A 42,472-nucleotide genomic window follows, 5' to 3' on the forward strand; every position below is an offset into this window, starting at 1 on the left:
AGTACGACGCCCTTGGCAACTATCGCCAGATCTACCTGCAACAGTGGACCGAACGCGGCCTGGAGGGGATGGCAGCGCAACAAAACGTGCAATATCAGGCGTTTATTAACAAGCTGCAACTCGCGGCCGAGCAGCAGTACGAAGGGGTGCTGCAGGTAAGGCAGGTGGTGGAGCAGCGCAAGCAGGAGTGGTTGGCCATGCAGCAGCGGCGCAAGGCCGTCGCACTGCTACTGGAGAAAAAAGCGCTGCGCGAGCGCCAGAAGGCCGAGCGGCAGGAGCAGAAGATGCTCGACGAGTTTGCGACCCGCAGCTTCTTGAGAAATTCTGGCCTGTAATTTGCTCATTTCCTGTTAACGCTCTTCTCACGGGATGCGTTGGACCCGACAAGACCGGACTTCGCCGTGGAGTCAAGGTACTGGCAACTGGAGTAATCGCCGATGATCTCTCAACCCACACTCAATCTCGTGCCTGCCAAGGCTGCCGCCGCCGGTGAGGGGGCAAGCACCTCGTCCAGGGGGAGCGATTTTGCCGTCCTGATGATGGAGGAGGGCGCCGATCGGGTGCCGACAGAGCGAGGTACCGTGGCCGCCGAAGAGAAGTCTGCTCCCACGGAGGAGGGCAAAGAGAAGGGGCAAGAGGGCGGCGAAGAGTTGCCGCAGGATCTGCTGGCCCGTCTGATGGCCTCCCAGCAAGCCAGCACTCAGTTGACCAGTGCACCGGCTGTGACCGGGCGCCTTCCCGAAGAGGCCAAAGAGGAGGCCACCGATGAGGTCGGCGCCGCCCTCTCGGCCAACGGGAAGGAGGGAGAGCGCGCCTCGCAGCAAGCGGGGACGGTTGCCTTGCAGCTGGCTAGCGGCGCAAAGGGCGTCGAGAACACCCATGATGAGAGTCAACTCGCCTCCGAGGTCAGGCGTGCACTCGCCGAGTCTCGCGCCGCCGCTTCCCAGGAAGCGCCTGTGTCACCAAACAGTGACCCTCTGGGGGCGGGGAATGGCAAGCCCGTGAGCGGGCCGGAGGCGGCCAGGGGCTCTGGCGATGGCCAGGGCAAGATCCCGCTCTCCACCCTGATCGAGGCAGGCATGCTTCCCGTCGACGAGCGTGACGAGGCGGTCGCAGATGAGAGCCCCTTGGTGCAAAACCGGCCCATGACCGCAGGCACGGCTCAGGAAGCGGGCACCAAAGAGAGCGCCTCTCGCCAGCCGGTGCATGCCGAGGCCAAGTCGGCGACGCCGCTTTCCGAGATGGTCGCCGCCGTCAAATCAGAGGCTGCTGCGGGCGACAAGAGCGCCACTTCACGCACCGAGCCCTCCGCTGTTACCCAACCTCCGGCGTCCCATCCGGTGAGTCGTCAGCCTCATGCTGACGCCGTGGCAACGAACCTGGTATCTACCCCGACCTCATCACTGACCCCGGGGATGGTTGCCACCGCGGCCACTGCTCCCCCTGCCCATCCTGCCGAGAGTGCGGCGAAGGAGGGGGAGTCGGGGACAAGTGCACCGACAGTGGGGGCCACCCTCCAGGCCCGGGGCGCACCGGATAAAATGAGCCGGGCTGCTGCCGTCATCACCGCAGAGAGTCAGGCAGAGGGCGTCGTTGCCGAGCCTCGTCAGGCCAGTCTTGTCAGAGAGGCAGTCATGGCGGCCCGGGCTGAGCGTCGCGAAGAGAGCGGGGATGGCAAGCGTCAGCCTCTGAGCGGCGAGAGCGGTGCCGTGAGTGCCAGTGTACAGGCCACGCCGCCGGGCCAGGTACAGGAGAGCCGCCCGGCATCGATGCCGGAGGCGGCCCGCAGAGAGGGTGCGGCGACCTTCCCCGGGTCACAGCGTCTGAATCCCGAGACCGCGCCGGGTGAGTTGCAGCACAAGGTCAACGTGATGCTGGCCGACAAGTTGCAACAGGCGGAGCTACAGCTCGATCCCGTCGGGCTTGGCAAGATGAAGATTCACCTGCAGATGGGGCAGGATCAGCAGGTGAGCGTCCACTTCGTGGTACAGCATGGCCAGACCCGGGAGATGCTCGAGCAGAGCATGCCCAGGCTCAGGGAGATGTTGGCCGGCCAGGGCATCCAGTTGGGACAGACCCAGGTGCAGTATTCCCAGCAGGGGCAGCAACAGGGTCAGCAGATGGGTCAGTCGATGAATCAGGGGGGACGGGGTCACTCCTCTGACGGTTATACCGGTGGTGGCGACGAAGAGACACAGGTCACATCGGGCGGCACTCGGTTGATCAGGGAATCGGCAACCGAGAGTGGAATTGATTTCTATGCTTGAAGCGCCCCGCAGCAACTATATGATAATGAAACAGTTAGGTGACATGGTGGCGTGGCGATGGCAGATGACAGCGAATTAACCCTCAAGGATAAGGGAAGCGGCAAGAAAAAAATCATCATCATTGGTGCAATTGCGCTGGTGTTGCTGGCCGGTGGCGGTGGTGCCGCCTGGTTTTTGCTGGGTGGTTCGGGTGAGCCGTCAGCGCCTGCCGAGACGACCGAGAGTGCAGAAGCACCCGCCAAGGCGGATACCAAGGGACAGCCGCCCCTCTATGTGGGCATGCCTCGTCCCTTTGTCTTCAACGTGAGTGGACAGAGCCGGGATCGTCTGGTGCAGATCAAGGTCCAGTTGATGGTACGAGGTGCCGCCAACGATGGATTGGCAAGACAGCATATTCCGCTCATCGAGGGGACATTGCTGCGTGTCTTCAGTGCCGCCACCGCCGAGCAGCTCTCTACCTTCGAAGGCAAGGAGAAGCTGCGTACCGATGCGCTGGAGGAGAGTCAGCGGGTACTCAAGGAGCTGACCAAGGAGAACGTGGTGGAACAGGTACTCTTTACCGGCTTTGTGATGCAGTAGGTGAACCGTGAGTGATCTCTTAAGCCAGGACGAAATCGATGCCCTGCTCCACGGGGTGGATGAGGTCGAAGAGGAGGAGGTCGGCCCTTCGGGTGGACCCGGTGTTGCCTCGTTTGACTTCTCCTCCCAGGATCGCATCGTCCGGGGTCGTATGCCGACTCTGGAGTTGGTTAACGAGCGTTTTGCCCGCCACATGCGGATCAGCCTCTTCAACATGATGCGCCGCACTGCCGAGGTATCGATCAACGGGGTGCAGATGCTGAAGTTTGGCGAGTATGTGCACACCCTGTTTGTTCCGACCAGTCTCAACATGGTGCGTTTTCGCCCCCTGAAAGGGACCGCCCTCATCACCATGGAGGCGCGTCTGGTCTTCATCCTGGTGGAAAATTTCTTCGGTGGCGATGGTCGCTACCATGCCAAGATCGAGGGGCGTGAATTTACCCCTACCGAGCGGCGCATCATTCAGATGTTGCTCAAGCTGGTGTTCGAGGATTACAAGGACGCCTGGGCCCCTGTGATGGATGTGGGGTTTGAATACCTCGACTCCGAAGTCAACCCGGCCATGGCCAACATAGTGAGCCCGACCGAGGTGATCGTGATCAGCTCGTTTCACATCGAACTCGATGGTGGGGGCGGGGATTTCCATGTGGCCATGCCCTACTCCATGCTCGAGCCCATCCGCGAGCTGCTCGATGCCGGTGTCCAGAGTGACAAGGGCGATACCGATGTGCGCTGGAGCAAGGCGCTGCGCGATGAGATCATGGATGTCAAAGTGGGCCTGCGTGCCAAGTTGCTCGAGACCGACATCAGTTTGCGCGAGTTGATGGAGCTGCAACCCGGTGACATCATTCCGGTGGAGATGCCGGAGAACCTGCTCGTCTTTGTAGAAGATCTGCCCACATTCCACGCCAAGATGGGGCGTACTCGCGAGAGGGTTGCCCTCAAGATCACCGACAAACTCAAGCGTCCCGATTCAGTGAAGAATGAGATGCATCTGGTCACCCGGGGTGGGGTCAGGATCGACGGGGATGTGGAGCTCGAGGAGCTCGAGCGTGGCATTCAGGAACAGCAGTAAACCCGATTCAAGAACAAGGATTCGACAAACATGAGTGGAAACGACGAAGAGCAGGACCTGATGGCGGACGCCTGGGCGGCGGCACTGGAGGAGCAGGTGGCCTCCGAGACGGCCGAGGTCAAACCGGCCCCCCTGGAGGAGCTGCAGGAAGAGCCCCCCATCTCGGCCGAAGAGCGTCGCAAGCTCGACACCATACTCGATATTCCCGTGACCATCTCGATGGAAGTGGGGCGCAGCCAGATCAGCATCCGCAATCTGTTGCAGCTTAACCAGGGCTCGGTGGTGGAGCTGGATCGGGTGGCCGGCGAGCCTCTCGACGTACTGGTCAACGGCACCCTGATCGCCCACGGCGAGGTGGTGGTGGTGAATGACAAGTTCGGTATCCGCCTGACCGATGTCATCAGCCAGATCGAGCGGATCAAGAAACTCAAATGATGCGATATCTCTGGCTGTTATTGCCTCTTCCCCTGTGGGCCGAGCCCACCGGTGCCAGCACGCCCAACATGACCTCATGGCTACTTTCGAGTCTGCTGGTGATCGGTCTCATCGTGGTGCTCGGAGCGCTGCTCAAGAAATCCCGTCTCTCCCAGAGCCTCAATGGTGGCCAGATGAAGGTGGTTGCCACCCTGCCCCTTGGGGTCAAAGAGAAGCTGATGGTGGTCAGGGTGGGTGAGCAGCAATATCTGCTCGGTGTCACCCCGGCTCAGGTCAGTTTTCTCTCCCGCCTCGAGACGCCCCTCGATGAAACCCAGCCCTTTGCGCAGCAACTGGGCAAGCTGATGAAAAAGGATGATCATGCGTAGCCTGCTCTGGCTTGGCTTGCTGTTGGCGGCGCCGCTCTGTTTTGGCCAGGACGGGATGTCGGCGGTGACGGTCACCACCAACACCGACGGGAGTCAGGAGTACAGCCTGACCCTGCAGGTGTTGGCGCTGATGACGGCGCTCTCCTTCCTGCCGGCCATCGTCATCATGATGACCTCCTTTACCCGTATCGTGGTGGTACTCGGTATTTTGCGTCAGGCCATCGGTTTGCAGCAGAGTCCCTCCAATCAGGTACTGATCGGTATCGCGCTCTTCATGTCGTTCTTCATCATGTCGCCTGTGCTCGATCGCATCAATGATGAGGCGCTGCAACCCTATCTGGCCGAGACCATCACCTCAAAGGAAGCCCTGGCCAAGGCGCAGGTTCCCCTGCAGCAGTTCATGTTGTCCCAGACGCGCATCAAGGATCTCAACACCTTTATGGAGATCGCCAATGTGAAGGTGGATAAGCCGCAGGATGTGCCCATGCGCGTGCTGATCCCGGCCTTCGTGACCAGTGAGCTCAAGACGGCCTTCCAGATAGGATTTATGCTCTTCTTGCCGTTTCTGGTCATCGATCTGGTGGTGGCCAGTATACTGATGGCCATGGGCATGATGATGCTCTCGCCCATGATAGTGTCGCTTCCCTTCAAGCTGATGCTGTTTGTGATGGTCGATGGCTGGAACCTCATCATGGGCAGTCTGGCCACCAGTTTTGGCCTGGGCAGCGGCTAAGGAGTCGCCATGTCACCGGAAACCTTCGTCGATGTGTTTCGTGAGGCACTCTGGATTGTAAGCGTCATGGTGTGTGCCGTCATACTCCCCAGCCTGCTGGTGGGTCTGGTGGTCTCCATCTTCCAGGCGGCCACCTCTATCAACGAGCAGACCTTGAGTTTTCTGCCCCGTCTTATCGTCACCCTGCTGGCACTGGCCCTTGGAGCCCATTGGGGGATGCAGAGCCTGATGGATTTCTTCATTCTGATGGTGCAGCAGATCCCCGAGGTGGTGGGTTGACCGTCTCCACCGGCCTCATCATGGAGTGGTTGGCCTCCTTCATCTGGCCCCTCTGCCGGATTGGCGGCATGTTGATGGTGATGGTGGTCTTTGGCAGCCGTTTGGTGCCGATGCAGGTACGGCTGTTGCTCAGCCTCGCCATTACCATGGTGGTGGTGCCCGTTCTTCCTCCCATGCCGGCCGATCCCCTCTTCTCGGGGGCGGGCTTTCTCATCACGGTGCAGCAGATCCTGATCGGGGTTGCGATGGGGCAGTTGACCCTGTTTCTGACCGAGAGTTTCATCATGGGCGGCCAGGTGCTGGCGATGCAGACCAGCCTTGGCTTTGCCTCCCTGGTCGACCCCATGAACGGCCAGTCGGCCCCCGTGGTGGGGCAGTTTTATCTGATGCTGGCGACCTTGGTCTTTCTGGCCGTTGATGGCCATCTGCTGCTGTTACGGCTGGTGATCCTCAGCTTCGATACCTTGCCGGTCTCCCAGTCGGGCATACCGGCGGTAATGTACCGGGATCTGGCTGCCTTCCTCGGAGTCATGTTTCAGGCTGCCTTGGTGATGTCACTGTCGGCCATCATTGCCCTGCTGCTTATCAACTTCTCGTTTGGGGTGATGACCCGGGCTGCTCCCCAATTGAATATCTTCAGCATGGGATTTGCGGTCAGCATGATCGCCGGTCTCTTCATCATCTGGCTCACCATCGGCAACTTTACCGAACACTTCGATCATCTGTGGCTACGGGTACAGGAGTTGCTTTGCCTGACCATAGGCACCCGGTGTGAGGGAGGCATAGATGGCTGAGACCGATCAGGAACGATCGGAGTTACCCACCGGTAAACGACTTCAGGAAGCACGGGACAAGGGTCAGATCCCCCGTTCTCGCGAGTTGGGGACGGCCAGCGTCCTGCTGGCGGCCTGCTTTGCCCTGATGATGATTAAAGGGAGTCTTGCCTCCTCGCTGGTCTCCATCTTTCGACAGGGTTTCTCGCTGGAGCGCGAGCAGATCTTCGATCCCCATGCCATGGGGACTCTGCTGACCGAGTTGATCAAGGCCTTGATTGAACCGCTTGGCATTCTCTTCTTTCTGGTCATGGTGGCCTCGTTTGTCGGCAATATCCTGATGGGGGGATTTAACTTCTCCACCGAGGCGATGCTGCCCAAGTTTAACAAGCTCAATCCCCTCAATGGCCTCAAGCGCATGTTTGGGGTCCAGTCGTTGGTCGAGTTGCTCAAGTCCATCGCCAAAGTGCTCTTTATCGCCCTCTTTGCCTGGTGGTTGCTGGCCAGTCAGTTCGATCACCTGATGCATCTCTCCGTCGAGGGGTTTCCTGGCGGGGTGATCGATGCCCTCGAACTCTTCCTGTGGATGATAGTGGTGCTTTGTTGCTCACTCTTGCCCATCGTCGCCATCGATGTGCCCTTCCAGCAGTGGAACCATATGCGCCAGCTCAAGATGACCAAGCAGGAGGTCAAGGACGAGTATCGGGATACCGAGGGCAAACCCGAGGTCAAGGGGAGGATCCGTCGCCTGCAGATGGAGATGGCGATGCGGCGTATGATGGGAGACGTCCCCAAGGCCGATGTTGTCATCACCAACCCGAGTCACTACTCGGTGGCCCTGCAGTATGATCCCAAGCGACCCGGTGCAGCGCCCAAGGTGCTGGCCAAAGGGGTCGACGAGGTGGCGATGAAGATCCGCGAGATTGCCCGTGAGTACGAGATACCGATCCTGCCCTCACCGGCACTGACCCGTGCCATCTACCACAGCACCGAACTGGGTCACGAAATCCCGGAGGGACTCTTCGCGGCGGTGGCGCAGGTGCTGGCTTATGTCTATCAACTCAAGCAGTTCCGTCGTGGGCGGGGACATCGTCCGAGACCCCTGGCTCAGGAGCTGCCTATCCCCGACGAGTATCGCAAGTGACGGTGTTCTGACGACACAGAGATAACCCATTGATAATCCTTGTGATAGATAAATGGAACGGTTTTTGCTTTGTGGGGCTAGGTGTAGTCAGACGCGATACGAACGATGGAAATGACCCAGATGCTGACCCGGCTAAAAGGGTATAGAAGCCTCTTCTCCAAGGGATTGGGCACCCCCTTGTTGGTGTTGGCCGCCCTCGGCATGGTGGTGCTGCCCATGCCGGCCTTCCTGCTGGATATTCTCTTTTCGTTCAACATCGCCCTGGCCATGGTGGTGCTTCTGGTCGCCGTCTACACCCGGCGCCCGCTGGAGTTTGCCGCTTTTCCGACCGTATTGCTGATCGCTACCTTGTTGCGTCTAGCACTGAACGTGGCGTCAACCCGGGTGGTGCTGCTCGAGGGTCACAATGGTCCCGCGGCGGCGGGCCATGTCATCGAGGCGTTTGGCTCTGTGGTCATCGGCGGCAACTATGCGGTTGGTCTCATCGTCTTCTTGATCCTGATGATCATCAACTTCGTGGTGGTCACCAAGGGTGCCGGCCGTATTTCCGAGGTGAGCGCCCGTTTCACCCTCGATGCCATGCCCGGCAAACAGATGGCTATCGACGCCGACCTCAACGCCGGCCTCATCAACCAGGAAGAGGCGAAGAAGCGCCGTCAGGAGGTGACCTCTGAGGCGGATTTCTACGGCTCGATGGACGGTGCTTCCAAATTTGTAAAAGGGGATGCCATCGCCGGCATCATGGTGCTCTTTATCAACATCATCGGTGGCTTCATCATCGGCATGGTGCAGCATGGGCTGAGCTTTGGTGAAGCGACCCGCATCTATACCCTGCTCACCATAGGTGATGGTCTGGTGGCCCAGATCCCCTCCCTGATGCTCTCTATTGCCGCCGCCATCATAGTCACGCGTCAAAATACCGATCAGGACATGGGGCAGGCGGTGTTGGGTCAGCTCTTCAATAATCCGCGCTCTCTCATCATTACTGCCGCCATCTTGCTGATCATGGGGGTGGTACCGGGTATGCCCCATATGGCATTCCTCTCCCTTGGGGTGCTCTGTGCCGGTATCGCCTGGTGGCTGCTGCAGCGCGAGAAGCGGCTGGCGGCCCAGCCCAAGGAGGACAGTGCGCTGCAAGGAGAGCTGGAGACGCCGCACGAGCATCGTGACTTGAGCTGGGACGATGTGATGCCGGTGGATGTGATAGGCCTTGAGGTGGGCTATCAGTTGATCCCCCTGGTCGATCGTAGCCAGGGAGGGGAGCTGTTGACCCGGATCAAGGGAGTGCGCAAGAAGCTCTCTCAGGAGCTGGGCTTTCTGGTGCCTGCGGTACATATTCGCGACAACCTGGATCTGGCACCCAATCAGTACCGTATCACCCTGATGGGGGTGAGCACGGGTGAGGCGCAGATCTACCACGACAAGGAGATGGCCATCAACCCGGGCCAGGTCTTTGGCTCCATCAATGGGGTCCCGACACGGGATCCCGCGTTTGGCCTCGAGGCGCTCTGGATAGGCAAGGATCAGGTCTCCCATGCCCAGACTCTGGGTTATACGGTAGTGGATGCGGCGACCGTGGTGGCCACTCACCTCAGCCAGCTGCTCTCCAATCAGGCGGCACTGCTGCTGGGGCACGACGAGGTACAGCAACTGCTCGACATGGTGGCCAAGCATCAGGCCAAGTTGGTCGACGGTCTGGTTCCCGAGGTGATCTCCATGGGCAATCTGGTCAAGGTGCTGCAAAACCTGCTGGGTGAAGGGGTGCCGATCCGCGACATGCGCACCATACTGCAAACGTTGGTGGAGTATGCCCCCCGCAGCCAGGATCCTGAGGTGTTGACCGCCGCATGCCGTATCGCCCTGCGTCGCCTCATCGTGCAAGAGATCGCCGGGACCGAGGCCGAGTTGCCGGTGATTACTCTGGCGCCAGAGCTGGAACGTATATTGCATCAGTCGCTTCAGGCTGGTGGCAGTGAAGGGGCCGGTATTGAGCCGGGCCTGGCCGAGCGGATGCAGAGGTCACTGGCCGAGGCAACCCAGCAGCAGGAGTTGGAGGGTCAGCCTGCTGTATTGCTGACATCGGGAATTTTGCGCAACACCCTTGCCAAGTTTGTGAAGAATGCGATTCCGGGGTTGCGCGTCCTGTCCTACCAGGAAGTGCCTGACGACAAACAGATCCGTATCGTCAGCGCGGTGGGACAGAACTAGTGAGCGGAGATGACAGGTGAAGATTAAGCGGTTTTTTGCCAAGGACATGCGCACTGCGTTGGCAGAGGTCAAGGAGACGTTAGGCCCTGACGCTGTGATCATGTCCAATAAAAAGGTCACCGGAGGAGTCGAGATTGTCGCCGCTGTGGATTATCAGTCTCAAACGGTGTCAAGCAAGGAGCCTGCGCGTGCCTCTTTAGGGGATGAACGCGTCAATATTTCGACGGCTGGTCGTCAAATGACGACCGCTACAGCGTCAAAAGAGGAGCACTACGCCGATAGTTTGGCGGCGTTGCTCGCCCGCCAGCAGCAGGCGAAGGGGGGTGGACAACGGGTTGCCCCCTCTGTCGCCCCCGTTGCCGAGGGGGCCCCCCGTACCCTGGCCGAGCAGGCCCAATGGGAGGCACAGCCTCAGGCCAAGCCCAGAGCACGCAGTAATGGCGCGGCTCGGACTGCCAATACGGCTCGCGAGGGCGCCCCACGCGATCGGGAGCTTGAGGGGATGCGCCAGGAGATGGCCAGCATTCGTAAGCTGCTCGAGCATCAAATCTCCGGCCTGATGTGGCAAGAGGTGGAGCGGCGTGAACCCATGCGTGCCCTGCTTATCAAAGAGCTCAAGAAGATAGGCTTCGACGATGCCTATGCCGATCAGTTGGCGGGCATGGTGCCCGAGGACATGTCCGTGCACGAGGGCATGGCGCAGATCGCCGAGATCCTCACCTCCCAGCTCAGGGTGGGCGAGGATGAAATCTTGCGTCAGGGAGGAGCGGTGGCACTGCTTGGCCCCACCGGGGTGGGCAAGACCACGACCATCGCCAAGCTGGCCGCCCGTTTTGCCATGAAATATGGTGCCGATCAGGTGGCGCTCATCACCACGGACAATTATCGGATCGGGGCGCATGAGCAGTTGCAAACCTATGGCCGCATCATGGGGTGCCCGGTGCGTCAGGTGCGCGATGCCGAGGAGTTGGCCTCTGTGCTCTATCAGTTCCGTCACCGCCGCCTGGTGCTGATCGACACGGCCGGCATGGGCCAACGGGACGTCCGTCTGACCGAGCAACTCGACACCCTGGTCAAAAATTCCAAGGTCCGTATCCGCAGCTATCTGGTGATGTCGGCAACGTCTCAGCGCCGTGTCATGCAAGAGGCGGTCGACCATTTCAAGCGCATTCCGCTGAGCGGATGCATCCTGACCAAGCTCGACGAGAGCTTGAATCTCGGGGAAGTCATCAACGTTTGCATCCAGAACACCCTGCCCATCTCCTATGTGACCGATGGACAGCGAGTTCCGGAGGATATTCAGGTTGCCAACTCGGCACAACTGATCGGTTCGGCGTTAGGCTCGCTGGAGCGGCAGGTGGAGGAGCCCTATTTCTGGGGGGCCGGGTTTGGTGAGGCTGAAGATTCGGAGTTTTATGAGTAACGTATATATGGATCAGGCAAGTGGGCTGCGCAAAATGCGTCAAAATAACCGGGTTAAGGTGATTGCGGTTTCCGGTGGCAAGGGGGGCGTTGGCAAGACCAACGTCACCCTTAATGTGGCCGGGGCCATGGCGGCCCAGGGCAAGCGGGTCATGGTACTCGATGCTGACCTGGGGCTGGCAAACGTGGATGTGATGCTGGGTCTGCGGGTCCATCGCAACCTCTCCCACGTGCTTTCGGGAGAGTGCACACTCGATGACATCATCATCGAGGGACCCAACGGCATGATGATAGTGCCGGCTACCTCGGGTACTCAATCCATGGTGGAGCTGTCACCGGCGCAACATGCCGGTCTTATCAGGGCCTTTAGCGAGATGAAGACCCAGATCGATGTTTTGATGGTGGACACGGCGGCCGGTATCTCCGACATGGTTCTGAGCTTCGCGCGTGCCGCTCAGGACATCATGGTCGTGGTGTGTGACGAGCCGACCTCCATCACGGATGCCTATGCCCTGATGAAGATCCTCTCCAAGGAGCATGGCGTCTATCGCTTCAAGGTAGTGGCCAACATGGTTCGCAGCCTGCGCGAAGGGCAGGAGCTGTTCGCCAAATTGACCCGAGTGACCGATCGTTTCCTTGAGACTTCGCTGGAATTGGTCGCCTGTATACCCTATGACACGAATCTGAGGCAGGCAGTGCGAAAACAGAAGCTGATCGTGGATGCGTTCCCCAAGTCTCCTGCCTCACTGGCCTTCAGAGCGCTGGCCAACAAGGCAGCGAGCTGGCCTGTGCCCAGCCAGCCGGGGGGACACCTAGAGTTTTTCCTCGAGAGTCTGCTGCAAAATCCGGCCACCATGAAGGAAGGTTCGCGTGAATAAAGCCCAGGCATACTTACGCCATCAGGATTCCTATGCATTGGTCGAGCGCCACTCCCCTCTGGTCAAGCGCATCGCCCAGCATCTGCTGGCACGCCTGCCCAGCAGCGTGCTGCTCGATGACCTGATCCAGGCGGGTATGATTGGGCTCATTGAGGCCTCTCGCAACTTTGATGGCAGCAAAGGGGCCAGTTTTGAGACCTATGCGGGAATCCGAATTCGGGGAGCCATGCTCGACGAGATCCGTCGTGGTGACTGGGTACCCCGTTCGGTTCACCGTAACAGCCGCATGATAGCCGAGGCTATCGATCAGGTTGAGAAGCAGCACGGCAGGGATGCCCGTGACACCGAGGTTGCGGCACAACTCGGTGTGGGCATGGAGGAGTATCACTCCATGTTGCAAGATGTGTCGTGCGGCAAGATCATTGGCATCGAAGATCTCGGGGTCAGCGAGGATGTGCTGGGCGGGGAGGGGGCGAGCGTCACCCACGGCTATGAAGATGTGGCGGCCGAGCGCTTTCAGTCTGCCTTGGCCGATAACATCGCCAAGCTACCGGAGCGCGAGGCGCTGGTGCTCTCCCTCTATTACGACGAAGAGCTGAATTTGCGGGAGATCGGCGAGATTCTCAACGTCAGCGAGTCGCGCGTCAGTCAAATTCATAGCCAGGCAATGCACAGATTGCGTGCCAGGTTGCGTGATTGGCAAGCATAACTCTTTGTACTGTCTACACTAAAAAAACGGTGTAGGGCATAATAGTCACCACAAGTATCTGCATTCTGCATCATGAACGCCGGCCGTCTGCAGACGGCCGTTTAGGAGGGAATTTTGGACAAGAACATGAAAATCCTCATTGTTGATGACTTCTCGACAATGCGTCGGATTATCAAGAACTTGCTAAGAGATCTTGGCTTCAACAACACCCATGAAGCCGATGACGGCAACACAGCCCTGCCCATGCTCAAAAACGGTGATTTCCAGTTTGTCGTAACCGACTGGAACATGCCTGGCATGCAAGGGATCGACCTGCTCAAGGCCATTCGTGCCGATGACAAGCTCAAGCATCTTCCTGTCCTGATGGTGACGGCTGAAGCCAAGCGTGAACAGATCATTGAGGCAGCACAGGCCGGGGTGAACGGCTATATCGTCAAGCCTTTCACTGCAGCCACTCTCAAAGAGAAGCTCGACAAGATCTTCGAGCGCATTGGCTGAGAGGAGCCCCAAGGATGATGGTCAAGACGAGCGCAATCATTACGCTTGAGCAGGCACGGACGCTCGTCTCCCTTCTCGAGCAGGAGGAGTTTGGCAGAGCAGACGAATTGTTGGCCGAGGTATGCGTACCTAACGCCAGCTCCCTGTTTGAGAAGGTGGGTCAACTGACTCGCCAACTCCACACCTCCCTTAATGAGTTTCGATTGGATCCTCGCATTCCGACCCTTGCGACCCATGAGATCCCCGACGCCCGTGAGCACCTCAGCTATGTCATTGACATGACCGACAAGGCGGCCAATAGAACCATGGATGCCGTCGAGGCGAGTTTGCCCATCGCAGATCGTCTCAATGACGGGATCCAGTCCGTTCTACCCAATTGGCAGGCTCTGATGGGGCGCAGCCTCGATGTGGGCCAGTTCAAGGTTTTGTGTCATCAACTCGATGATTTTCTTAAGTCTTCTGAGGCGGACGCCGATACGTTAAGGCAACTGTTGACTGAAATTCTGATGGCTCAGGATTTTCAGGACCTCACCGGCCAGATGATTCGCAAAGTCATCAAGCTGGTTCAGGAGGTCGAGACTAAATTAGTAGAGATGTTGACGATGTTTGGTGATGTCGGAGCTGAACCCCCGAAACCCGTGCCTCGCAACGCGATCGAAGCAGAAGGTCCCATCATCAATGCCGAACATCGCGATGATGTGGTCAATGGCCAGGATGACGTGGATGACCTTCTCTCCAGTCTTGGATTCTAATGGAGTGACGAATGGGCTTTGAAGTTGATGAGGACATACTGCAGGACTTTCTGGTCGAGGCATCCGAAATCTTGGAGCAACTGTCAGAGCAGCTCGTAGATCTCGAGAAACGGCCCGATGACAGCAACCTGCTAAATGCCATCTTCCGCGGATTTCACACGGTTAAGGGTGGTGCCGGTTTTCTCTCTCTCACCGAGCTGGTTGATGCCTGTCACGGTGCGGAGAATGTTTTCGACATTCTTCGCAACGGGAAGCGACGGGTTACCCCCGAGCTGATGGATGTGATCCTGCAGGCGTTGGATGCCATCAACGAGATGTTCGCGCAGGTGCAAAATCGTGAGCAGCCGAGCCCGGCTCCTGACGATGTACTGCATGACCTGCATGAACTCTGCAAACCTGAGGGGGAAGAGCAGCTTCGCTCTACCGCTTCCGGAGGAAGTTCCTCCCCGGCACCAGCCCCGGAGCCAGAGGTCGCAGCAACGCCTGTCGCCGAGGTCGTAGAACCCATGCCGATGGATCCCGGTACTCAGGGGGGGATCGACGAGATCTCATCGGATGAGTTTGAGCGTCTGCTCGACGAATTGCACGGTGAGGGCAAGAGCCCGACCACAGTTACTGCATCTTCCCCTGCGGCGGTTCAATCCGAGAGCGGTGACATCACAGATGACGAGTTCGAGGCCCTGCTCGATCAGCTTCATGGCAAGGGGGCCCACAGCGGGGCTCCTGCGCCGAATCCATTAAAAGATGTCCAGCGGGAGGTCGATCAGCTCATCGGTGATGACGAGTTCGAACGCCTGTTGGATCAATTACATGGTTCGGGCCAGGGGCCCACGGCCAAAGATGCTCCCGAGCCTCCCAAACCGGTTGCACCTCCTGCGCCCAAACCGGCCACTGCACAGCCCGAAGTGAAGCCGGCTCCTCAGCCTGCCGCAACCAAGAGCGAGAGCAAGCCGGCTCCGGCAAAGGCTCCGGCTCCGGCCGAGGGCGCGAAAGAGAGTGCTGCCGCTCAGGCTGATACCACGGTTCGTGTCGACACCAAGACCCTGGATGTGATCATGAACATGGTTGGTGAGCTGGTGCTGGTGAGAAACCGCCTGGTGAGCCTGGGGATTGCCAGCAACGATGAAGACATGGCGAAGGCAGTTGCCAATCTGGACGTGGTCACTGCCGACCTGCAAGGGGCGGTGATGAAGACCCGCATGCAGCCCATCAAGAAGGTCTTCGGTCGTTTCCCCCGGGTCGTACGTGATCTGGCTCGTTCGCTGAAAAAAGAGATCGATCTGGTGCTGATCGGAGAGGATACCGATCTTGACAAGAACCTGGTCGAAGCCCTTGCCGATCCGTTGGTACACCTGGTGCGTAACTCCTGTGATCACGGTGTCGAGATGCCGGATGTTCGCGCTGCCGCCGGAAAACCCCGTCAGGGCACCATAACCCTGAGCGCCTCTCAGGAGGGGGATCATATTCTGCTCTGTATCGAGGACGATGGGGCGGGTATGGATCCCGAAAAGCTCAAGTCCATTGCCATCGAGCGTGGGGTGCTGGATGCGGATGCAGCAGCCAGGATGACGGATAACGAAGCGTATAACCTTATTTTTGCCGCCGGCTTCTCGACCAAGAAAGAGATCTCGGAGATTTCGGGTCGTGGTGTCGGGATGGATGTGGTCAAGACCAGCATCATCAGCCTGAACGGTTCCATCTTTATCGATTCAGAGAAGGGCAAAGGCACGCGCCTGGAGATCAAGGTGCCGTTGACGCTCGCTATTCTGCCGACTCTGATGGTTGAGGTGGGTGAGCAGACCTTCGCTCTTCCCCTTAGCTGTGTGAATGAAATTTTCCACCTGGACCTCAAGAAGGCCAACATGGTGGATGGTCAGCTCACTATCATAGTGCGTGAGAAGGCCATTCCCCTGTTTTATCTCCAGCAGTGGCTGGTTCGTGGTAATCGTCATTACAAGACTCGCCAGGACGCAGGGCATGTGGTGATCGTCCAGATCGGCACCCAGCAGATAGGGTTTGTGGTCGATAACCTGATCGGTCAGGAAGAGGTGGTGATCAAGCCTTTGGACAAGTTGCTGCAAGGAACCCCGGGGATGTCGGGGGCCACCATCACCAGCGATGGGGGTATTGCCTTGATCCTCGATGTACCTAGCCTGCTTAAGGCCTACGCTCGTCGGCACTGATGCCGGCGGCCCAAGGGAGTTATAAGAACAAGAATGGCTGTTAAAGTACTGGTAGTCGATGACTCGAGTTTCTTCAGGCGCCGCGTCAGCGAGATCATCAACCAAGACCCTGCGATGACAGTGGTCGATACGGCGCAGAATGGCCGTGAAGCCGTCGATAAGGCGATGGCCTTACGCCCTGATGTCATCACCATGGACATCGAGATGCCGGTGCTCGATGGGATCAGCGCCGTGCGCGAGATCATGGCGAAATGTCCAACCCCGATCCTGATGTTCTCTTCACTCACCCATGAGGGAGCCAAGGCGACCCTGGATGCTCTCGATGCCGGTGCCCTCGATTTCTTGCCCAAGAAGTTTGAGGACATTGCCCGTGACAAAGAAGAGGCTGTTAACCTGCTGCAGCAGCGAGTTAAGGAGATCTCACGCAAGCGATTCATGATGGGGGCGGCGCGCTCCCGGCCCTCTCCTGAGCCAGCCTCACCGGGTCTGCGCCCTACGCTGTCAACGCCCGTGCGTGCAGTGCCCGATCGCGTGGCCCCTGCAGCTCCGGTTAGCTTCAAGCGCTCCGGTAAAAGTTATCAATTGGTTGCGATTGGCACCTCTACCGGAGGCCCTGTGGCTCTGCAGGCGGTCTTGACCAAGTTGCCGGCCGATTTTCCCCATCCGATTTTGCTTATTCAGCATATGCCGGCCACCTTTACGGCCGCGTTTGCTGCCCGTCTCGACGGGCTATGCAAGATAGGAGTCAAAGAGGCCGCAGACGGCGATGTACTGAAGCCGGGTCAGGCCTATTTGGCGCCTGGCGGCAAGCAGATGCTCATCGATGGCCGTGGTAATGCCGCACGTCTGCGCATTATCGACGGGAATGACAAGGTCAACTACAAGCCATGTGTCGATATTACGTTTGCCTCTGCGGCCAAGTCTCACGGTGACAAGGTATTGGCTATCGTGTTGACCGGCATGGGGGCTGATGGCCGTGATGGGGCGCGTCTGCTGAAAGAGCAGGGCTCGACCATTTGGGCACAGGATGAGGCCAGCTGTGTGGTCTATGGCATGCCACAAGCGGTCGCAAAGGCGGGTATCGCCAGCGAGTCCCTGCCCCTTGACAAGGTTGCGCAGCGAATTCTGGTTGAGTTGGGACGCCAATGATCGGCTGGTTTGGCTTGCTACTGGCGCTGGGCTCGATCGCGTTGGCCCAGCAGTGGCATGGCGGCTCGCTCTGGAATCTGGTCGATGGGCCTGCCTTTGTGATCGTCGTCGGTGGTACCTTGGGGGCTGTGATTTTGCAGACCCCTTCTCTGTACCTCAGGCGGGCACTGCAACAATTCGGTTGGTTGTTTATGCCGCCGGTACTCGAGCTTGAGGCTCAGGCCAGTCGGCTTGAATCGTGGGCTCAGCGTGGCCGTCAATATGGCTTGTTGGCACTGGAAGAGCAGTCCGATCAAGAGCGGGAGCCCTTTACCAAGGCCGGGTTGGGAATGCTGGTTGACGGGGTCGAGCTGGAGCGAATGAGGGATCTTCTCGAGGCCGAAATCATGGTCGAGCAGGAGCGCAACGAACACAGTGCCCGGGTGTTTGAATCCATGGGGGGCTACAGTCCGACCATTGGCATCATAGGGGCAGTGTTGGGCCTTATTCAGGCCATGGTTAAGCTGGAGCAGCCTGCCGAGCTGGGCGCCGGGATCGCCGTGGCCTTCGTGGCAACCATCTATGGCGTGGGCCTGGCCAATCTTCTTTATCTGCCTGTGGCCAATCGGCTGCGGGCTTTTCATTATCATCAACAGCTCTTTCAGGAGATGACCCTGGAGGGGCTGCTCGGCATCGCTCATGGAGAGAGTGCCCCTCAGCTGAGAAGGCGTTTGCAAATCTATCTGAAGGGAGAGTAGTGATGCCTCGCCGCCGCCGTTCGCCCCTTCACCTGCGTGGTCATGAGCATCTGGACCGATGGCTGGTCTCCTATGCCGATTATATGACGCTGATCTTTGCGCTCTTTGTCGTTCTCTATTCGGTGGCCATGGTCAACAAAGAGAAGTACAAGGAGGTACTCGAAGGTGTCACACAGGCGTTCACCATGACAGTTCCACAAGGGAAGGGGATATTGGAGGCGCCGGGTGATGCCGTTGTGCCCGGGGTGTCCGGCGAGATGAGCCCAACCCTGTTACCCCAGACCGAATCGGCTGCCCCGGAGTCCATGATTAAATCGAAGCAAGATGGCGCAGCTCTTGCAGACATTGATGCTCAGTTAGGACAGGCAATGGGAGCTTTGGTGGATGCAGGCCTCGTCAAGCTCAATCGGGATGATGAGTGGCTGACCATTGAGCTCAATTCGGGCCTCTTGTTTGCCAGCGGCAGTGCCAGCCCGAGTCTTAATGCCGGGCCCGTGATCAATGCAGTCTCAAGAATTATCAAACCGGTCGATAACTATGTAAGAGTGCGGGGTTATACGGATAACCAGCAGATAAACAATGAAATTTTCCGCTCAAATTGGCAACTTTCGGCCGCCAGGGCGGGCGTGATTCTCGAGGCCATGGTCAGTGATGGCATCGACCCCCATCGCTTGGCCATGGAGGCGTATGGGGAGTTCTCCCCCTGGAGCGACAATGAGAGTGAATCGGGCAGAGCACAGAATCGCAAGGTGGTGATCGCGCTCTCCCGGTATGCCTGGAAGCCGACGTCCCCGACGGCCAGACAGCCCGTCCAGGTTGAGGCACCCCCCAAGGTAGAGCCAGCTCCGGTGGATAGCAATAACGTGAAGATCATTGAATTACCCGGCGGCGGTATACGCATAACGACAAGGCAGGAATGACGACGTGATAGTGTGGACGGTGGCGAATCAGAAGGGTGGGGTAGGCAAGACGACGACGGTCGTATCGCTGGCCGGTATTCTTGCCCAGCGAGGTAAGCGTGTACTGCTTATCGATACCGATCCTCATGCCTCTCTCACCTCATATCTGGACTACGATTCGGATGGTCTGGAGGCAACCCTTTATGAGTTGTTTCAGGCGGCACGCCCGACCGCCGAGCTTGTCGATAAATTGACGCTCAAGACCAAGTTCGACAACATCAATCTCTTGCCGGCCTCTATCACGCTGGCGACCCTGGACCGTGTCATGGGTAACCGGGAGGGGATGGGGCTTGTTCTCAAACGGGCCTTGCTTCAGGTGCAAGATCGTTACGATTACGCCATCATCGATTGCCCGCCCGTGTTGGGGGTGATGATGGTCAATGCGGTCGCAGCCTGTGATCGCATTCTGGTTCCGGTGCAAACTGAATTCCTGGCCCTCAAGGGGCTGGAGCGCATGATGAAGACCTTTGAGATCATGCAGCGCTCCAAGAAAGGGGGATTCAAATATACGGTCGTGCCGACCATGTTTGACAAGCGAACCCGTGCCTCCTTGATGACCCTCAAGTCTATCAAGGATCAGTATGGCGATGCGGTCTGGCCCTCTGTCATCCCTATTGATACCAAGTTTCGTGATGCCAGTCTGCTGCATGTCCCCCCGTCTATCTATGCACCCGGTAGCCGTGGAACCTATGCCTATCAGACCTTGCTTCAATATCTCGATACCCTGGAGAAGCGTGTCCGGATGGAGGTTGCCCAGTGAGCCAGTCTACTCAAATCAGGGCCATGGATGATTACTTCCACTCCCTCTTGCTGGAGGAAGAGGAGGCCACCGCGCAAGGACACGAGCCACTCCCCGAGCCGAGGCGTTTGGTGGCCGTAGAGACGCGCGTTGCCCCCAGGCCCTATCTGGAGGAGCCGGAGCGACGCGAGCGTCTGGCAGAGCTTCTGTCCCAGGTCGGACAGGTGCAGGAGGAGATGGAGGCGATCACCCATCTGGAGGTAGAGTCACTGGCCATCGAGGCCGAGGAGGTGACTCCCGCCCCCGTCGAGGCGCCACCTGTCACTCATCTGGTGGAAGAGACGCTGGTTGCCGAGGAGAGTGCGCTGGCGCAACCCGAGCCGGACCTTGCCCAGTGGCAAAATATAGAGCCGGGTAGTGAATTTCAGGCCCTCTTCTTCGATGTGTCCGGTGTGACCTTCGCGGTACCCCTGAGTGAGCTGGGGGGAATCCATCGTATTTCCGAGGTCACCTCCATCTTTGGTCAGGCGCCCTGGTTTAGTGGCCTGATGACGATGCGAGAGGAGAAGCTCAAGGTGGTGGATACGGCCCTTTGGGTGATGCCGGATGACCCTCATACGGAGATGGCTCCCTACCACTATCTGATCACGCTCGGTAACTCCAGCTGGGGTCTCTCTTGCCATCACCTCAAAGGGACTGAGCGACTGAAATACGATCAGGTCAAGTGGCGCCATCAGGAGGGCAAGCGCCCCTGGCTGGCAGGCATGGTCAAGGATAAGAAGTGTGCCCTGCTTCATGTTGATGAGCTCCTGCGTTTACTCGATCGGGGCGTCAATATCGAGGGGCGTTAAGAGCAGTCTGGCTTTTTTATTGCTAGTTTTACCTAAGACGTATTCATACAAGGAACACGACGATGAGCGAAAAGCGCAATGTTGCACAGAACCTGGCCGAAGATGAGGTGCTTCAGTGGGTGACCTTCCAGCTGGAAAATGAGACCTATGGCATCAATGTGATGCAGGTTCAGGAGGTGCTCCGCTATACCGAGATTGCGCCGGTTCCTGGGGCTCCCGATTATGTACTGGGGATCATCAACCTGCGTGGTAATGTCGTGACCGTTATCGACACACGTTCCCGTTTTGGTCTGCCGCCGGCGGAAGTGAGTGAGAACTCCCGAATCGTCATCATTGAGGCCGAGAAACAGGTCATAGGCATCATGGTCGACAGCGTGGCTGAGGTGGTCTATCTGCGCTCCTCCGAGATCGACGTGGCTCCGGCGGTGGGCACCGAAGAGAGCGCCAAGTTTATTCAGGGCGTCAGCAACCGGGATGGTCAGTTACTCATTCTGGTCGATCTCAACAAGCTGCTGACCGATGAAGAGTGGGAAGACATTGGTTCGCTTTGAGGATAAACCTTGCAATCGTTGATCATTTGGCTGGCGTTGGGCGCCTCCCTGTTGTCGTGGGGGGCGTGTTTGGCATTATGGGTGATGTTTCGTCGTCACAGTGAACAGGCCCAGGCAGAGCGTGACAGCCTGCTGGGCAAGATTGACAGTCTGCGCAAGCAGCTGACAGAGCTTCATTCAGGAACCATTGGCATGGGGCGTCGCCTGCAGGGTGTGGAGGGCGAGATCCACAAGCTTCAGGAGCATCAGCAAGAGCTGACCTTGCAGGATCCGGACCGGCGTCTCTATAGCCGTGCGGCCAAAATGGTTGAGCTGGGGGCAGATATCAACGAGCTGATGAGCGAGTGCGAGCTCCCCAAGGCTGAGGCCGAGTTATTGATTTCATTGCGAAAAGGACGTTAGTGTCCAGAGTGAGGGGAGGCCGGTGCCTCCCCTCTTTTATTGTTCATTCCAGATCACACTTTTTGCTATTGCCCAACGGCAGTTTGAAAATCTTGGCAGGCTTCTTGTGGTACACTGCGCAGGCCTATACCCATTGACCCAGAGATCATGCTGCAAGCTCATCAACTGACCTGTGTTCGTGAAGACCGGACACTCTTCGAGTCTCTCTCCTTTTCGGTCGAGCCGGGTGAGGTGGTACAGGTCGAGGGGCCAAACGGTGTTGGCAAGACCAGTTTGCTGCGCCTCCTGACCGGTCTCTCCCTGCCGTTTGGGGGGTATGTGAGCTGGTGTGGCGAGGATATTTGCGAATGCCGTGATGAGTATCACGCCAGCCTGCTCTATCTGGGCCATCATCCTGGGACCAAGGCGAACCTGACCGCCTTTGAGAACCTCTCTTTCTATCAGCGCATCCATCATCCCGGCGAAGAGATCGATCTGTGGGAAGTGTTGGCGCGAGTCGGATTGGCCGGTTTTGAAGAGTCTCCCTGTGGCCAACTCTCGGCCGGTCAGCAGCGGCGGGTGGCTCTGGCCAGACTCTGGCTTAGCAGCAAGCCCTCACTGTGGATCCTGGATGAGCCCTTCACCGCCATCGACAAGCAGGGGGTGAAGGTGCTCGAGCGACTCTTCCTGGACCATGCGGACCGGGGGGGGATGGTGGTGCTCACTACCCATCAGGAGATGAGTCTGGCCCGTGAGCGGCTGCGCACCATCGCCCTGAGCCGCCAATTGCAAGGAGTCGCATGATGTTTTCCCCCTTGCTGCATGTGATCCGTCGTGAGCTGCTGATGGCCATGCGCCAGCGCTCGGAGATCCTCAATCCGCTCTGGTTTTTTCTCATCGTCATCACCCTTTTTCCCTTGGGGATTGGCCCTGAGCCGGCGCTGCTGGCCCGCATTGCCCCCGGGATCATCTGGGTGGCGGCCCTGCTCTCGGCCATGCTCTCCCTGGAGCGGCTGTTTCGTGATGACTTCGCCGACGGGGCCCTCGAGCAGATGATGTTGATGCCTGCTCCTCTCGGCGTGCTGGCACTCGGGAAAGTCGTGGCCCACTGGCTCTTGACCGGCTTGCCCCTCTTGCTGCTCTCTCCCCTGATTGCCCTGTTGCTGTCGCTGGATCTGCGCACCTGGCAGGCGGTCGCCTTGACCCTCTTGCTGGGGACACCTGTGCTGAGTCTGCTTGGTGCCGTCGGGGTAGCGCTGACGGTGGGTCTGCGACGTGGTGGTGTATTGCTGAGCCTGCTCATCTTGCCGCTCTATATTCCCGTGCTCATCTTTGCCACCTCGGCCATCGATGCGGCTGGAATGGGTCTGCCCTATGGAGGGCAGTTGGCGATACTGGGGGCCATGTTGTTGGGGGCCCTGACCCTGACACCGTTGGCTATTTCGGCGGCGCTGCGGGTGAGCATGAATTAATGCGGGTTTGCGGTGGATCAAGGAGTCTGCCGCTTAATCCGATAGAGGTATTTTTTATACTGTTTTAGCCGGTAAGGTTAGCCCCTGAACCGGACATTTAATTACTCTAAGGTACTGTGAGCTATGTGGAAATGGTTGCATCCTTATGCCAAGCCCGAGCGTGCCTACGCCCTGGCTGGTCTGCTCTTGCCCTGGTTTGCGGTGATCAGTGTGATCGCCTTTGTCGTCGGTCTGGTGTGGGGATTGGCCTTCGCGCCGGCCGACTATCAGCAGGGTGACTCTTTTCGCATCATCTATATCCATGTCCCCTCCGCCATCCTCTCCATGGGCGCCTACTCGACCATGGCCATTGCGGCCGGGATCGGACTGGTGTGGCAGCTGCGCATGGCCGATATGACGGTGGCGGCCATCGCCCCGGTTGGTGCCGTCTTCACCTTTATCGCCCTGGTGACCGGCGCGGCCTGGGGTAAGCCCATGTGGGGCACCTGGTGGGTATGGGATGCCCGTCTCACCTCCGAGCTCATCCTGCTGTTTCTCTATCTGGGGGTGATCGCTCTCTACAATGCCTTCAGCGACAAGGTGTTGGCGGGAAGAGCGGCCAGTATTCTGGCATTGGTGGGGGTCGTTAATCTGCCGATCATCCACTATTCGGTAGAGTGGTGGAACACCCTGCATCAGGGGGCCTCTATCACCAAGTTTGCCAAGCCCTCCATCTCTGCCGAGATGCTCTGGCCCTTGCTTGTCATGATTCTGGCCTTCGCGACGTTTCTCGGCGCCGTCACCTTGATGCGTTTTCGCAACGAGTTGCTGATGCGCGAATGGAATCGCCCCTGGGTGAAGGCCATCGCCCAGCAGGAGAAGTAACCATGCACTTTGCCTCTTTTGCCGATTTCCTCGCCATGGGAGGGTATGCCTTCTACGTTTGGCTCTCCTTTGGTATCACGCTGGCATCCCTTGCCGGCATCGTCATCACCACTCGCCTCAAGCGCAAGCAGCTCCTCGATGAGTTGCACCGTAAAGAGGCGCGGGAGGCCCGTCGTCAGGCAGCCCAGTCCATGGAGAACACCTTATGAATCCGAGACGCAAGAAGCGCCTCTCCATTCTGCTTGTCATCGTGTTGGGACTGGGGGGGGTCATCGGTCTGGTGCTCTATGCCCTGAGCCAGAATATCGACCTCTTCTACACGCCGACCGAGTTGGTGCAGGGAAAGGGGCCTGAGAAGATCAAACCCGACGCCGGGCAGCGTCTGCGGATTGGTGGCCTGGTGGTGCCCGGTTCGGTCAAGCGGGCCAGTGACAGCCTCAAGGTCAATTTCCAGCTGGTGGACGCCGGCGGGGGGTTAGTCACCGTTCACTTCGATGGCATCTTGCCGGATCTGTTCCGGGAGGGACAGGGGATCGTCGCTCAGGGTACCCTGCGCGACGCCACCACGGTCGATGCCTTTGAGGTGCTGGCCAAGCACGACGAAAACTACATGCCGCCCGAGGTAGCCGATGCCCTCAAGGGGATGCAGCACTACAAGCCCGAGTACACCGAAGCCCAGCTGAAAGGTACCCATCAATGATCCCTGAGTTGGGCCAGTTTGCCCTCATTCTCTCCTTCGCCGTCGCCCTGCTGCTCGGCACATACCCCTTGTTCGGCGCCCACTTCGGGCGCCTGGGCATGATGAAGGCGGCGCGGCCGCTCGCTTATGCCCAGTTTCTTGCCTTGCTGGTCTCCTTTGCCTGCCTGACCTGGTCCTTCATCGAGAATGACTTTACGGTGCAGTATGTGGCCACCAACTCCAACAGCCTGTTGCCGCTTGCCTACCGCATCTCGGCGGTGTGGGGGGCCCATGAGGGCTCTCTGCTGCTCTGGGTGCTGACTCTGGGCGGCTGGACCGCGGCCGTGGCCCGCTTCAGTCGTGGCCTTCCCCTCGATGCGGTGGCCCGGGTGCTCGGTGTGCTGGGTCTGATCGCGGTAGGCTTTACGGCGTTTGTATTGTTCACCTCCAACCCCTTCACCCGTACTCTGCCCTTCTATCCGGTGGACGGGCGTGACCTCAATCCGCTGTTGCAAGACCCGGGGCTCATCTTCCACCCGCCCATGCTCTACATGGGCTATGTGGGCTTTGCGGTGGCCTTTGCATTTGCCATTGCGGCCCTGCTGACCGGCCGCCTCGACGCCACCTGGGCACGCTGGTCGCGTCCCTGGACCATGGCCGCCTGGATCTTCCTGACCTTGGGGATAGCCCTGGGCTCCTGGTGGGCCTATTACGAGCTCGGTTGGGGTGGCTGGTGGTTTTGGGACCCGGTAGAGAATGCCTCCTTCATGCCCTGGTTGGCGGGTACGGCACTGCTGCACTCCCTCGCGGTGAGTGAGAAGCGTGCCACCTTCAAGGCCTGGACCGTACTGCTGGCCCTCTCGGCATTTTCCCTCAGCCTGCTTGGCACCTTCCTGGTGCGCTCGGGTGTGCTGGTGTCGGTGCATGCCTTTGCCTCTGACCCGACTCGCGGTCTCTTTATCCTCGGTTTCCTGCTGGCGGTGATCGGCTCCTCCCTGCTGCTCTATGCCTTCAAGGGGGGCCAGGTGCGCAGCCACGGTAAATATGAGTTGTTTAGCCGTGAGACCCTGCTGCTGGGCAACAACATCCTGCTGATGGCGGGCCTGCTCACCGTGCTGATCGGCACCTTGTTGCCTCTGGTGCACAAGGAGCTGGGGCTTGGCAGCATCTCCATCGGCACCCCCTTCTTCAACCAGATCTACAGCTGGCTCATCATCCCCTTTGCCCTGCTGCTCGGGGTGGGTCCCCTGTTCCGCTGGCGTCGCCAGGAGCTGGCCGATATCCGCGGCAAGGTCATGGTGGCCCTGATCCTCAGTCTGATCGCCGCCATTGGCCTGCCCCTGCTGTTTGCCGAGAGCTTCAAGCCCTGGGCTGCGCTGGGGATTGGACTCGGTGTCTGGATCATGGTCACCAGTGCCCAGGAGACCTGGGCCCGGGCCACCCATCGCCACTCCTTTGGTGAGGGGGTTCGTCGCCTCGGTAACAGCCACTGGGCCATGATCCTCGGCCATGTGGGGTTGGCGGTCACCATCATTGGCATCGCCTGTACCCAAAATTACAGCATCGAGAAGGACTTGCGCATGCAGGCGGGGGATCGCGCCACCTTTGCCGACTATGAGTTCGTCTTCACCGGTATCCGCCAGAAGGATGGCCCCAATTACCACGGCTTCAAGGGGGTGATCGAGGTTCATCAGAATGGCCGTCAGGTCGCCCTGCTCAAACCCGAGAAGCGCAACTACATCGTCACCCGCATGCCGATGACAGAGGCCGCTATCGACGCCGGCTTCACCCGGGATCTCTACGCCGCCCTCGGCGAGCCGCTCGATGACAATGCCTGGGCCGTGCGCCTCTACTACAAGCCATTCGTGCGCTGGATCTGGGTCGGTGGACTCATCATGGCCATTGGTGGTCTGCTCGCCATGCTCGATGGCCGCTATCGTTTCAATCGTCGTGAGGAGGAGGCCAAGGTATGAGTCGCAAGACCTGGCTGTTTCTAATCCCCTTTGTGGTCTTCTTGCTGGGGGCTGTCTTCCTGTTTCGTGGCCTCTACTCCGATCCCCGCAAGCTGGAATCCGTGTTGGTGGGGCAAGAGGTGCCCGTCTTTACCCTGCAGGACATCTTCGATCTCAATAAGCAGCACGATCGCTCCCTGTTGACCGGTCGCCCCATGCTGCTCAATGTATGGGCCACCTGGTGTCCGACCTGCTACTCGGAGCATGAGTACCTCAAGCAACTGGCCGGCCAAGGGATCGCCATCATCGGCATGAACTACAAAGATGATCGGGATAAGGCGATTGGCTGGCTCAAGGAGCTGGGCAACCCCTATCAGGTAACCCTCTACGATCCGGATGGCATGCTGGGGCTGGATCTGGGGGTTTACGGTGCCCCCGAGACTTTCTTCATCGACAGTAAGGGGATCATCCGCTATCGCCACGTGGGGGATATCAATTCCCAGGTGTGGGAGAGCTCCCTGAAGGCCATCTATGAGGGGATGAAGTGATGAGAGCCGCCCTCTTTGCCATTGCATTTGTTCTGTTGGGGATGAGCGGCGTGGCCCGCGCCGATATCGATGTCTATAACTTCGACAGCGATGCCCAGGAGCAGGCGTTTCGTGAGTTGACCAAGGAGCTGCGTTGCCCCAAGTGTCAAAACCAGGATATCGCCGACTCCAATGCCGGCCTTGCCAAGGATCTGCGCGACAAAACCTACCAGATGGTGCGCGCCGGTAAGAGCAAGGAAGAGGTGGTCGACTACATGGTCGCCCGCTACGGCAACTTCATCCTCTATGACCCCCCCCTGATGGCCTCGACCCTGATCCTTTGGGTCGGCCCCTTCGCCGTCATCCTGATAGGCGCTCTGGTGGTGGTACGGCGCAGCCGCCGTGGTCCGCCGGGGAACAACACGGATTTGAGCGAGGCGGAGCAGAACCGTCTCAAGCGTCTGCTCGATGAGGACAAACAAGCATGATCGGATTTTGGATTGCCGCCCTGGCGCTGGTGGCCTTGGCCGCCACCGCCCTGATCCTGCCCCTGTGGCAGGGGGGAGGAGAGCAGGGGTTGACGCGTACCGAGCTCAACAAACGCCTCTATCGACGTCGTCTGACGGAGCTTGGGGAGGAGCGCGAGCAGGGGCTGCTCGGCGAGGAGCCCGAGACCGAACTGGAGCTCAAGCGCAGCCTGCTCGACGATATTCCCGATGTGGAGCAGGGGGCCCGTAATGGCCGCAGCCTGCTTTGGCTGCCGGGAGTGCTGGTACTGCTGGTGGTGAGCATCGGCCTCTACCTGCAGTTGGGCGCCTGGCGCGAGGTCAAGGTGTGGCAAGAGAGTGCGGCTCGTCTTGGGGAGCTGAGTAACCGCATCCTGGTTGAACGTGATGCCAATGTGACCGAGCAGGATCTGCAGGCCTTCATCCTGGCACTGCGCACCAAGCTGCAGAGCGACGGGGAAGATTATCGTGGCTGGTTGCTGCTCGGGCGCCTGCTGCTCGACGGGCAGGATCCCGAGTCGGCGTTGCAGGCGCTGGACAAGGCCCACCGCCTGTCACCGGATCCCGCACTGGTGGTGGTCCCCTATGCCCAGGCTCTGATGATGAACGGAGACGAGGCTCGGGCCGAGACCTTGCTCAAGGAGGCGATAGCGCGCGACCCCAAAAACCTCGAGGCCCTCTCCGTCTACGCCTTCATGGCTTTGCAAGAAGAGGACTACCCCACCGCCTTGCAGCGTTGGCAGTCCATGCTTCCCCTGATGGAGCCCGGTTCACCCCGCTATCAGATGATCGAGCGCTCCATCGACTTTGCCCGCCAGAAGATGACTCTGCGTGGCCAGAGTGAGGTGATGCATGGCACCTCGCAGCAGGAGGTGGCCACTGGCCTGCGTTTCCCGGTGACCGTCACCCTGGCAGAGGGGGTCACAGTGCCCCCGCAGGGATTCCTGTTCGTGTTTGCCGTGGTACCCAATGGCCCACCCATGCCGATTGCCGTGCAGCGTATCGCCAACCCCGGCTTCCCGCTTAAGGTGACCCTGAGCGATAGGGATGCCATGATGCAGGGGGGCAAGCTGGCCGACTATCCCGCTCTCCAGTTCAAGGCTCGTCTGTCGCCCAGCGGCAACGTCATGGAGAAGTCGGGAGCCTTCGAGGGGCTTTCCGAACCGGTCAATACTCAGGCACCACTACCGGCATCGATTGACATTCGCATCGCCAACCCTCTTTAATACCTCTTTTGCGCAGCCTCCCACGGGGCTGCGCTCACTCCATATACAATAAATAGAGACCAGCTACAGTCATGGTGTCAGCAATGCAACTGAGAGTGGCGGCATTATTGCCTTTTCTTCTGATGGCCGGTTGTGCCGGTGGCCCTCCCAAGGAGGCCCCCGCCAGCCTGCCCGATCCCATGGGGCCTCCCCCCAATGCCAAGGCGGTGAGCACCGCCAGCGATCCCAAGGACCCGTTTGAGGGGGCCAACCGGGCCATGTGGGCGGTTAACTATGATGTGCTCGAGCCCTATGTGGCGCGTCCGGTGATCCATGCCTACGCCAACTATGTGCCCGCATCGGTCAAGACAGGCATCGAAAACCTGGTCGAGAACTTCAACGAGCCAAGCAGCATGGTCAACCATCTGATCAGCGGTGACATGAAGGGGGCCGGAACCAATCTGGGCCGCTTCACCCTCAATACCACCATCGGCCTGCTCGGTATCTTCGATGTGGCCAAGCACGTGGGGATGGAGCGCAACAAGCTCGAGCTCTCCACCGTGCTCGGGCGGATGCACATCGGGGAGGGGGCTTATGTGATGGTGCCGGTCTACGGGCCTACCACGACCCGGGAGATAGTCGGTGATACCATCGACGTGCTCTACTTCCCCTATACCCTGCTCACCTTCCCCCTCAAGGTCGTGCATTGGGCCCTGGATGGGGTGGGCACCCGCTCCAAGCTCATCGATCAAGAGCAGATTATCGACAATGCCCTCGATCCCTACAGCCTCACCAAGGGCTTCTACCTGCAGTACAATCAGTCCAAGGTGGATGGCAAGAGCTTTAACCCCGATGCCAAACCTCAGGGAAGCAAGGATGAGGTCAACCTCGACGACTATATGGACGAGATCGACGAGTGACGCCAAGGGGCGCAGTGGCACCCCTTCACTTGGTCTCTTGCCATAAAAAAACGCCCCGCAGTAGCGGGGCGTTTCTATTGGGGCAATCAGGCAGCCAGGTTCTTGGCAGCGAAATCCCAGTTGACCAGAGACCAGAAGGCCTCCATGTATTTCGGACGCAGGTTGCGAAAATCGATGTAGTAGGCATGCTCCCACAGGTCGACGGTCAGCAGCGGGGTCACACCGGCCTCGGTCAGCGGGCAACCGGCGTTGGAAGTGTTGACGATGGCCAGGGTGCCGTCAGCTTTCTTCACCAGCCAGGTCCAGCTGGAGCCGAAGTTGGCGATGGCAGACTTGGTGAAGGCATCCTTGAACTCGGCGAAGGAGCCGAAGGCCTGGTTGATGGCATCGGCCAGGGCTCCGGTCGGCTCGCCACCACCGTTCGGAGAGAGGCAGTGCCAGTAGAAGGTGTGGTTCCAGATTTGGGCGGCGTTGTTGAAGATGCCGCCGGCAGAGGTCTTGATGATCTCTTCCAGAGACTTGCCTTCAAACTCGGTACCCGGAACCAGGTTGTTCAGGTTGACCACATAGGTGTTGTGGTGCTTGCCGTGGTGGTATTCCAGGGTTTCCTGAGAGATGTGCGGCTCCAGAGCATTGATTGCGTAGGGCAGAGCGGGAAGTTCGAATGCCATTGTCTACTCTCCATTGGCGATCGCCGAGGCGATGGTTGCACGACATTGCGGTTTCTTTTCACGATGGAAAAGAAATCTTATTAAAAAGATAGGGATATTGCCTTATCGAGATGGCTGGATTGTAACAGCATAGGGGTTGCGGCCACAACCGGCGGCAAGTGCCATGATCCTGGTCAATTTATGCTCCTGCTGATGGGGAAAGGCGCAAAACCCCTCGTATTGTACGTTTATGGTTACCGAGCCTTGGGGTAGAATGGCCCGCAACAAAGTGCAATGTGAGGCATTCATGGAAACCATCGACAAGATCAAGCAGCAGCTGGCCGAGAACCCCATCATCATCTACATGAAGGGCTCTCCCAAGCTGCCGAGCTGCGGCTTCTCCGCCCAGGCCTCTCAGGCCCTGATGGCGTGCGGTGAGCCGTTCGCCTATGTAGACATACTGCAAAATCCCGATATCCGCGCCGAGCTGCCCAAGTTCGCCAACTGGCCGACCTTCCCGCAGCTGTGGATTGAAGGGGAGCTGATCGGTGGTTGCGACATCATGCTGGAGATGTACCAGGCCGGTGAGCTGCAGACCCTGATCAAGGAAACGTCTGCCAAGCACAAGCAAGATGAAGCCTGAGCGAAGCGTCAAGCAAAAAAAAGGAGCCGAAAGGCTCCTTTTTTTATGGGCGTTTTTGATGGGCGTTGATCGTCAGGCGATCCGCTCGAGACGGGCCAGATAGAAGCCGTCGAAGCCGCTGTCGGCCGGGCTGATGTGGTCGTCCTCGATGAGGCGGAAGCGGTCGTTCTTGGCCAAGAAGGCGTCGATCTGGCCGCGGTTTTCCATCGGCAGGATGGAGCAGGTGGCGTAAACCAGGATACCGCCCACCTTCACCATGCGGCTGTAGCTCTCCAGGATCTCCGCCTGCAGGGCCACCAGGGGAGCCAGGCGTTCGGCGGTGTCTTTCCACTTGGTATCCGGGTTGCGCTTTAGCACACCCAGTCCAGAGCAGGGGACATCCAGCAGTACCCGATCCGCGCTCTCCTTGAGGCGCTTGATGGTCTTGCTGTCTTCGATAAGGCGGGTCTCCACGTTGTGTGCCCCGGCGCGACGGGCGCGCTCTTTCAGGTTATCGAGTTTCCACTGCTCGACATCCATGGCGATGAGGCGTCCTTTCCCCTTCATGGCAGCGGCGATATGCAGGGTCTTGCCGCCAGCCCCGGCGCAGGCATCGATGACGCGCATGCCCGGCTCAACAGCCAGGGCCGCAGCCACTTTCTGGGAGCCGGCGTCCTGCTGCTCAAACAGTCCGCTCTGGAACGCCTTGGTCTTGAACAGGGCGGCATCCGAGGTGATCTCGAGGGCCGTCTCAACACCCTCTACCTCACGGGCCTCAACCCCCTCTTTCTTGAGCTGGGCCTGCAGAGCCGCCTTGTCGCCCTTGAGCGTATTAACGCGCACGAAGCGCTTGGGGGCCTCGGCCAGGGCGGCGCGCTCGCGCGGCCAGGCGTCACCGAGTTGTTCGCTGCCGAGCTTGTCGAGCCAGCTGGGGCAGCCATCCATCAGGGTCGGATTCTTCTTGGCATCCTGCAGGCGGAAGCGGAAGGTCTCCTCCTTGAAGCGATCCAGGCTGCGGTGATTGGGCATGGGGATGCGGTGGAAGGCATGCCAGGCCAGCAGCAGGGGCCAACCCATCTTGCCCGCCTGACGCACCTGTACCCCCGCCAGGGTGCAGTAGAGGTTGAGGCGGCGCAGCAGATCGCCGGTCACCAGGGCGACCCGGGCCTGTTCGAACGGCTTGAGGCTCAGCCCCGAGAAACGGCGGGAGTAGGCGCGATCGAGGGGCATGCCCTGATTGAGCACGTCATCGAGCAGGTCGGCAACCAGATCACCGAGGCGCGGATGCAGAGGGGACTTGAGCATGAGAATTAACCTTGGCCAATGAAAACCGCGCAATGATAGGGACTAGACTCTTGAGGCGCAACCTTCACCCAATCGGGGTAGCCTGGGGTGGGAGTACTGGACGTTGTGCTGTGCGGGGGAGATGATGGTGATCCCCTTTGATAACAATAAGTTGTGAAGGATAACCCCATGAGACCAAAAATCAGCAGGCTTGCAGGGTGGGTTGCCGCCACCCTCCTTTTCTCGACACAGCCACTCCAGGCTGCCCAGTGGCACACGGTGTCGGCGCGGGGCAGCGCCGAGGCGAGCGGTGAGGTGCGGGCCAGTCAGTACCGGGTCGTGATGCCCGCAGATGACTACCTGTCCGGTCTCTATGAGGGAAACCTGCGCCTTGAACTGCCGCTTCCCGAGGGGGGATTCGTGCACTTCACACTGGAGCCCTATGATGTGATGCCGCCTGATCTGGCGGCCCGTTATCCCTCAATCCGTACCTTCAGGGCGCAGGGGACTGCGGATACAAGCCAGAGTGGTCGCGTGGATATCGGCCCCAACGGTTTTCATGCGGTCTTTACCCATCAGGGGAGCCTCATCTATGTGGATCCCCTTTCAGGCGGTCGCTATGCCGTCTATGACCAGCGTGATGCCCAGAGCCGCCTTAGCGAAGAGGCCGATCAGGTACTCGGCTTGCCAAAGGCGCGGGTTGCCCGTCAGGTAGTCAGCCAGGGCAATGAGCTGCGCACCTATACCATTGCCATGTCGGCCGCCGGCGAATATACCCGGTACTTTGGTGGCTCCAAGCTCCTGGCCATGACCGCCATCGCTACCCTGATCAACCGGGTCAACGAGGTTTATCGACGCGATCTCGGTATCGAGTTTCAATTGGTCAGCGGGAACGACAACCTTATCTATACAGACCCGACTTCCGACCCGTTTAATAATACCGACCAGGATCTCGAGACCAATATTGTGGTGCAGCGCAATGCCCGGAGCAGCAGCCAGATCGGTGCCTATGACATCGGCCATGTGGTGAACACAGGGGGAGGGGGGCTAGCCTCACTCGGTGTACTCTGCACCGGTGACGACAGTGCCGGTGGCATGACCGGCTCCGACACTCCGGTGGGAGATGCCTTCTTTATCGACTATGTGGCCCACGAGATAGGTCACCAGCTCGGTGCCGAGCATACCTTCAATGGCACCACCGGCAGTTGTGGTGGTGGAAATCGGGCTGCAACCCAGGCCTGGGAGCCGGGCAGTGGCAGCACCATCATGGCCTATGCAGGGATCTGCTCTAACGGCAGTATCGATGAGAACCTGCAGACCAACAGCGATCCCTACTTTCACAGTAAATCCATCGAGCAGATGAAGGCCCACATCGCCACCGTGCCCGGCTGTGGCACGGCAGTGGCCTCCGGTAATCGGCCACCGGTGGTCGATGGGGGGGCCGATTACACTATCCCGGCGCACACCCCCTTCGTGCTCAAAGGCAGTGGCAGCGATCCGGACGGTGACGATCTCGTCTACACCTGGGAGCAGGTCGATCTGGGCGCGGCCTCAAGCAGTGCCGATACCATGGTTGATGACGGTACCCGTCCCCTGTTTCGCTTCCTGCCACCCACTAAGTTGCCGGAGCGCACCCTGCCGGCGTTTGATTCGCTGCTCTCCGGCACCCTGGCCAAGGGGGAGGCCTGGCCGACCACCGACCGCACACTCCACTTTCGCCTGACGGCCCGGGATGGCAAGGGGGGGGTCACCAGTGACGAGAAGGCGGTCAATGTGAGGGTCACTTCGTCACCCTTTGCGGTGACCTCTTCGGGGACCCTCAGCCGTGGCGTCGCCAATACCGTCACCTGGCAGGTGGGAGAGACGGATCTTCCCCCCATCAACTGCGCCAAGGTGGATATCTTCCTCACGGCCGATGAGGGGACGAGCTGGAGTGCCCTGGCATCCGGGGTGCCCAACAGCGGCTCGGCCAGCGTCACGCTTCCTGCCGGCAGTTACACTCAGGCCCGAGTCAAGGTTGCCTGTAGTGACAACATCTTCTTCGCCCTCTCATCACGCCTGCCGGCCGTGGATGGAGCGGGAAGCAGTGGCGGTGGCTCTTCCGGTGGGGGCGGTGGTGGCTCCCTGGGCATCCTGGGTCTGTTGCTGGCAGGAGGTGCCCTGTGGCGTCGGCGCGGCTCCTGATCCTGTTGGCGCTGCTGAGCGGTTGCCAGGCTCAGGCCGATGTTCCTTCGCGGGATGTCGAGGCCAGAGCGGGTGCCGGCGATACCCGGCTTATCGTGCGTGCCGGGCGTGGCCAGGTGGCACCCGGTATTTCGGCCGAGCAGCAGGCAGAGGCCAAGGCGCGGTGCGGTATTCGCTATCTCGATGGTCTGGGGGATGTGATCCGGCCAGAGGCGCGGGAGCAATACGAGCGGCTCAGTGCCTATGCCTCGGAATATAACCGTCTGATGCTCTCCCATTGCCCACCGTCCAGGTAGGCGAATGATGACGGGGAGGCATGGGCCTCCCCGTTTTTTCAAGGTTGTCTCATCGCCCCATCCGGCGCACAATGCCTGCTGTTTTCTCCTCTTTGCCGTAGGAAATCAAGATGATGGATGTCGCCGATCTGCGCCGTGAATACACCAAGGGAGGGCTTCGCCGGGCCGATCTGCCGGCCGAGCCCCTCGCCCTGTTCGAGAAGTGGTTGGGGCAGGCCTGCGAGGCTCGCCTCACCGATCCCACTGCCATGGTGGTGGCGACCGTGGACGCCGACGGTCAGCCCTGGCAGCGCACCGTGCTGCTCAAGCACTACGATGCAGCCGGCATGCTCTTTTACACCAATATGGGGAGCCGCAAGGCGCTCCAGTTGGAGGGCAATCCCCGCATCAGCCTGCTCTTCCCCTGGCATATGCTCGACAGACAGGTTCATGTCACCGGCAGGGTCGAGAGGCTCGGCCCGGTCGAGGTGATGAAGTACTTTCACAGCCGCCCGAAAGACAGCCAGATTGCCGCCTGGGTTTCCCAGCAGTCCTCGCGTATCTCGGCACGCGGGGTGCTTGAGGCCAAGTTCCTCGAGCTCAGGCAGAAGTTCGCCAAAGGGGAAGTACCCCTGCCGAGCTTCTGGGGGGGCTACCGGGTGGTGATCGAGACGGTCGAGTTCTGGCAGGGGGGCGAGCACCGACTGCACGATCGTTTCTACTACACCCGGGATGGGGAGGGGTGGCAGATCGAGCGACTCGCCCCCTGATGAATATCGCCAGGCTCAAGAACTTCACCGAGGTGGTGAGAAACGGCTTCAACATCTCGGCGACGGCGGAGCGGCTCTACACCTCCCAACCCACCCTCAGCAAGCAGATGAAGATGCTGGAAGACGAGCTGGGACTGGCCCTCTTCACCCGCAGAGGAAAGAATCTGGTCGGCCTCACCCCGGCGGGGGAGCGGGTGATGGAGCTGGCCAAGGGGGTTGTGGCTCAAGTGGAGCAGATCAGCCAGCTCTCTCTGGGTGAGCAGCTCGCGACCAGCGGTGTGCTGCGCATCGCCACCACCCATACCCAGGCTCGCTACACGTTGCCCTCTGTCATCACCGCATTCCACCATCGCTACCCCGAGGTGGCCATCCATATTCACCAGGGAGCGCCGGCCCAGCTGGCCCAGATGGTGCAAAGCGGTGATGTGGAGATGGCGATCGCCACCGAGTCCATGTACCTGTTCGACGAGTTGGCCGCCATCCCCTGTCATCGCTGGGGGCGCAGCGTGGTGGTGCCTCACGGTCACCCGCTGCTGGAGTGTCAGCCCTTGTCCATGGCCGATCTGGCCCGTTACCCTCTCATCACCTATGTGTTCGGTTTCACCGGTCGCTCCAAGATGGACAAGGCCTTTGGTCGCCACGGCCTCTCCCCGAAAACGGTGCTGACCGCCACCGATACCGACGTCATCAAGCACTATGTCCGACTCGGCATGGGGGTCGGCGTGATAGCCAGCGTGGCCTTTGACGAGGGGGACCGGGAGAGTCTGGTTTGTCTCAATATCGATCATCTGATTGCCTCGAGCGCCACCCATGTCTGCCTGAGAAGGCATCAGCACCTGCGCGATTACATCTACGACTTTATCCACCTCTATGCACCCCATATCAGCCGGGAGACGGTGCAGCAGCATCTGATCAATCAGGCACCCGTCGCCAATATGGTTGAGCTGCCCTGGTTGTAGTCTCGTGGCAGGCATCGCAGAAACAACAAGAGAGGCCACGGCCTCTCTTGTTGTTTCATCGGGATGGGGCTTTAAGGGCGACGGGTCGCCAGATTGATAAAAATCTGGGCCCCGATCAGCAGGCAATCGTCATCCAGATAGTAGGGATTTGCGTGCAGGTAGTTGCAAATCCCCTTGGCCTGGCAGCCGCTGCCGAGGAAGAACATGGCGCCCTTGCGGCCACGGCAGGCGTTGACCATGTAGCTGAAATCTTCGCTGCCGGTCATCGGCTGACCCTGGGCGTTGATCCCCTCGCCGGGCAGCACATCGGCGGCGGCCTGCAGCAGGCGCTTGCACGCCTCCTGGTGGTTCTCCACCGCCGGATAACCGGCATAGACCATGCTGGTCTTGAAGCCGCGCAGCTCGCTCTGGGCCACTATCTCCCTGAAGCTGTTTTTCAGGATCTGGTCGGTGTCGGCGTCCATGGCGCGGATGGTGCCGCGCGCCTGCACATGGTCGGCGATGGCGTTGGGAATGGTGCCGCCGTTGATCATGCCGCAGCCGAACACCGCCGGACTGAACGGACTGGTGCGCTTGGCGACGATATAGTCCATGTCCTCTATGATGCGCACCGCCTCGCGGATGGCGTCCAGCCCCTTGTGAGGGGTGGAGCCGTGGGCCGAGATCCCGTGCACCTCCAGGGTCCAGGCAGAACCCCAGGAGGACATGACGCCGCTGTTGAACTTGATGGTGCCCGTCTCCATGGCGCCGTCGTTGTGCAGGGCATAGATCTCGTCCACCCCCGCCATGCAGCCCAGCTCCACCATCTTCTCGGCCCCCGGCACCCGCATGTCTTCCTCCGCCATCTGGAAGATGATGCGCACATTGTGGGTCAGCCGCTCTTTGTGCTCTGCGAGAAATTTCGCCGTGGTCAGGGCGATCGCCATGTGGGAGTCGTGGCCGCAGTTGTGGGCCATCCCCTCGTGAGTCGACTTGAACGCCACCTCGCTCGTGTCGTGCATCTCGAGGCCGTCCATGTCGGCCCGAAAGGCGATGGTGGGCAGGCTCGGGTCTATCACCAGATCCCCGTGAAAGCCGGTGAAGCCCGGGTAGTCGGTGAGGCGGTAGCCAAGGCCTTGCATCAGCTCGCGGCAGTAGGCAGAGGTCTTGTACTCGACGCCGGAGGCCTCGGGGATGGTGTGCAGATGGTGGCGTACTTGCTGGCTGAAATCGTGCAGGGCCAGCAGGGCCGACTCAATATGGACAGTGTTCATCAGATGATCCCTTGAATGGAGAAGCCGAGCTGGGCCACCAGCGATGCGCCGAAGAAGCAGCAGGTGGAGACGATCATAAAAATGAGGATCACCTTCCAGGACATCTTCTTGAGCTCTTCCAGTTGTCCGCCCACCGAGAGGCCGGCGAAGGCCAGCAGGGGCACGCAGCAGGAGAGGAAGGAGACCTTGCCCACGGCATCGATAAAGAGGCCGCGCACCGGAGTCTCCGGTAGGCAGATGAGGATGCCGATGATGGTGGCATAGGCAAAGGCCGGCAGGGAGGAGGGGAGATAGTGTTTGGCCACCAGAGAGGCAAACACCACCAGCGCCATGGCCACGAAGCTGTCACCCATCTGCCAGATGGGCAGGCCCGTGGTCAGGGTCTGGGTAAACATGGCCAGCAGGATCGCCAGAAAGACGAAGCGCATATCCATCACGATGCTTTTCATGCCTTCTCTCCTTTTTCGGTCAGGGCATAGATCTTCTCGGCAAGGGGCAGTCCCAGGTAGGTGAGGGAGAGGGCGCCCAGCGCCGACGAGAGCAGGTTCGAGGCGGCGGCAATGCTCAGCACCTGCTGGGCCAGCGCCTCGTCGAGGCCGTTGATGAGTGCCCCGGAGGCGGCGCTCAGCATGGAGCCCGAGCCCACGCCGGAGCCGGCGGCCAGCGCCAACGGATGCAGGCCGGTGAGCGGCGCTATGCTGCCGAGCACACTGAACCAGAGGGTGCCGATGACGGAGCCACACAGGTAGATGGCGAGCACGCCAATGTACTCCTGGGAGCCGGTGCCAAACTTGCCCTGAATGACGGCGACCGAGGGCTCACGGCTGATGGAGGAGCAGGCCCCGATGGCGCGGCGGCCAAAGCCGAACTTCACCGCCAGCGGAATGGCGATGAGGATGGGCAGCAGGTTGCCAATCTCCTGCAAGAAGAGCGGTACGCCGACGCTCAAGATCATCTTCAGGTTGGGAATGATCATCCCCGCATACTGGGTACCCAGGATGAGCAGACTAAAGCCCACCATCTTGCCGCAGAACCCCTCCTCCTTTTCGGTGAAGAGTTTCTTCCAGAGCGGGATGCGCATCTTGACCGGCTTGGCCGAGATCGTCATGCCGATGATGACGGCAAAGAGCATGGGCAGGACCGGGATGGTGGCGATACCGAGCTGGATCTCCTGCTTGCCGATAAGAGATTGGGCCACGAAGATCAGCAGGGCGGTTGCCCCTGTACCGACCATGAGCGGCTTGAGTGAACGGGTTGAGTCCATGATTTCCTCACAATGGATGCCAAGAGGGGCCAGGCCCCGGACCCGGCAGATAGTAGGGAAGGGCGCGTTGGGATGATGTGAGGTGGGTCATACTGACCCTATGGCATTTTTTCATGGCCTATGCCATTTAACCTGCCTGTGCCAGCGGCTAACAATTCGTTGTGAAATGGATAACAGACGCGCTTTAATAGCCCGGATTCAACCATGACAAGGAGTCACAATGCGATTGTATGGCGATCTGCGTTCGGGAAACTGCTACAAGGTGTGGCTGCTCGCCCGTTATCTTGCTATTCCCCTCGAGTGGGTGCATGTGGACATCGCCGCCGGCGAGACCCGCACCCCGGCCTTTCTGGCGATGAATCCCAACGGCAAGATCCCGGTGTTACAGCTCGAGGATGGGACCCTGTTGTGCGAGTCCAACGCCATTCTCTATCTGCTGGCCCAGGGGTCGCCGCTCTGGCCGAGCGACCCACTGGCCCAGGCCCGGGTGCTGCAGTGGCTCTTCTTCGAGCAGTACAGCCATGAGCCCTATGTGGCCGTCTCTCGTTTTATCGTGCTCTATCTGGGTCGCCCGGCAGATCAGGAGGCCCGTCTCCTGAGTCTTCGTGAACCGGCCCGGAAGGCACTGGCGGTCATGGAGTGTCAGCTGGCCGGTCACGAATGGCTCAGCGGCGATACGATGACCATCGCCGATATCGCCTTGTATGCCTATACCCATGTGGCCGAAGAGGGAGAGCTGAGCCTGGACCCCTTCCCAGCCGTGCGTGGCTGGCTGGCGCGCATGGGGCAGCAACCACTGCACCGTACCCTGAACCAGGCCCTGGCCGGTGAACACCCTACGGGTCAGGCCCGATCAGCCCCGCATTTTTGACCACCCGGGCTCAGCAAACGAACGGGGATGTGGAATAATGCGCGGCGACTACCGTAACGAGAGAGACGCTCATGCTGAGAACCGAACGCCCGGGCGACATGCTGCCGGTTCAGGAATTGATCGAAGCCGCCTTTGGCCGTAGTGATGAGGCCGAGTTGGTCAACCGCCTGCGCGAATGTGGCGCCGCCGTGGTGACCATGGTGGAGGAGGAAGAGTTCGAGTTTATGGGCCACCTCCTGATGAGTCCGGTGACTATCGCCGGTCAGGAAGGGCCCTGGCTCGGCCTGGCGCCGCTGGCGGTGCATCCGGATTGGCAGGGGCAGGGCATTGGCTCGGATCTGGTGCGCGAGGGGCTCGATACGGCGCTGGAGATGGACTGGAAGGCCGTCGTGGTGCTGGGGGATCCCCTCTACTACCAACGTTTCGGTTTTCGCCCTGCCAGCGACTTTGGCCTGCACTGCATCTACGAGGTGCCCGCCGAGTGCTTCATGGTCATGGAGCTCGAGCCCGGCTCGCTGGCCGGCGTGGCCGGTGAGGTACTCTATCACCCGCTCTTTGACGAGGCCTGAGGGGCTTCCCGGAGGCAGTAACAAAAACGCCAGTCTTTCGACTGGCGTTTTGCTATCCGAAGCGCTTAGCGCAGGATCATCTCTTCGCGACCCGGGCCGACGGAGACCATGTTGACCGGTACCCCGAGCAGCTCCTCGATGCGCAGCACATACTGCTGGGCGGCCTTGGGCAGGCTCTCGAAGGTGCGGCAGCCGCTGATGTCCTCGCTCCAGCTCTCCATCTTCTCGTAGACAGGTTTCAGGGCGGCGGTTTGCGGCCAAATCGGGTTTTCGGTGTGATCCCCTTCGTAGGCCACGCAGATCTTCAGATCCGGCAGACCGGTCAGGCAGTCCAGCTTGGTCAGGGCCACTTCGGTGGCGGCCTGCAGCTCGACCCCGTTTTTGGTCGCCACGGCGTCGAAGTAGCCGACGTCACGGGGACGGCCGGTGGTGGCGCCGAACTCGTTGGTGATCTTGCGAAACTCGTCCTGGTTCTCCATGGCGGTCAGCAGGGTGCCGGTACCGACGGAGGAGCTGAAGGCCTTGGCCACGGCGATGACGCGTTCCGGGCGCAGACCCGGCAGACCGCCACCGATGCCGGCATAGGCACCGGAGACATGGGAGGAGGTGACCCAGGGGTACTCACCGTAGATCAGGTCGCGGCCGGCGCCCAGCTGGGCTTCGAACAGCAGGGTCTTGCCTTCGGCCTGCAGGCCCTTGAGGGGAACGCTGACGTTGCAGACGGCGTCGATCCAGGGCGCAGAGACTTCCAGCAGCCAGTCGGCCATCTCCTGGGCGGTCTGGGCGAACTCGAAGCTCGGGTAGAGGGCCTTGAGTTGGGGCAGTTTCCAGTCGAGGAAGAACTGGATGCGCTCGACCAGCACTTCCGGCTGCTTCAGCCAGCCGACCAGGATCGCTTTTTTCATGACGCGGTCACCGTAGGCCGGGGCAATGCCCTGACGGGTGGATCCGTAGGCGCCATCACCCAGACGCTGCTCTTCCAGGGTGTCTTCAAGGGCGTGCAGGGGCAGGCAGAGGGTGGCGCGATCGGAGATGGCCAGCTTGGGGGTGATGCCGGAAGCCTTCACCTCGTCGAGTTCGACGGTGAGCTTCTCGGGGCTGATCACCATGCCCGGGCCGAGTACGACCAGGCAGTCGGGGTTGAACACGCCGCTCGGTACCTGGTGCAGCTTGAAGGTACCCAGATCGTTGACCACGGTATGGCCGGCATTGTTGCCGCCCTGGAAACGGATGCTGGCGCCGGCTTGGCCTGCCAGATAATCCACGATGCGGCCCTTGCCCTCATCACCCCAGTTGGCACCTACCACGACGATAGACGACATGTTCTTCTCCTCAAAATGGAAGTAGCAAAACGCGAAGTCCTCATCCTAGGAGGGGATGGGAAATATGAAAAATTAATTATCTTTATCTGTCTGATAAGAAATTCATATAATTGAGACTGATTCACCCCGGGAGGGCTTATGCTCGATCTCCACTGGCTCAATACCTTCGTGACCCTGGCCCGTCTGCAGCACTTCGGTCAGACGGCGGCCGAGCTGCACATGACCCAGCCCAACGTCAGTTTGCACCTCAAGCGCCTCGAGGAGGTTACCCACACCCGCCTCATCGAGCGTAACCCCTTCCGCCTGACCCAGGCGGGGGAGCGGCTGCTGGTGAGCGCCCAGCGCGCCCTGAGCGAGCTGCAGCTCTGTCAGTCCGATCTCAACGCCCTGGGGGATCTGGCCCAGGGCACCATCACCATAGCGGCGAGCGACATCATCTCGCGCCTCTTGTTGATCCGTCCCTTTCAGCGCTTCAAGCAGGCCTATCCCGGCCTGGATCTGGCCCTCTTCAACACCACCTCGGATCGCGCCGCCGAGCAGGTCAGGAGCGGGCGTGCCGATCTCGGTTTCGTGCTGGCCCAGCGACCGAGCGATACGCTCCACTTCACCGCCCTGCGGGAGGTGGGCTGGTGCGCCCTGGGGGAGGGGATGGAG

Annotated in this window: 48 protein-coding genes (1 of these 48 running past the window's edge); 42 read left to right on the plus strand and 6 right to left on the minus strand. The window is 59.8% G+C overall.

Annotated elements, in window-relative coordinates; all coding sequences use genetic code 11:
- The 34 genes from fliJ to BN1133_RS14210 all read left to right on the plus strand — a co-directional run.
- Positions 1-335, plus strand: partial view of a flagellar export protein FliJ gene (gene fliJ, locus BN1133_RS14045; RefSeq protein ID WP_050667120.1) — the 3' portion only. The gene continues 106 nt to the left of window position 1, outside the view; only the last 335 of its 441 coding nucleotides appear in the window; the start codon falls outside the window, past its left edge; it ends in the stop codon at positions 333-335.
- A gap of 102 nt (positions 336-437) precedes the next feature.
- Positions 438-2,267 (plus strand): flagellar hook-length control protein FliK, encoded by a 1,830-nt coding sequence (locus BN1133_RS14050; RefSeq protein WP_050667121.1) that lies wholly within the window; start codon positions 438-440, stop codon positions 2,265-2,267.
- A 57-nt stretch (positions 2,268-2,324) separates the two neighbouring features.
- The gene (gene fliL, locus BN1133_RS14055; protein WP_050667122.1) at positions 2,325-2,846 is read left to right on the plus strand and encodes a flagellar basal body-associated protein FliL; all 522 of its coding nucleotides are present in this window, start codon (positions 2,325-2,327) and stop codon (positions 2,844-2,846) included.
- 7 nt (positions 2,847-2,853) lie between these two features.
- A complete protein-coding gene (gene fliM / locus BN1133_RS14060; protein ID WP_050667123.1) occupies positions 2,854-3,921 on the plus strand; it encodes a flagellar motor switch protein FliM in 1,068 nt (355 codons plus the stop codon).
- 30 nt (positions 3,922-3,951) lie between these two features.
- Positions 3,952-4,356, plus strand: a complete 405-nt coding sequence (fliN, locus tag BN1133_RS14065; protein ID WP_050667124.1) for a flagellar motor switch protein FliN — start codon at positions 3,952-3,954, stop codon at positions 4,354-4,356.
- The gene (fliO, locus tag BN1133_RS14070) at positions 4,353-4,724 is read left to right on the plus strand and encodes a flagellar biosynthetic protein FliO (protein WP_050667125.1); all 372 of its coding nucleotides are present in this window, start codon (positions 4,353-4,355) and stop codon (positions 4,722-4,724) included. The genes fliN and fliO overlap by 4 nt, the downstream gene beginning before the upstream one ends.
- Entirely contained in the window at positions 4,717-5,457 is a 741-nt protein-coding gene (gene fliP / locus BN1133_RS14075) for a flagellar type III secretion system pore protein FliP (RefSeq protein WP_050667126.1), read from the plus strand. The genes fliO and fliP overlap by 8 nt, the downstream gene beginning before the upstream one ends.
- Before the next feature lie 9 nt (positions 5,458-5,466).
- The gene (fliQ, locus tag BN1133_RS14080) at positions 5,467-5,736 is read left to right on the plus strand and encodes a flagellar biosynthesis protein FliQ (protein ID WP_005356543.1); all 270 of its coding nucleotides are present in this window, start codon (positions 5,467-5,469) and stop codon (positions 5,734-5,736) included.
- Positions 5,733-6,530 carry a flagellar biosynthetic protein FliR gene (gene fliR, locus BN1133_RS14085; RefSeq protein ID WP_082178014.1) on the plus strand — a complete coding sequence of 266 codons (798 nt, stop codon included), beginning with the start codon at positions 5,733-5,735 and terminating at the stop codon, positions 6,528-6,530. Before fliQ ends, fliR begins: the two co-directional genes overlap by 4 nt.
- Positions 6,523-7,653, plus strand: a complete 1,131-nt coding sequence (flhB, locus tag BN1133_RS14090) for a flagellar biosynthesis protein FlhB (protein WP_050667127.1) — start codon at positions 6,523-6,525, stop codon at positions 7,651-7,653. The genes fliR and flhB overlap by 8 nt, the downstream gene beginning before the upstream one ends.
- 105 nt (positions 7,654-7,758) lie before the next feature.
- Complete coding sequence (gene flhA, locus BN1133_RS14095) at positions 7,759-9,861, plus strand: flagellar biosynthesis protein FlhA (RefSeq protein ID WP_050667128.1); 2,103 nt, start codon at positions 7,759-7,761, stop codon at positions 9,859-9,861.
- 16 nt (positions 9,862-9,877) lie between these two features.
- Positions 9,878-11,284 carry a flagellar biosynthesis GTPase FlhF gene (gene flhF, locus BN1133_RS14100; protein WP_050667129.1) on the plus strand — a complete coding sequence of 469 codons (1,407 nt, stop codon included), beginning with the start codon at positions 9,878-9,880 and terminating at the stop codon, positions 11,282-11,284.
- On the plus strand, positions 11,277-12,161 hold the full coding sequence (locus tag BN1133_RS14105) for a MinD/ParA family protein (RefSeq protein ID WP_050667130.1): 885 nt from the start codon (positions 11,277-11,279) through the stop codon (positions 12,159-12,161). Before flhF ends, BN1133_RS14105 begins: the two co-directional genes overlap by 8 nt.
- Positions 12,154-12,870 (plus strand): RNA polymerase sigma factor FliA, encoded by a 717-nt coding sequence (locus tag BN1133_RS14110; protein WP_050667131.1) that lies wholly within the window; start codon positions 12,154-12,156, stop codon positions 12,868-12,870. The genes BN1133_RS14105 and BN1133_RS14110 overlap by 8 nt, the downstream gene beginning before the upstream one ends.
- A gap of 126 nt (positions 12,871-12,996) precedes the next feature.
- Positions 12,997-13,368, plus strand: coding sequence for a chemotaxis response regulator CheY (gene cheY / locus BN1133_RS14115; protein WP_437125682.1), 372 nt, complete (start codon positions 12,997-12,999; stop codon positions 13,366-13,368).
- A 14-nt stretch (positions 13,369-13,382) separates the two neighbouring features.
- On the plus strand, positions 13,383-14,120 hold the full coding sequence (locus BN1133_RS14120) for a protein phosphatase CheZ (RefSeq protein ID WP_050667132.1): 738 nt from the start codon (positions 13,383-13,385) through the stop codon (positions 14,118-14,120).
- Positions 14,121-14,131: 11 nt separating this feature from the next.
- The gene (locus BN1133_RS14125) at positions 14,132-16,303 is read left to right on the plus strand and encodes a chemotaxis protein CheA (RefSeq protein WP_050667133.1); all 2,172 of its coding nucleotides are present in this window, start codon (positions 14,132-14,134) and stop codon (positions 16,301-16,303) included.
- Positions 16,304-16,336: 33 nt separating this feature from the next.
- Positions 16,337-17,452, plus strand: a complete 1,116-nt coding sequence (locus tag BN1133_RS14130) for a protein-glutamate methylesterase/protein-glutamine glutaminase (protein ID WP_050667134.1) — start codon at positions 16,337-16,339, stop codon at positions 17,450-17,452.
- Positions 17,452-18,189, plus strand: coding sequence for a flagellar motor protein (locus tag BN1133_RS14135; RefSeq protein ID WP_050667165.1), 738 nt, complete (start codon positions 17,452-17,454; stop codon positions 18,187-18,189). Before BN1133_RS14130 ends, BN1133_RS14135 begins: the two co-directional genes overlap by 1 nt.
- 2 nt (positions 18,190-18,191) lie before the next feature.
- A complete protein-coding gene (locus tag BN1133_RS14140) occupies positions 18,192-19,109 on the plus strand; it encodes a flagellar motor protein MotB (RefSeq protein WP_050667135.1) in 918 nt (305 codons plus the stop codon).
- Between the two features lie 4 nt (positions 19,110-19,113).
- Positions 19,114-19,908, plus strand: a complete 795-nt coding sequence (locus tag BN1133_RS14145) for a ParA family protein (protein ID WP_050667136.1) — start codon at positions 19,114-19,116, stop codon at positions 19,906-19,908.
- Entirely contained in the window at positions 19,905-20,738 is an 834-nt protein-coding gene (locus tag BN1133_RS14150) for a chemotaxis protein CheW (RefSeq protein ID WP_153006723.1), read from the plus strand. The genes BN1133_RS14145 and BN1133_RS14150 overlap by 4 nt, the downstream gene beginning before the upstream one ends.
- Positions 20,739-20,800: 62 nt before the next feature.
- Entirely contained in the window at positions 20,801-21,289 is a 489-nt protein-coding gene (locus BN1133_RS14155; protein ID WP_005357667.1) for a chemotaxis protein CheW, read from the plus strand.
- An 84-nt stretch (positions 21,290-21,373) separates the two neighbouring features.
- Positions 21,374-21,691: a DUF2802 domain-containing protein gene (locus BN1133_RS14160; RefSeq protein WP_231686276.1), complete on the plus strand. Its 318-nt coding sequence runs from the start codon at positions 21,374-21,376 to the stop codon at positions 21,689-21,691.
- 144 nt (positions 21,692-21,835) lie between these two features.
- Positions 21,836-22,474: a cytochrome c biogenesis heme-transporting ATPase CcmA gene (gene ccmA, locus BN1133_RS14165; protein WP_153006725.1), complete on the plus strand. Its 639-nt coding sequence runs from the start codon at positions 21,836-21,838 to the stop codon at positions 22,472-22,474.
- The gene (ccmB, locus tag BN1133_RS14170; protein ID WP_050667138.1) at positions 22,474-23,142 is read left to right on the plus strand and encodes a heme exporter protein CcmB; all 669 of its coding nucleotides are present in this window, start codon (positions 22,474-22,476) and stop codon (positions 23,140-23,142) included. The genes ccmA and ccmB overlap by 1 nt, the downstream gene beginning before the upstream one ends.
- Positions 23,143-23,265: 123 nt before the next feature.
- Positions 23,266-24,006: a heme ABC transporter permease gene (locus BN1133_RS14175; RefSeq protein ID WP_050667139.1), complete on the plus strand. Its 741-nt coding sequence runs from the start codon at positions 23,266-23,268 to the stop codon at positions 24,004-24,006.
- Positions 24,007-24,008: 2 nt separating this feature from the next.
- A complete protein-coding gene (gene ccmD / locus BN1133_RS14180; protein ID WP_050667140.1) occupies positions 24,009-24,215 on the plus strand; it encodes a heme exporter protein CcmD in 207 nt (68 codons plus the stop codon).
- Complete coding sequence (ccmE, locus tag BN1133_RS14185) at positions 24,212-24,706, plus strand: cytochrome c maturation protein CcmE (protein ID WP_050667141.1); 495 nt, start codon at positions 24,212-24,214, stop codon at positions 24,704-24,706. Before ccmD ends, ccmE begins: the two co-directional genes overlap by 4 nt.
- Positions 24,703-26,658 (plus strand): heme lyase CcmF/NrfE family subunit, encoded by a 1,956-nt coding sequence (locus BN1133_RS14190; RefSeq protein ID WP_050667142.1) that lies wholly within the window; start codon positions 24,703-24,705, stop codon positions 26,656-26,658. Before ccmE ends, BN1133_RS14190 begins: the two co-directional genes overlap by 4 nt.
- Complete coding sequence (locus tag BN1133_RS14195) at positions 26,655-27,185, plus strand: DsbE family thiol:disulfide interchange protein (RefSeq protein WP_050667143.1); 531 nt, start codon at positions 26,655-26,657, stop codon at positions 27,183-27,185. The genes BN1133_RS14190 and BN1133_RS14195 overlap by 4 nt, the downstream gene beginning before the upstream one ends.
- On the plus strand, positions 27,185-27,652 hold the full coding sequence (locus tag BN1133_RS14200) for a cytochrome c-type biogenesis protein (RefSeq protein WP_050667144.1): 468 nt from the start codon (positions 27,185-27,187) through the stop codon (positions 27,650-27,652). The genes BN1133_RS14195 and BN1133_RS14200 overlap by 1 nt, the downstream gene beginning before the upstream one ends.
- Complete coding sequence (ccmI, locus tag BN1133_RS14205) at positions 27,649-28,896, plus strand: c-type cytochrome biogenesis protein CcmI (protein ID WP_050667145.1); 1,248 nt, start codon at positions 27,649-27,651, stop codon at positions 28,894-28,896. The genes BN1133_RS14200 and ccmI overlap by 4 nt, the downstream gene beginning before the upstream one ends.
- Before the next feature lie 83 nt (positions 28,897-28,979).
- On the plus strand, positions 28,980-29,795 hold the full coding sequence (locus BN1133_RS14210; protein WP_050667146.1) for an MlaA family lipoprotein: 816 nt from the start codon (positions 28,980-28,982) through the stop codon (positions 29,793-29,795).
- 86 nt (positions 29,796-29,881) lie between these two features.
- Here BN1133_RS14210 and sodB read toward each other — a convergent pair whose 3' ends face one another.
- The gene (gene sodB / locus BN1133_RS14215; RefSeq protein ID WP_050667147.1) at positions 29,882-30,466 is read right to left on the minus strand and encodes a superoxide dismutase [Fe]; all 585 of its coding nucleotides are present in this window, start codon (positions 30,464-30,466) and stop codon (positions 29,882-29,884) included.
- A gap of 286 nt (positions 30,467-30,752) precedes the next feature.
- On the opposite strand from sodB, the gene BN1133_RS14220 reads away from it, so the two are divergent.
- The gene (locus BN1133_RS14220; protein ID WP_050667168.1) at positions 30,753-31,088 is read left to right on the plus strand and encodes a Grx4 family monothiol glutaredoxin; all 336 of its coding nucleotides are present in this window, start codon (positions 30,753-30,755) and stop codon (positions 31,086-31,088) included.
- 72 nt (positions 31,089-31,160) lie between these two features.
- Here BN1133_RS14220 and BN1133_RS14225 read toward each other — a convergent pair whose 3' ends face one another.
- Entirely contained in the window at positions 31,161-32,372 is a 1,212-nt protein-coding gene (locus BN1133_RS14225) for an RsmB/NOP family class I SAM-dependent RNA methyltransferase (RefSeq protein WP_050667148.1), read from the minus strand.
- 168 nt (positions 32,373-32,540) lie between these two features.
- Between BN1133_RS14225 and BN1133_RS14230 the strand changes: the two genes are divergently transcribed.
- The 4 genes from BN1133_RS14230 (at position 32,541) to BN1133_RS14245 (ending at position 36,539) form a co-directional block, all read left to right on the plus strand.
- A complete protein-coding gene (locus tag BN1133_RS14230; RefSeq protein ID WP_050667149.1) occupies positions 32,541-34,535 on the plus strand; it encodes a reprolysin-like metallopeptidase in 1,995 nt (664 codons plus the stop codon).
- Positions 34,514-34,831: a hypothetical protein gene (locus BN1133_RS14235; RefSeq protein WP_050667150.1), complete on the plus strand. Its 318-nt coding sequence runs from the start codon at positions 34,514-34,516 to the stop codon at positions 34,829-34,831. Before BN1133_RS14230 ends, BN1133_RS14235 begins: the two co-directional genes overlap by 22 nt.
- Positions 34,832-34,941: 110 nt before the next feature.
- Positions 34,942-35,580, plus strand: a complete 639-nt coding sequence (gene pdxH, locus BN1133_RS14240) for a pyridoxamine 5'-phosphate oxidase (protein WP_050667151.1) — start codon at positions 34,942-34,944, stop codon at positions 35,578-35,580.
- On the plus strand, positions 35,580-36,539 hold the full coding sequence (locus tag BN1133_RS14245) for a LysR substrate-binding domain-containing protein (RefSeq protein ID WP_050667152.1): 960 nt from the start codon (positions 35,580-35,582) through the stop codon (positions 36,537-36,539). Before pdxH ends, BN1133_RS14245 begins: the two co-directional genes overlap by 1 nt.
- Positions 36,540-36,610: 71 nt before the next feature.
- On the opposite strand, the gene BN1133_RS14250 is transcribed toward BN1133_RS14245, so the two are convergent.
- From BN1133_RS14250 to BN1133_RS14260, 3 genes are read right to left on the minus strand one after another with little or no spacing between them, the layout of a single operon-like run.
- Positions 36,611-37,792 carry a M20 metallopeptidase family protein gene (locus tag BN1133_RS14250; RefSeq protein WP_050667153.1) on the minus strand — a complete coding sequence of 394 codons (1,182 nt, stop codon included), beginning with the start codon at positions 37,790-37,792 and terminating at the stop codon, positions 36,611-36,613.
- Positions 37,792-38,241 (minus strand): hypothetical protein, encoded by a 450-nt coding sequence (locus BN1133_RS14255; RefSeq protein ID WP_050667154.1) that lies wholly within the window; start codon positions 38,239-38,241, stop codon positions 37,792-37,794. The genes BN1133_RS14250 and BN1133_RS14255 overlap by 1 nt, the downstream gene beginning before the upstream one ends.
- Complete coding sequence (locus BN1133_RS14260) at positions 38,238-39,056, minus strand: DUF3100 domain-containing protein (RefSeq protein ID WP_050667155.1); 819 nt, start codon at positions 39,054-39,056, stop codon at positions 38,238-38,240. Before BN1133_RS14260 ends, BN1133_RS14255 begins: the two co-directional genes overlap by 4 nt.
- A gap of 220 nt (positions 39,057-39,276) precedes the next feature.
- Between BN1133_RS14260 and BN1133_RS14265 the strand changes: the two genes are divergently transcribed.
- Together BN1133_RS14265 and BN1133_RS14270 are read left to right on the plus strand one after the other, a co-directional pair.
- On the plus strand, positions 39,277-39,927 hold the full coding sequence (locus BN1133_RS14265; protein ID WP_050667156.1) for a glutathione S-transferase family protein: 651 nt from the start codon (positions 39,277-39,279) through the stop codon (positions 39,925-39,927).
- Positions 39,928-39,998: 71 nt separating this feature from the next.
- Positions 39,999-40,496, plus strand: a complete 498-nt coding sequence (locus BN1133_RS14270) for a GNAT family N-acetyltransferase (RefSeq protein WP_050667157.1) — start codon at positions 39,999-40,001, stop codon at positions 40,494-40,496.
- A 65-nt stretch (positions 40,497-40,561) separates the two neighbouring features.
- Here BN1133_RS14270 and BN1133_RS14275 read toward each other — a convergent pair whose 3' ends face one another.
- Complete coding sequence (locus BN1133_RS14275; RefSeq protein ID WP_050667158.1) at positions 40,562-41,818, minus strand: adenylosuccinate synthetase; 1,257 nt, start codon at positions 41,816-41,818, stop codon at positions 40,562-40,564.
- Between the two features lie 138 nt (positions 41,819-41,956).
- Between BN1133_RS14275 and BN1133_RS14280 the strand changes: the two genes are divergently transcribed.
- On the plus strand, positions 41,957-42,472 hold a 516-nt coding region (locus BN1133_RS14280), incomplete at its 3' end, for a LysR family transcriptional regulator (protein ID WP_157432347.1).

This window comes from Aeromonas schubertii (genome assembly GCF_000820105.1).
Taxonomy (GTDB): Bacteria; Pseudomonadota; Gammaproteobacteria; order Enterobacterales; family Aeromonadaceae; genus Aeromonas; species Aeromonas schubertii.

What these genes read in the sequence shown, in the direction of transcription:
- BN1133_RS14230 (WP_050667149.1), top strand. Translation starts at nt 32,541, where the DNA reads ATGAGACCAAAAATCAGCAGGCTTGCAGGGTGGGTTGCCGCCACCCTC.
- fliP (WP_050667126.1), top strand. Translation starts at nt 4,717, where the DNA reads ATGCGTAGCCTGCTCTGGCTTGGCTTGCTGTTGGCGGCGCCGCTCTGT.
- BN1133_RS14210 (WP_050667146.1), top strand. Translation starts at nt 28,980, where the DNA reads ATGCAACTGAGAGTGGCGGCATTATTGCCTTTTCTTCTGATGGCCGGT.
- BN1133_RS14050 (WP_050667121.1), top strand. Translation starts at nt 438, where the DNA reads ATGATCTCTCAACCCACACTCAATCTCGTGCCTGCCAAGGCTGCCGCC.
- ccmB (WP_050667138.1), top strand. Translation starts at nt 22,474, where the DNA reads ATGTTTTCCCCCTTGCTGCATGTGATCCGTCGTGAGCTGCTGATGGCC.
- BN1133_RS14260 (WP_050667155.1), bottom strand. Translation starts at nt 39,056, where the DNA reads ATGGACTCAACCCGTTCACTCAAGCCGCTCATGGTCGGTACAGGGGCA.
- fliN (WP_050667124.1), top strand. Translation starts at nt 3,952, where the DNA reads ATGAGTGGAAACGACGAAGAGCAGGACCTGATGGCGGACGCCTGGGCG.
- ccmI (WP_050667145.1), top strand. Translation starts at nt 27,649, where the DNA reads ATGATCGGATTTTGGATTGCCGCCCTGGCGCTGGTGGCCTTGGCCGCC.
- BN1133_RS14105 (WP_050667130.1), top strand. Translation starts at nt 11,277, where the DNA reads ATGAGTAACGTATATATGGATCAGGCAAGTGGGCTGCGCAAAATGCGT.
- BN1133_RS14125 (WP_050667133.1), top strand. Translation starts at nt 14,132, where the DNA reads ATGGGCTTTGAAGTTGATGAGGACATACTGCAGGACTTTCTGGTCGAG.
- cheY (WP_437125682.1), top strand. Translation starts at nt 12,997, where the DNA reads ATGAAAATCCTCATTGTTGATGACTTCTCGACAATGCGTCGGATTATC.
- fliL (WP_050667122.1), top strand. Translation starts at nt 2,325, where the DNA reads ATGGCAGATGACAGCGAATTAACCCTCAAGGATAAGGGAAGCGGCAAG.
- flhB (WP_050667127.1), top strand. Translation starts at nt 6,523, where the DNA reads ATGGCTGAGACCGATCAGGAACGATCGGAGTTACCCACCGGTAAACGA.
- fliQ (WP_005356543.1), top strand. Translation starts at nt 5,467, where the DNA reads ATGTCACCGGAAACCTTCGTCGATGTGTTTCGTGAGGCACTCTGGATT.
- BN1133_RS14160 (WP_231686276.1), top strand. Translation starts at nt 21,374, where the DNA reads ATGTTTCGTCGTCACAGTGAACAGGCCCAGGCAGAGCGTGACAGCCTG.
- BN1133_RS14140 (WP_050667135.1), top strand. Translation starts at nt 18,192, where the DNA reads ATGCCTCGCCGCCGCCGTTCGCCCCTTCACCTGCGTGGTCATGAGCAT.
- ccmD (WP_050667140.1), top strand. Translation starts at nt 24,009, where the DNA reads ATGCACTTTGCCTCTTTTGCCGATTTCCTCGCCATGGGAGGGTATGCC.
- fliO (WP_050667125.1), top strand. Translation starts at nt 4,353, where the DNA reads ATGATGCGATATCTCTGGCTGTTATTGCCTCTTCCCCTGTGGGCCGAG.
- BN1133_RS14195 (WP_050667143.1), top strand. Translation starts at nt 26,655, where the DNA reads ATGAGTCGCAAGACCTGGCTGTTTCTAATCCCCTTTGTGGTCTTCTTG.
- flhA (WP_050667128.1), top strand. Translation starts at nt 7,759, where the DNA reads ATGGAAATGACCCAGATGCTGACCCGGCTAAAAGGGTATAGAAGCCTC.
- BN1133_RS14200 (WP_050667144.1), top strand. Translation starts at nt 27,185, where the DNA reads ATGAGAGCCGCCCTCTTTGCCATTGCATTTGTTCTGTTGGGGATGAGC.
- BN1133_RS14250 (WP_050667153.1), bottom strand. Translation starts at nt 37,792, where the DNA reads ATGAACACTGTCCATATTGAGTCGGCCCTGCTGGCCCTGCACGATTTC.
- BN1133_RS14275 (WP_050667158.1), bottom strand. Translation starts at nt 41,818, where the DNA reads ATGTCGTCTATCGTCGTGGTAGGTGCCAACTGGGGTGATGAGGGCAAG.
- pdxH (WP_050667151.1), top strand. Translation starts at nt 34,942, where the DNA reads ATGATGGATGTCGCCGATCTGCGCCGTGAATACACCAAGGGAGGGCTT.
- ccmE (WP_050667141.1), top strand. Translation starts at nt 24,212, where the DNA reads ATGAATCCGAGACGCAAGAAGCGCCTCTCCATTCTGCTTGTCATCGTG.
- BN1133_RS14190 (WP_050667142.1), top strand. Translation starts at nt 24,703, where the DNA reads ATGATCCCTGAGTTGGGCCAGTTTGCCCTCATTCTCTCCTTCGCCGTC.
- BN1133_RS14265 (WP_050667156.1), top strand. Translation starts at nt 39,277, where the DNA reads ATGCGATTGTATGGCGATCTGCGTTCGGGAAACTGCTACAAGGTGTGG.
- BN1133_RS14175 (WP_050667139.1), top strand. Translation starts at nt 23,266, where the DNA reads ATGTGGAAATGGTTGCATCCTTATGCCAAGCCCGAGCGTGCCTACGCC.
- BN1133_RS14130 (WP_050667134.1), top strand. Translation starts at nt 16,337, where the DNA reads ATGGCTGTTAAAGTACTGGTAGTCGATGACTCGAGTTTCTTCAGGCGC.
- sodB (WP_050667147.1), bottom strand. Translation starts at nt 30,466, where the DNA reads ATGGCATTCGAACTTCCCGCTCTGCCCTACGCAATCAATGCTCTGGAG.
- BN1133_RS14245 (WP_050667152.1), top strand. Translation starts at nt 35,580, where the DNA reads ATGAATATCGCCAGGCTCAAGAACTTCACCGAGGTGGTGAGAAACGGC.
- BN1133_RS14120 (WP_050667132.1), top strand. Translation starts at nt 13,383, where the DNA reads ATGATGGTCAAGACGAGCGCAATCATTACGCTTGAGCAGGCACGGACG.
- BN1133_RS14155 (WP_005357667.1), top strand. Translation starts at nt 20,801, where the DNA reads ATGAGCGAAAAGCGCAATGTTGCACAGAACCTGGCCGAAGATGAGGTG.
- BN1133_RS14225 (WP_050667148.1), bottom strand. Translation starts at nt 32,372, where the DNA reads ATGCTCAAGTCCCCTCTGCATCCGCGCCTCGGTGATCTGGTTGCCGAC.
- BN1133_RS14255 (WP_050667154.1), bottom strand. Translation starts at nt 38,241, where the DNA reads ATGAAAAGCATCGTGATGGATATGCGCTTCGTCTTTCTGGCGATCCTG.
- BN1133_RS14270 (WP_050667157.1), top strand. Translation starts at nt 39,999, where the DNA reads ATGCTGAGAACCGAACGCCCGGGCGACATGCTGCCGGTTCAGGAATTG.
- BN1133_RS14220 (WP_050667168.1), top strand. Translation starts at nt 30,753, where the DNA reads ATGGAAACCATCGACAAGATCAAGCAGCAGCTGGCCGAGAACCCCATC.